Raw genomic sequence first — 55354 nt, forward strand, 5'->3', positions numbered from 1 at the left:
CACCTTACGCCCCCCGGGGCCGGACGCAACCGCCGCGACAAGGCGGTTCTCAGCCCGACACGGTGTAGCCGCCGTCCACCGCCAGCGTCTGCCCGGTGATCCACGCGGCGGCCGGGCTGGAGAGGAACAGGATCGCCGACGCGATGTCGTCGGGCTCGCCCAGGCGGCCGAGCGGGGTGCGCGCCAGCGTCGGCGCGGTCCATGCTTCCTGCGCGAAGGTGCCCGCCGTCATGCCGCTGCGCGTCAGCCCCGCCGCCACCGCATTGACGCGGATGCCGTCCGCCCCCCACGCCGCCGCCAGCGTGCGCGTGAGGCCGACCAGCCCCGTCTTCGCCGCGCCATAGCCGGGCACGATGGGGATGCCGAAATAGCTGCTCATCGACGCGATGCCGACCACCGCCGCGCCGCCCGCCCACTGACTCGCGCGCAGCGCATCGCGGCACTGCCGCGTCATGCGGAAAGCGCCGACCAGCAGCATGTTGACCGCGCGCGCGAACACCTCCGGCTCATATTCATCGAGGCCGAGGCTGGGCAGCGCGATGCCCGCATTGTTGACGAGGATGTCGAGCGAGGGGCACGCCGCCGCCGCTGCGTCGATGCTGGCGCCGTCCTCCACGTCGAGTTGCAGGTAGCGATAGCCGGCAAGGTCTGCATCATAGTCCGCCGCGCCGCCGCGCGTGCCGGTGATCGTCACCTCCGCGCCCGCCGCCCGGTAGGCCGCTGCCGCCGCCGCACCGATGCCGCTGGTGCCGCCCGTCACCAGCACGCGCGCGCCGGTGAAATCCCATGTCGGCCCGGTCATACCCGCTCCACCTCCACCCAGGCGCCGTCAGCCGAGGAGCGGCGCGCCGCATCCAGCACCGCCTGACCCTCGGCGGCGTCGCGGAACGTGCCCGCGCGCTCGGGGATGGCGGGCTCCCGCTCCTCGATCCGCGCCTTCGCCTCGGCGAACAGGCGCGCATAGGGGGCCACGTCGAAGCCGGACGTGTGCCAGCGATCCATCTCCGTCTGGATCAGCTCGGCATGGGGGAAGGGCGTCGGCGGCGGATTGACGAGGTCGGCGGGCGTCTCAACCCGCTCGGCCTTGCCGCCGCGCTCGATCCACACCTCTTCGGGCTCGCCATAGGCCGCGCCGCTCTGGATCCACGCCGCGCCGCCGGTGCCGACCAGCTTGGTCGCCATGACGAGCGGCCCCGGCGCCGCCATCGCCGCGACGAGCAGCCCCTTGGCGCCGCTCTCCGTCACGAACTGGAGCGTGTAGCTGTCGTCCGCGGTCATCTGCGGGCGGCCGGGGGCGAGCGTCTGGAGCACCGCGCTCACCCGCTCGATCCGGCCGAGCGCCGACTGCACCTGGTCGATCATGTGGCTGCCGAATGCGCCGAGAAAGCCGCCGCCCTGGCCCGCATCCTCCCACCATTCGGCCAGCGGCTCGTCCGGGTCCTGCAGCCCCGGCTGGTGATAGATGCGCAGGAAGCTGAGCGGATCGCCGATGCGCCCGTCTTTCACCACGCGGCGGAGCAGCGCCTGCGCGCTGTCGAAGCGGAATTCGGCGCCGAGCAGGTGGACGATCCCCGCCGCCTCCGCCGCCGCCAGCATTTCGCGCGCCTGGGCCAGATCGCGCGCGAACGGCTTTTCGCAGACGACGTGGCGGCCCGCCGCAATCGCCTCCATCACCGCCGGATAATGCGCATGCGGCGGCGTGGCGACGGTGACAAGGCGGATCGCCGGATCGTCCAGCGCATCGCCCAGCCGGTTCACCGCACGGGGAATACCCAGCGGCGCGGCGCGCGCCTGCGTCTTGGCCAGATCGCGGCCGACGATGGCGCGCACCTCCAGCCCCGCCTCGCGCAGCGCGCGCACATGCGCGAACAGGCCGAAGCCCGTCCCCACCACCACCGCGCCGATTGGCTCACTCATGCCATTCCCCTTGCTTGCCCGAGCAGCGCGCGCGCCGCCCTCATCCATTGGTCCGCCGTCTCGCCGATCGGCGTGCCCGCCTGCCCGGCGCGGAACACCTCCACCCCGATCGGCGCGGTGCTGCCGATCGCGTCCAGCGTGCGGACGAAGCCCAAAAGGTCGAAATCGCCCTCCCCGGGCAGCAGCCGCGCATTCATCGTCTCGCGCAGCAGGTCGTCCGCGGGCGTGGCGGGCGCGTCGTTGATCTGCACCGTGTGAATGCGCCCCGGCGGGATCGCGGCGAGATCCGCGAGCGTCGATCCGCCGCGAAAGAGATGCCATGTATCGACGGTCAGCCCGCCATTGGCGCGGCCCGCCGCCTCGACGATCCGCGCCGCGCCGTGCACCGACTTGATGTTGCCGGGCGGCAGCGCCTCGATCTGCGCCTTCAGGCCATGCTCGGCGGCGAGATCGCACACCCGCGCGAACGCCGCCGCCGCCTCGTCGAGTGAGGGCGCGGCCGTCCCCATCATCTCGACGACGACGACCGAGGGCGCCCCGATCCGCGCCGCCGCCGCGATCACCCGCTCGGGCGTCAGCGTCTGCAGCAGGTCGTTCATCGGGCTGCGCACCGCCTGATCGTGCGACGGCAGCCAGCAGGCGATGCAATCCACCTCGCGTACCGCCAGCCCCGCATCCGCGATGCGGGCAGCGATCTCGGCGGCGGGCATGCCCGCCTCCTCCAGCCGCCATATGTCGCCCGGCAGCAGCGAGATGCCGGCAAAGCCCGCCGCCGCGACGGGACCGAGCCGGTCGAGCAGCGGCACGTCGTCGCGCGGGGGCGAGCAGAAGACGAGATCGGCGGGGCCGAGTGCGTCAGCCACGGAAGTTCAGCTCCAGCAGGATGCCGTTCGCTTCCGCCACGAACAATTGCGTCAGGCCGATCTGCGGAATGTCGTTCAGCGTGTAAGCGTGGCCCCCTGCCGCCAGCCGTTCTCGCATGCCGGCCAGATCGTCGCACTCCAGCGCGACATGGTGGACCGCGCCGCCCCCGTGCGCCGCGGCGAAGGGGTGCGCGCCGTCGCTCGGATAGGTCGCTCTCACCGGGCCGATGTGGATGATCGGGCGATCCGCCGGATCGTAGATCCAGCACGCCGCCTCGATCGTCTTCACGCCCGGTGCGGGTGCGGCGCGCAGGCCCAGCACGTCGCGGAAGAAGGCCGCGGTGCCGGGCACGTCGGCGGTGCGGATGTTGACATGGTCGAGCGCAAGGACGGCCATCGCGCTCAATCCACGAACTGGCCGGTGTCGACCGCGCGGTGCGCCGCCAGCACGTCATTGTCGCCCCGCTCCAGCGCGGCGAGCGGCACGCGCCACAGCTTCACCGGCGGCGTCGTCTCGGTGCGGACGAAGCGCAGGCCCCAGATGCCCTTGTCGTGCCCGAAGCTGTTGATCCAGTTGCCACCGATGCCGGGATCCCGCTCGGCGATGACGATGCGCACGCGCCCATCGGGTTCGGCGACATGCGCGTAATTGTTCACCCAGCCATTGCCGTCCTCGAACGTGTCGAGATTTTCCTGCCACATGTTGCACAGCTGGAAGTTCCAGTACTCGCACGGCGGCGGCGTGAATTCGAGCACCAGAACCTCGTCCAGCGGCTTCTCCCACCCGCCGAAGGCGACGTGGCGATCGGGCACGCCGCCATTGGAGAGATATTGCGCGCGGCTATAATCCAGCCGGTTCAGCTTGCTCGCGAAATTGCCCTGGTTGCCCTGCCACCAGTTGCGCACCAGCTCCGCATAGCCGAGCACCGCCTGCCCCGCCCAGGCAAGGTTGTTCGCCATCAGCTCGGGGGTGAGCGGAACGGGGGGCGCATGGTCGATCCGCTCGATCGTCATGGCGGGCGCCACTTCGGTCGCGCGGTCGCTCCAGACCAGGCGGATGAGGATGCAGTTGGTGTCGGGCGCAAGCTTCAGCCACGCGCTTCCGGGGCCGGGATCGTTCTGCGACAGGATCACCTCAAACGATCCGTCGTCCGCCACCGCAATCTGCTGGCTGCCGAGAAAGCCCTGCGTCTTCAGGTTGGACGGATCGAACGCCTTGAGGCCGGCCAAACCCTCCGCCGCCCAGTCGCGCGAACCGGGATCGGCGGGGGCGGGGGCGGACAGCACCGCCATGACGAAATAGGGGATGGTGCCGCGCGTGCCGGTGATGCGGTAATCGCGCGCCTCGTCGAACTGGCACATCAGGTGATCTTGATCCACCGTCTGCACGTTGATCGACTGGCGCCACACCATGTCGCGCAGCCGCGGCCGCGTCGGCTCGCCATTCTCCACCAGCCGCTCGAAGCTGGATCGCGCGAGGCGGGTGAGGAAGCGATAATATTCGGCGCGGTCGAGATCGGACGGCGCATCGCCGAACGTGTCGAGATGGCGTCCCGCCACCTTCAGCACCTCGCAGAAATCCTCCCACGCAGCGCCCGAGAGCAGGCGTTCGGCGGCTTGCGTCATGTCAATCCTCCCGGGCGACAGGGAAACGGTCGTAATAAAAGGCGAAGCGCTGGCGGAGCGCAGCCACGTCCACGCCGAACACGCCTTCGAGGTCGTAGATCACGCGGCCGTGCAGGTTGCGCGGATTCTCGGCGAGATAGCCGAGCAGCGCGGCTTCCGCTTCCGCCGTCAGGTCCAGCCCCGCCAGATCATAGACGCGGCGCAGCACGCCTTCCTGATCGGCCATATATTGGTGAAACAGGATGTCGATCGACTGCTCCGGCCCCCACGCATCCCGCTCTGCGATGCAGGCGCGCAGCAGCCGCTCGATCCGCGCCGCCCAGTGCCGCGCGAGGCCTGGTGGATCGGTCGGATCGCGGCGGATGCGGTCGCCATAGCCGAGCATCGTCGTCAGCGAGCGCAGCACCGCCACCGGATCGCGGTGCGTGACGACCAGGGTCGCGTCGGGAAACGCCGCCTTCAGCGCAGCCAGATTCTCCATATGCTGCGGCGATTTCAGCAGCCACCGGCCCTTGCCGCCGCGAAACCAGCTGAGCACCTGCAGCACCTTCTTCTCGTAAAAGTAGCTGTCGGTCCGGTCGCGCGAGAAATAATCGTCGATCCAGCGGGGAATGCGCGTCTGGAACTCCCAGCTATAGCAGGCGAGATCCATGTAGAGCAGCTCGTTATCCTCATGGATCGACGCCGCATCCATGCCGTGCATCGCCGCCATGTGCGGCAGCATCGCCTCGAAGTGCCCCCAGAATTCGGCTGAGCGCTGCTCGCGCGGATCGGGGCCGTCCGCAGGCGGCGGGGCGGCAGGCACCGGCTCCTCCGATTCCCACAGGGTGAGCGAATGGAGCCGCGTGTCGCGCGCCAGCCAGTTGACCAGGTGTGTCGTGCCGGAGCGCGGCAGGCCGGCGATGATGATCGGACGGTCGATCCGGATGTCGAGGATCTCGGGGTGGCGCTTCACCAGATCCTCGATCCGCAGGCGATTGGCCATGACGCGGATGGCATGATCGAGGATCGTGATCCGCCCGCCACGCGTCAGCCCCTCGTCCTCGCGCAGCGCCTGCACCAGCACGTTCAAGCGATGGCGAAGCGGGCCCTCGTCGCCGAAATCGCTCAAGGCAGTCGCGGCGCGCGCGGCGGCGAGGATGCCGTCCGCGTCGATCTCCGCATCGAACGCCGCCGGACCTTCGCGGGCGGCGGCAATGGCGGGCGTGATGCGCGGATCGGCGAGATCGTCGATCAGGATGTCGGGCGCGCTCATGCCGGTTCCCCGTCGAAGTGCAGCATCACCTTGGCGGAGCGGTCGGCATCGCCCGCCACCGCAATCGCTTCGTCGAACCGGTCGAAGGCGAAGCGGTGGCTGACCATCGGCGCCAGATCGACCTTGCCCTCGCCGATCATCGCCAGCGCCTCGCCAAACTCGTCCGCCCGGTCGAGCGCGATGGAGCCCGTCAGCATGATCTCGTTCGCCATCACCTTCCACAGGTCGATCGGCGCGGGCTTCTTGTAGAGCGCGATCACGCTGATCCGCGCGCGCAGCTTGGCGACCGCGATCACGTCCGTCAGCAAGGGTGCCGCCCCCGCCGCATCGACGAACAGATCGGTGCCGACGAAGCGCGTGCCGAACCGCTCGCCCTCCCCGTGCAGGCCCGCCAGCGCATCGGCGAGGTCCGTCTCCGCCGTGTTGACCGCCAGCGTCGCGCCGAGCGCCAGCGCGCGGTCAAGACGGCTCTGCACCCGGTCGACGATCGCGATGTCCCGCATTCCCAGATGCCGCAGCATCGCCACCGCGCACAGGCCGATCGGCCCCGCGCCCAGCACCGCCACCTTGTCGCCGGGCTTGGCGTCCACCATGCGAAGCCCGTGCAGCGCCACCGACAACGGCTCGGCCAGCGCCCCCTGCTCGTCGCTGACATGATCCGGCAGCGCGAACAGAGTGGAGCCGAGCGCCGCCGCCTGCACGCGGATCAGCGGCGCCATCGCGCCATCGGGTCCGCCCCCGCCGATGAAGCCCGCATCGGGATTGACCGCGATTCGCAGGCCCGGCTCGACGCCATCCACGCCCGGCCCGACCGCCTCGACGACGCCGGCGAACTCATGCCCCAGCGTCAGCGGCTCGGCGAGCGGCACGCCGCCGCCGAGGCCGCCTGCGGCGATATAGCCGAGATCGCTGCCGCAGATGCCGCAGGCACGCACGCGCACCAGCACGTCCCCTGCCCCGATCGCCGGCACGGGCACCGCGTCGACGCTGACGCTGCCCGGTCCGTGCACCCGTGCGCTCCGCATCACGCGCATGCCACCCCTCCGACCATTCTTCTTGTCGTAGCGGATCATGCCGCCATCGACGCGGATCGACCAGTGCTGGCGATGTCGCATCTGTGCTGTTATCGCGTGGCTGTGATCCAGACGCTCCCGGCTTCCGGCACATCGGCCGCACCGCCTTTGTGGCAGGTGGAGGCGCTGGCGGAGGTCGCCACCGCGCGGATCGAGCTGCGCCGCTACCAGCTGCCCCGCCCCAGCGCGATGCACGAGCTCGATCCCGCGCCGATCTTCTCCGCGGTGGAGCCGCGGGCGGGGGGCGCGCGCGGCATCGTCCGGTTCGAGGGCGCGCAGCCGCACCCCGTCGGGCGGCTGATGTTGCGGCCGGGCGGCGTGCCGATGCATTCGCGCGGCGATGGCGGCGCGCTCACCATCATGACCTGCCGGTTCGATCCGGCCTTCTTTGCGCGCGCGGTGCCGCAGGAGGATTGGGACGATGCGCGCCTGCGCCGGTGCGCGGCGATCGAGTCGCGCGGGGTCGGCGATGCGGCGGCGCGGCTGCTGGCGGAGCTGCGGACGCCGGGCTTCGCCGGTGCCCTCGCCATCGAGGCGCTGGTGCAGCTGCTGGCGGTGGAGATCGGGCGCGTCTTCCACCCGCCGGCGCCTCAACGGGTGACAGGCGGCCTCGCCGGCTGGCAGCTCCGCCGCATTGAGGCGCGGCTGGCCGACGCCGCGGGGGACTGGCCGACGACGACCGAGCTGGCGGCGCTCTGCGGCATCAGCCGCTCGCACCTGTCGCGCGCCTTCGCCGCGACCACGGGCACGACGCTCGCTGCGCACGGCGCGGCCCTCCGCATCCGCCAGGCGCGCGCGCTGCTGACGCACACCGACTTGCCGCTCGCCGCCATCGCCCACCGCCTCGGCTTCGCCACGCCCAGCGCCTTCGGCGCCGCCTTCCGCCGCGCGACGGGGATGACGCCGGCAATGCTGCGGCGTGGAGGGATTTAGACGATTTCCATCATGGCTACGTTGGCTGCCGTCCGCGACCGGCCCTTTACGTGCCTTGCCGTTTAGCTATCTTCCGGGGAATCTGTGGTCACGGCGCTGATCGGATCGTCCAGCAGCGACATCGGGGACGAAGTCATGATCGAAGCTGCTTGGGCCGGAATCGCTGCTCTCGCCACAACGGCCGCATCGACGCCGACAGCGCCCTCCTTCTGCCAGCGCATGGCAGCCGAACTGCCGATGAAGGAAAAGCGCGTGGACGGAACCCGTCGTGCGTTCGACATGCAGACGATGACCGTCGGGCAGCGTTGGTTGACCGGTGGCAGCACGTTTTTCAGCATGAAATTGGAGCCGGTCGACGACACACCGGATGAACAGCAGCGTCTGAAAACGATGTGCCCGGGTGCGGCTTGCACAATGGAAGGCCCTCTGCGCTTCACATTGGGGTTGAAGGATGGCACCGCCCATAGCTTCGTGGCCGGGCCGAACGAGCGCATGCGCGTCGAGATGGTAGGAACCCGGATCCGCTGTTCCGACCTGTAGCTATCGCGATCGAGCGTTCGCGTGCGGGGGATCGGGCGAGTTCAGGCTGACCCCGGTCCGCCTTTCAGCGCTGCCGCGATCTTCACGGCCTGATCCCTATCCCGCCAGGATCATCTCCGCCGCCTTTTCCGCCACCATCATCACCGGCACGTTGGTGTTGCCGCCCGGCACGCGCGGCATCACCGATGCGTCCACCACGCGCAAGGCCGCAACGCCGTGCACGCGGAGCTGCGGGTCGACCACCGCCAGCGGGTCATGCCCCATGCGGCAGGTGCCGACCGCGTGGATGTCCGACGTCGCCGTCTCGCGCAGATAGGCGTCGAGCGCGTCGTCGTCCTGCCGGTCGGCGCCGGGCGCGATCTCCTCGCCCCGCATCGGATCGAACGGCGCCTGCGCGAAGATGCGGCGGATCGCGCGGATCGTGGCGCGGCCCATCGCCATGTCGCCGGGCGTTGCGAGGATGTTGGGGTCGATCGAGGGCATCGTCATCGGATCGGGCGAGACCAAGCGGATCTCTCCCACGCTCTCCGGCCGCAGCAGATCGGCATGGACGAAATAGCCGTGACGGTTGATCAGCTTGCGCCCCATCGCCTCGTAGAGCGCGGGCACGAACTGCATCTTGATGTCGGGCGCGTCCGATCCGGGCAGCAGCCGCATATAGGCTGTCACCTCCGCGGGCGGGCGCGCCAGCGGGCCTTTGCGGAACAGCACGAAATCGGCGACAGCGCGCGTCGCGGCGACGGGGTGGAAGAAATTCCACATCGACAGTGGCAGCGTCGATTCCTGCTTCACCGTCACCGCCACATGGTCGCGGTAATTCTGCCCGACGCCCGGTGCATCGCGCACCACGGCGATGCCTTGCGCGCTCAGCTGCGCCGCCTCGCCGATCCCCGAGAGCATCAGGATGTGCGGCGAATGGATCGCGCCGGCCGATACGATCACCTCGCGCGCTGCCGCCGCGCGCACCGTCTTGCCGCCGCGGCGATAATCGACCGCGACGGCGCGCCCGCCCTCGATCACCACCTGCTCGACATGCGCGCCCGTCACCACCTCCAGGTTGCGGCGCTTAGCAGCCGGGCGGAGATAGGCGCGCGCGGCGGAGAAGCGGCGGCCGGCGGAGGCCGTCACGTCCGCCGGACCGACGCCCTCGCGCGTCGCGCCGTTGAAGTCCGGATTATAGGGCAGCCCCGCCGCCTGCGCGGCCTCGCTGAACGCCACCGCCAGCGGATGCTGGATGCCCGGCCGGCTGACATGCACCGGCCCGCCGCTGCCATGATATTCGTCCGCGCCCGGCCGGTAATCCTCCAGCTTGCGGAAGTAGGGCAGCACGTCGTCATAGCTCCAGCCCTCGTTGCCGAGCTGGCGCCAGCCGTCATAATCGCCGCGCGTGCCGCGATCATAGACCATGCCGTTGATCGAGGAGGAGCCGCCCAGCACGCGGCCCCGCGGCGTGTACATCTGCCGCCCGCCGGCATGGGCCTGCGGCACGCTGACATGCATCCACTGGAACCAGCCCTGGTGCATGATCGGCAGCAGGCCGCCCGGCGCATGGATGAACACGCTGCGATCGCGCCCGCCCGCCTCGATCAGCAGCACGCGCGTGCGGCCGTCGGCGGACAGCCGGTTGGCCAGCACGCAGCCCGCCGAGCCTGCGCCGATGATGACGAAATCGTGGGTGGTGTTCGGGCGCATCAATGCCGCCGTCCGCCGGTCTGGCGAAATTGGCTGGGCGTGAGGCCGGTTGCGCGGCGGAAGGCGGCGGAAAAGCTGCCCGCCCCGGCAAAGCCGAGCTGCGCGCCGATCACCTTCATGGGCAAAGCGGTGTCGAGCAGCAGGTCGCACGCCTGCGCGATCCGCGCCGCGCCGATCCGCGCCGCCGCCTGGCCCCCCTGCAGGCGCGCGAAATGCCGCACGCTGACGCCGCACAGCGCCGCCAGCTCGGTTACGGTAGGGGGCGGACCCGGCTCCGCCAGCCGCTCGGCCACCCGCCGTTCCTGCCACGGCGCCAGCCGCCCCGCCTCATGCTGCGCCTCGGCAATGCCGCCTAGCGTGCGCGCCGTCTCGATCGCCAGTGACAGCGCATAGCTTTCCACCAGCGCCTCGTGCGCGAAGCCGGGCGCCTCCAGCTCGGCGCGCAGCCGCGCCATCAGCCAGTGGACGCGCCCGTCGCGCAGGTCGAGCCCGGCGCGCAGCACGCCTTCCCCCGTCGGCAGCGTGTCGCCGGTCAGCGCCTCGAACGCCTGCGGCTCCACCGCCAGACGGACGATGCGGATGCGCCCGCCCGAACTTCGCGAACGGATGGTGACGCCCGCCGGCCGCACGAACAGTCGCCCCACGCGCGTCCGCCGCCCCGGCGCGACATCGGGCAGGAAGGCGATCGCCTCGGCCGCGAGCGGCGGCAGCGACGCCTCGATCATGTGCCGCTGCTCGCACGCGGTGATGTCCAGCGGCGAGGGCCAGCGCCACTCGATGATCTGCGCCGCGCCGATCGGCACGCGCTGTTCGGCGAGGATGATCGGGCCGCTCTCCATGGCCGTCATTCATGTCGCCGCGCTCGGCGGCCGGTCAAGCCTCGGCCGCGGCGCATGGCCGATGCGGCACACTATGTCCGCATGCACGAAGTCTGCCGGGTTGCCGCGCTGCCCGCGCCGCCGCAGCATGGGCCCGAGCGGCAAGGGCCGCACGCTTTCGGAGAGGCGCATTGACCGACGTTTCGCTTATTCCCGCGCACGTGCCGCCCGAGCGGGTGATGCGGTTCGACTTCCGCAACGATGCGGAGATCCGCCGCGATCCCTGGGGCTATATCGCCCGGCTGGACGAGCGGCCCGACATCTTCTTCTCCCCCGATCTCGGCGGCTACTGGATCGTCACCCGGGCCGCGATGATCGACGAGGTGTTCAGCCGCCACGATCTGTTCACCGCCACATCGGTCGCCATTCCCAAGCGCGATAAGTCGGTCGTGCTGATCCCGAACAATTTCGATCCGCCCGAACATACCGCCTACCGCAAGACCATGGCGAACAACCTGTTCTCGCCCCGCGCGCTCGCCACGCTGGAGCCGGACACGCGGGCTTTCTCTCAAGCCCTGTTCGACAGCTTCGTGCCCGGCGCGTGCGAGTTCGTCGATGATTATGCCTACAAGCTGCCGATCGACATCTTCCTGAAGCTGATGGGTGCGGACCTTGCGCTGCGCGACGATTGCCTGTCGTGGATCAAGCTGATCTTCCGCGGCCGCGACGCGGACGAGACGAACCGCGGCTTCATCGCCGCCGCCGGCTGGGTCGCGACATGGCTGGACGAGCAGCTCGCCGATCCGGCGCGCAATCCCGGCAGCATGTTCCAGGCGATGGTGGCCAGCCGGATCAACGGCCGCGCGCTGACGCTGGACGAGATGCGCTCCATCACGCTGATGCTGTTCACCGGCGGGCTCGACACGATCACCTCGCAGATGACGCACATCATGCGCTTCCTCGCCGAGAACCCGGATCATCGCCGCCACCTCGTCGATCATCCGGAGGACGTGCCCTTCGCACTGGAGGAGCTGCTGCGACGCTTCGGCATCTCCTTCATCGGCCGCGCGGTGGCGAAGGACATCGACTATCACGGCGTCGCGATGAAGGAGGGTGACGTGATCTGCGCGGCGACCCCGATCGCCGGGCTCGATCCGCGCGCCTTTCCCGATCCGCTGACGGTGGATTTCGGTCGCGGCAATGGCCGTCGGGTGAAGCATCTCGGCTTCGGCTCGGGCCCGCACCTGTGCATCGGCGCGCACCTCGCCCGCGTCCAGCTGACCGTGATGCTGGAGGATCTGCTGCCGCGCATGCCGAACCTGCGCATCGCCCCCGGCACCACGATCGAGACGATGAACGGCGCCACGCTGATGCTGAAGGCGCTGCCGCTGTTGTGGGATGCCTGACGCGCGCTCTTTGCGCAGTTCGCGGCCGATCCCGCCTTGCATCCCCGCCATCGCCGGTCCACTCAGCGCCGCGGGTGCGTAAGGCGCGGGCAAGACGAGAGGCGTGAATGGCCGACCTGGGTTGGGACGAGGAAGTCGACGTGCTGGTCGTCGGCTCGGGCGCTGGCGGGCTGACGGCCGCGGTCGCCGCGGCGGACGCGCATGGCAGCGTGCTGGTGATCGAGAAGAGCGGCGAATATGGCGGCACCTCCGCCACGTCGGGCGGCGGCATCTGGATCCCGAACAGCCCGTTGGGGCGCGAGCAGGGGCTTGAGGACAGCGAGGAGGAGGCCTTCTCCTACCTTCGCCCGCAGAGTGCGCCGAACGTCCCCGATGGCGTGATCCGCGCCTATATCCGCCGCGCGCCCGAAATGCTCGGCTGGCTGCATGAAAAGACGCCCGTCCGCTTCACCAGCGTGCCTTATCCCGATTACCATGTCGAATATCCGGGCGGCAAACAGGGCTTCCGCACCCACCTGCCCGTGCCGTTCGACGGCCGGCAATTGGGCGCCGACATCCTCCACCTGCGCGCGCCTTCGCCCGCCGCCAGCCTGTTCGGCATCATCAACTGGCGCTTCGACGAGACCTATACCCTGCTGTTCCGCCCCAAGGGCTGGCAGAAGGCGCTGGGCAAAATGTTCTGGCGCTACGGCTCGGATCTGCCGCACCGCTTCCGCTCGATCAAGGATCGCCACCTGACGCTGGGCAATGCGCTCGTCGGCGGCTTGCGCCTCGCGCTGAAGGAGCGCGGCGTGCCGCTCCGCCTCAACACCGGCCTCGTCGAGCTGGTGCGCGAGGGCGACATGGTGACCGGCGCGGTGGTCGAGCAGAAGGGCAAGCGCCGCCGCATCCGCGCGCGCCGCGGCCTGGTGCTCGCCGCCGGCGGGTTCGAGCGCAATGCCGAGCTTCGCCGCAAGCACCTGCCCGGCTCCGCCGATCCGACGATCAGCGGCTCGCAGATCAACAACATGGGCGACACGATCGTTGCGGCGGAGAAGGTGGGCGCGGCCTTGCGCAACATGCACTCCACCTGGTCCGCCCCCGTCTTCCGCGTGCCGGGGGAGGAGCGTGCGCGCCTGTCGACGATCGAGCGCGCGCTGCCCGGCTGCATCATCGTCAACCAGGCGGGCAAGCGCTACATGAACGAGGCGGCATCCTATCACGTCGTCGGCCGCCAGATTCTCGAGAATGACAGACCGGGGGCAGGCACGCAGCCGTCCTGGGTGATCTTCGATGCGACCTTCCGCCACAAATATCCGATGGGGCCGCTGCTGCCGCTGATTCCCGACGCGCTCCAGCCCAAGGGCGTGCGCAAGATCATGCGCAAGGCGGACAGCATCGAAGCGCTGGCGCGGCAGATCGGCATGTCGGCCGACGCGCTGGCCGCCACCGTCACCCGCTTCAACGCCGATGCCGAGCGCGGCGTCGATACCGAGTTCGACCGTGGCGGCCCGGCCTATGACAAGATGTACGGCGATGCGCGGGTCCAGCCCAATCCCACGCTCGCCCCCATCGTCAAGGCGCCCTTCTACGCCTTTCCCATCTATGGCGGCGATATCGGCACCAATGGCGGCGTCGTGACGGACGAGGATGCGCGCGTGCTGGACGAGGGCGGGCGGCCGATCGGCGGCCTCTACGCGGTCGGCAACAATGCCGCCTCGGTGATGGGCGAAAGCTATCCGGGCGCGGGCGTGACGCTCGGGCCGGCGATGGCGTTCGGCTATGTCGCCGGGCGCCACGCCATGGGGGTGAACGACTGACGCTCACCCCGCCGCCCCTGCCGCTCAGCGCGGCGGGGCGGCGGGCCCTTCGATGTCGGAGCGGCCCGCCATGCGGATGCGGGCGATCTCGTCCTCGCCGATTTCGCTCACCAGCATCGACAGCCGCCGGCTGACGGTGCGCGCGATCAGCCAGCGGCCGTCGCGGCGCACGAAGTCGTCGTCATAGCTGACCGCAAGCTGCGTCAGCCGCTTGGCCTGGGTGTCGATCTGGAAGAAATACAGGTCGAACCAGCCCTTGGCCGTATCGCCATCCACCTCGACGATCGGGTTGGTGCCGTGATGCATGTCGACGATGTGCGGCACGCACCCGAACTTGCGATAGATGGCGACGAAACTGTCCGCGTCGGTGAACAGCGGAAAGCCCTCGAAGTCGATCACCGCATCGTCGGTGAAGCAGGCGCGCACCGCATCCGGCTGCTTGCGGTCGCATGCGCGCAGATAGCGCCACTTCAGCGCCTCCACCGCCCGCACATCCTCCAGCGCCGCTAGCCGCGCCTCGATGCTCCGCTCGGTCATTCCACTCTCCCCCAATGCGCGGCGACGAAGCGCGCCACTTCGCGCTCGCGCTCATCATCTTCCGGCACGCCGCCGAAGCCGCCATGCGGCATCCCCTCGAACACGTGCAGCTCCGCCGCCACGCCCGCGGCCCGCAGCGCACGGTGCATCCGCACCGTGTTGGACAGGAACAGGTCGCGCGTGCCCGTCTGCAGGAAGGTCGGCGGGAAGCCCGCGAGATCGCCGAACAAGGGCGACAGCAGCGGATCGTCGAGCGGCCGCCCCGCCGCATACAGCAGGTTCGCCGCGTGCAACCCTTGCGGCAGCACGGGATCGAGCCCGGCCAGCGTCGCGAAGCTGTCGCCGCTCTCGGTCAGGTCCACCTCGGGCGTCATCAGCACCAGCGCGGCGGGCATCGGCAGCCCCGCCGCGCGTGCATGGAGCAGCAAAGCCGCGGCGAGATTGCCCCCCGCGGACGCCCCGCCAACCACGATGTTGTTCGCGCCATGCGCCGCCACCAGCACGCGGTAGACGGCGAGGCAGTCGTCCAGCCCCGCCGGAAACGGATGCGCCGGCGGCATGCGGTAATCGACGCCGACCGCCGTCACTCGGTGGCGCAGCGCCGCCAGCACCGCGCAGCCGCGGGCGAACGCCCCCGCCCCCGCGATCAGCCCGCCGCCATGGAGATCGAGATAGACGCGGCCGTCCTCCGCCGCCGGCATCGGCCGCGCGACATGGACGGTGGCGCCGCCCATGTCGCGCGTCGCCAGCGCCAGGCCGTCCTCGGGCAGCGACGCCGCCATCGCGCCCATCATCGCATCCAGGTCGGCGATGCGCGCCTGCCAGCCGGCCACGTCTTCCAGCGCCGGCCAGTCGGGCGCCGCTGGCCGTGCCGCGGCGGCGGCGAGCGCAGCGCGCGCCGCATCGCTGATCGAGGCGGGCCACGGCACCAGCCGGGCGGGCTGCGCGATGCCGTGCGACGCGTCTGCGAGGGGCTGGTCTGGCATGGCGGGTTCATCACACGAGCCGGCGAGATCGCGCAAGCCCCGCCGCCGCTACGCATGTTCGCGCTGCCGACCGCCTGCCCCCATCAACAGCGTATTGCATGGGACCGCACTGCTACGTAGACGGTGGCGACCAAGGAGAGGCAAGAATGGCCAGCGTAGCCACGACCACCGATCGTCCCGCGTTCGAGCGCGAGGCGCTGTTGCAGGCCGCCCGCGACCGCGCGGGCCTCGATGATTTCGGCGACACCTGGTTCATCGAGCCGATGGACGCGTTCATCGCCTCGGCCAACAGCGAGGCCAAGCTGACCGAAGCCGGCATCGCCGCGCAGACCGAGGTGATCGTCAAGGGCCTCGTCAGCCGCCTGCGCATGATCGAGGACATCAAGAAGCATCCCGAGATCCTCGACGAGAAGGTCGAGGTGGCGGGCATTATCCTCGGCCTGCCGCGCACCGGCAGCACCATCTTCCACCGACTGCTCGCCAGCGCGCCGAGCATGACCGCGATCCGCTGGTTCGAGGCGCAGAATTACGCGCCTTTCCCCGGGGAAACACCCGGCGACCCGGTGGAGCGCCGCGCTTATGCCGAAGCGATGATCGCCGGCTGGCTCCAGGCCGCGCCCGAGCTCACCTCGATCCACCCGCTCGATCCCGAAGGCCCGGACGAGGAGATCCTGATCCTCGGCCAGATGTTCGTCTCGACCATGGTCGAGGGCATGACCTTCGTGCCGAGTTTCGCTTACTGGCTCGACGATTACGACCAGTCCAAGGGGCATGAGGATCTGAAGATGATCCTCGCCTATCTGCAATGGCAGGAGCCGGCGCGCCGCGGCACGAAGTGGGTGCTGAAGAGCCCGTCCAACCTGCCTTATACCGAAGTCGCGGCGAAGGCGTTTCCCGATGCGCTGCTGATCATGACGCACCGCGATCCGCTGGCGACGGTGCCGTCCTATGTCAGCATGCAGGCCGCGCTCTACAAACTGGGCGCGACGCTGACCGATCAGGAAGTCGGCGCCTTCTGGTTCCCGCGGCTGGTGTCGTGGATGAAGCGGTTCGAGGCGGCGCGCGCGCGGATCGGCGAGGATCGCTTCGTCGACATCGACTATCGCGACGTCGCGCGCGAACCGCTGAAGCAGGCGCAGCGCGTGCTGGAGAAGATGGGCCTGCCCGTCGATGCCGGCAGCGAGGCGGCGCTGGCCGAGTTCATGGCCGGCAACCAGCGCGAACAGCGGCCGATGCACGATTATTCGCTCGAGCGCTTCGGCCTCGACCAGGGCGAGATCGAGGCGGCCTTCGCCGATTATCGCGCGCGCTACATCCGTTAGGGGAGCCAAGCTCATGGAGATCCGGCCGGGCGTGTTGCGGACACCGGACGCGCGGTTCGCTGACCTGCCGGATTTCCCCTTCGCGCCGCATTACGTCGAGGTGCCGGGGGGCGCGCTCGGCCCCTTGCGGATGCATTATCTGGACGAGGGACCGGCCGACGCCGCGCCCGTGCTGATGCTGCACGGCAATCCGACGTGGAGCTTCCTCTACCGCCACATGATCCGCCCGCTGGCAGACGCCGGCCACCGCGTGATCGTGCCCGACATGATCGGCTTCGGCCGGTCGGACAAGCCGGCGGATCGCAGCGCTTATTCCTATGATCGCTTTGTCGGCTGGATGGGCGCGTTCGTGGATGCGCTGGACCTGACCGGCATCACTTTGGTCTGCCAGGATTGGGGCGGGCCGATCGGGTTCCGCATACTCGCGGAGCGGCCGGATCGCTTCGCCGCGGTGTTCGCCACCAATACGCTGCTGCCCAATTGCGAGCCGCCGCCGCGCGGCATCGAGGGCTGGCCCGGCCCCGGCATCGAGGCGTGGATCGAGACGTGCCGCACCAGCAGCGATCTGCCTGCGGGCGAGCTGGTCGCCGGCGCCTCGCTCCACCGCCCCGCGTCCGACGTGCTGGCCGGCTATGACGCGCCTTTCCCGGAGGCGGCCTACAAGGCCGGCCTGCTCCAGATCACCTGCGGCATCCCGGTCAGCGAGGCGGCCGAGGGGCTGATGGCGAACCGCGCCGCATGGGCGCTGCTGGAGCGGTGGGACAGGCCCTTCGCCACCGCGTTCAGCGACGGCGATCCCGCCACCGCCGCCTGGGCGCCCGTCTTCCGCCGCCGCGTGCCGGGGGCCGCGCAATGCGCGCATCCGGTGATCGAGCGCGCGGGCCACTTCGTGCAGGAGGAACAGGGGCCGGCGCTCGCCGCCGAGCTGCTCCGCTTTCTGGACGCGTAGGGCGGCTGACCGACGCGACTTTCACTTGCGTATTGCGAAGTGGGGTAAGTTGCGCAATTGAACGGCGCGTGACGCAGATTACGCGTCACGTGCGCGACAAGGGGGAGCGATGCAGGGCAAGGTGATCGTCGTGACGGGCGCGAGCGACGGCATCGGCCGCGCCACCGCCGACCGCCTTGCCGCCGAGGGCGCCCGCGTGGTGATGATCGCCCGCGGCCGCGACAAGCTGGAGGCCGCCGCTGCCGAGATTGGCGGCGCGGTGGAGACCGCGGCGCTCGACGTTACCGACACCGCCGCCTTCGAAGCGGCCATCGCCGGCGCCGCCGCGCGGCACGGCCGGCTGGACGGGCTGGTCAACAATGCGGCCCATGTCTCGATGGGGATGATCGTCGATACGGACGAGGCGGCGTGGCGCGCCACCTTCGCCGCGGGCGTGGATGCGGTGTTCACCGGCACGCGCGCGGCGCTGCGCGTGATGATGGCGCAGGGCTCGGGCTCGATCGTCAACATCTCGTCGACCAACGGGCGGCGGGCGATGGCGGCGATGGGGGCCTATTCCGCGTCCAAGGCGGCGCTGATCCAGTTCAGCAAGGTCGCCGCGATGGAGGCGGGACCTTCGGGCGTGCGCGTCAACGCGCTGGCGCCGGGCATGGTGATGACGCCGGGCAATGCCGCCTTCTACGAGACGATGCCCGAGGCGCTGGACGCGGTGAGCGCGGCGATCCCGGCGCGGCGCGGCGGGCGGCCGGAGGAGATTGCCGGCGCGATCCGCTTCCTGCTGTCGGACGATGCCAGCTACGTCAACGGCATCTGCCTCGACGTGGACGGCGGCAAGGCCGCGCAGCTCTACATGCCGGGTTGAGGAGGGAGCGATGAAGCGGGTCGAGGGCAAGCGCGCGGTGGTGACCGGCGGCGCGCAGGGGATTGGCGCGGCGATCGCGCGGCGGCTGGCGGCGGAGGGGGCGACGGTCGCCATCCTCGATCTGTCGGCCGAGGCGGCGGGCAAGGTGCTGCCGGGCCCGCATGTCGGCATCGCCTGCGACGTGACCGACGCGGCGTCGGTCGACCGCGCCTTCGCCGAGGTGAAGGCGGCACTCGGCGGGGTCGACATCCTCGTCAACAATGCCGGGCGCGGCAGCGCGGCGGGCGACGGCATGGACAGGTTCTACGCCGCGCAGGCCGAGCGGCACGCGCAGATCGCCCGCGGCGAGACGCCGACAATCTTCGCGGACCAGACGATCCACTGCGAGGATCGCGGCTTCCAGGGCGTGATGGAGGTGACGCTGAACGGCGCCTTCCGCTGCTCGCGCGCGGCGGTGCGGCTGATGGCGGAGGAAGGGATTGGCGGCAACATCGTCAACATCGCCTCCACCTCGGGCGTGAAAGGCGACGGGCCGGTGCCCTATGCCACCGCCAAAGCCGCGGTGCTGGGCATGACGCGGGCGATGGCGCGCGAGCTGTCCGCCCGCGGCATCCGCGTGAACGCGGTCAATCCGGGTGCCACCGAGACGCCGATCTACGCCACGCTCTCGCCGGAAGTGAAGCAGGCCGTCGCCTCCGACAGCCTCATGGCGCGGCTGGCCGATCCGGACGAGATTGCCGGCGCGGTCGCCTTTCTCGCCGGCAGCGACGGCAGCTTCGCAACGGGCAGCATCGTCACCGTCAACGGGGGCGCCTGGTTCAGCTGACGAGGGGAGCATGCGATGGCAGGCTGGGTTCACCGACACGCGGGCATCAACGGCATCGCCATGCACTATGTCGAGCAGGGCGAGGGGCCGCTCCTCATCCTGTGCCACGGCTTCCCGCATCTGTGGCTCAGCTGGCACCGCCAGATCGGCGCGCTGGCGGACGCCGGCTGGCGCGTCGTCGCACCCGACATGCGCGGCATGGGGCAGACCGAGGCACCGGCCGACCACCGCGCCTACGATGTCGATCATACGGTCGGCGACCTGACCGGCCTGCTCGATCATCTGGGCGAGCAACAGGCGGTGTTCGCCGGGCTCGATTTCGGCCTGTTCGCCATCTACGATCTGGCCGCACGCTATCCGGAGCGGGTGCGCGCGATCATCGCGCTGCAGAACCCGCACTTCCCAGATCGCGCCGACATCACGCCTCTGGCGGAGGCGGCGGACTGGGCGTCCCGCCACTTCGTCCACATCCACTATTTCGTGCCGCCGGGCGTGGCCGATGCGGACCTCGCCGCGCAGCCGCGCGACTTCCTCCACCGCCTGTTCTACGCGCTGTCGGGCGATTACCATTATCTCGACGTGTGGAAGCATCCGCCCGGCGTCACCTATCTCGATGCGCTGCCGCAGGCGCCGCCCTTGCCATGGAGCTGGCTGGCGGAGTGGGAGATGGAGTGGTTCGTCTCCGAATATAGCCGCTCAGGCTTCACCGGCGGGCTCAACTGGTATCGCGCGATGGACCTGCGCTGGCACCAGCGCGCGCCCTATCGCGGCGCCAGGTTGACGCCGCCCTTCTACTTCATCGGCAGCACCAACGACGTCGATCTGGAGGCGTGGCACGGCGACGATCCGCTCGGCACGATCGGAGATCACCATGCCGACGTGCGCCGCATCGAGATGATCGAGGGCGCCGGCCACATGATGCAGCTGGAGCGGAGCGACGCGGTGACGCGGCTGATGCTCGACTTTCTGAAGGAGATCGCATGACGGAGGACTTGGCCGCCCGGATCGACCGGCTGGAATCGATCGACGCGATCCGCCAGCTCGTCGCCAAATATTCGCTGGCGCTCGACATGCGCGATTCCGACGCGTGGGTCGGGCTGTTCCCCGAGGACGTCAAGGTCGGCGGCGGCAAGCAGGGCCGCAAGGCGCTGCGCGACTGGTTCGACGAGACGATGGGCATGCAGTTCGACGGCACGTCGCATCATATCGGCGGGCACATCATCGAGTTCGACGATCCCGATCATGCGCAGGGCATCCTTTATTCCAAGAACGAACATGAGACCGGCCCCGAATGGGTCATCATGCAGATGATGTATTTCGACCAGTATGAGCGGATCGACGGGCGCTGGTATTTCCGCCGGCGCCTGCCGCTCTACTGGTATGCGACCGATCTCAACAAGCCGCCGATCGGCGACCGCAAGATGCGCTGGCCGGGCGTGCAGCCCTATCATGGCAGCTTCCACGACCTGTTCCCGTCGTGGAAGCAATTCTGGGCGCGCGACGGCAAGCCGCACGACGCGCCCGTCGCCGAACCCGCGCCGCTGGAGAAGTTCATCGAGACGATGCGTGCCGGCGCCCCGCTGCCGCGCCCCCGGGTGAGGAGCTGAGCGCCATGAAGCAGTTGGAGAACCGGATCGCCCTCGTCACCGGCGGCGGGCAGGGCGTGGGCCAGGGCGTCGCGCGCGCCTTTGCCGCGGCGGGCGCGCATGTCGCCATCGCGCAGCGCAACCTCGACCAGGCGGAGCAGGAGGCCGCTTATCTGCGCGACACGCACGGCGTCGAGGCGATCGCCATGCGCACCGACGTGATGCAGCGCGAGCAGGTGGAGGCGATGATCGCCGCCACGGTGGAGCGTTTCGGCCGGCTGGATATCCTCTGCAACAATTCGGGCGGCAGCTTCCCCAAGCGGATCGAGAACCACACGGACGAGGATATGGAGGGCTCGTTCGCGCTCAATTATTACGGCGTGTTCTGGGCGATGCGCGCGGCCTTTCCGATCATGAAGGCGCAAGGCGGCGGGCGCATCATCAACATGGGCTCGCTGAACGGCGTCAACGCGCACATGTTCACCGTCGCCTACAATGCCAGCAAGGAGGCGATGCGCGCGCTCAGCCGCACCGCGGCGGTGGAATGGGGCCCGCACAATATCTGCGTCAGCGTCATCTGCCCCTCGGCGACGAGCCCCGCCGCCATCGACTATTTCGAGGCGAACCCGGAGATGAAGACGCGCATCCTGGAGCAGGTGCCGCTCGGCCGCTTCGGCGATGCCGAGCGCGACATCGGCTCGGTTGCCGTGTTCCTCGCGAGCGACGGCGGCGCCTATATGACCGGCAACACGCTCTATGCCGGCGGCGGCACGCACATCAACGGCGTGGCGTGGCGCCCGGCGGTGGAGGATTGACGGGCAGCGCCCGCCCAGACCGGGCGGGCGCTGCCTCCAAGTTCAAGCGGCTTCCGCCTCGGCGGCGAAGGGCAGGCACACCGTATCGAAGCCGAGCACGTGCGCGACACGGCCGAGGCCGACCCACGCCGCCACGCTGTGCGCCAGATCGACGATCTCGCCATCGTCGAACAGGCCATGCGCGCGGACCCAGAAATCCTCGTCCTGCGCCAGCACCTTCGGCTCCTCGGCGAAGCGCTCGGCGAACTCGATCGCCAGCCGCTCGCGGTCGCTGAACAGGGGCGAGGTGCGCCATTCGGACACGGCGGCGTAGAAGGCCTCGTCGGGCGCGGGGCCGTTGTCGGAGACGAGGTGCGCCGGGCGCGTGCCGTTGGCGGCGAACATGGCGGGCGTATCGCGTGCGGCGCGGAATGCCTGGCAGATCAGGCAGCCGTTGATCTCCGCGGTGCGCGAACGCGCGCCCTCGAACTCGCGCAGCGACAGGCGGCTATGCGTATAGACCGCCTTGGAGAAACCGCCGGCGGCGGCCATGATCTCGCGCGCATGGTTCGCGCCGGCATAGCCGTAGGGGTTGTGCGCCTCCTCGGCGGGAACGTCGATCCGGATCATGCTCGCTCTCCTTATCGGGTCAGTACCGCGTCCTGCTCTCCCGCGGCGATCCGCCAGCCGAGCGCGGCGATCTCCGCCGCGCGCGCGCCGTGCAGCGCCGCCGCCCCGCTCGATGCATTGCCGTCCAGCGCGCGGCGGAACACGCCCTGGCGGATGGCGGCGTTGCGGAACATCGCGAAGGCCAGCGCATAGGCCCAGAGGGCCGGCGACGGCGGCGCGATCCCGGCCCGCTCGCAGTATCGAGCGACATACGCGCTTTCGCCCGGAATGCCGAGTCCGGCGAGGTCCGCATCGGCCAGCCCGCGATAGCCCTCGTGCGGCACGCGCCACGCCAAGACGTGCTGGGCAAGATCCGCCAGCGGATCGCCCAAGGTCGACAGCTCCCAGTCGATCACCGCGCGGATCGCGGGCGCGTCGGCGGCGAAGATGAGGTTGTCGTTGCGGTAATCGCCGTGGACGATGCGGCTGTCCTGCCGCCCGGGATTGTTGGCGGGCAGCCAGTCGATCAGCCGCTCCATCGCCTCGATCCGCGCCGTCTCGGTCGCCCGATATTGCTTGGTCCAGCGCGCCACCTGCCGGCCGAAATAGTCGCCCGGCCGGCCGAAATCGCCAAGGCCCGCCGCCACCGGATCGATCCGGTGCAGCGCCGCCAGCACGCGGTTCATCTCGTCATAAATGGCCGCGCGCTCCGCGGGCTGAAGCTCGGGCAGGCGCGCGTCCCAGAAATTGCGCCCCGCCACATGCGCCATGACGAAGAAGGGGGTGCCGATGACGCCCGCATCCTCACACAAAGCCAGCGGCCGGGCGACGGGCACCGCGCTGTCCTTCAGCGCATCGGTCACGCGATATTCGCGCTCCACCGCGTGCGCCGAGGGCAGCAGCACGCCCGGCGGCTTCTTGCGCAGCACGAAGCGAACCGCGCCGTCCAGCGACAGCGCATAGGTGGGATTGGACTGGCCGCCGGCGAACTTCTCCGCGACCAGCACGCCCTCCGCGCCCGCCACATGCGCCCGCAGCCACGCGGCCAGCGCGCCGAGATCGAGCGCGTGGCGGTCGGCGACTTCAGGCATACTTCGCCAGCTCGAGCTTGCCGAGCTGGTGGCGGTGCACCTCGTCCGGGCCGTCGGCGAAGCGGATCTTGCGGGCGTGCGCATAGTAATTGGCGAGGAAGCTGTCCTGGCTGATGCCGAGGCCCCCATGCGCCTGCATCGCCCAGTCGATCACCTGCGCCGCCATGCTGGGCGCGACGACCTTGATCATCGCGATTTCCGCCTTCGCCGCCTTGTTGCCGACCGTGTCCATGCGGTGCGCCGCCTGCAACGTCAGCAGCCGCGCCTGATCGATCATGATCCGCGCATTGGCGATCCGCTCGATGATCACGCCCTGCTCGGCCAGTGGCTTGCCAAAGGCGACGCGGCCCTTCACGCGGCGGCACATCGCCTCCAGCGCGCGCTCGGCCATGCCGATCATGCGCATGCAGTGATGGATGCGCCCCGGCCCCAGCCGCGCCTGCGCGATCTCGAAGCCGCGCCCTTCGCCCAGGAGCAGGTTGGAGGCGGGCACGCGCACATCCTCGAACAGGATCTCCATGTGTCCGTGCGGCGCATCGTCGTAACCGAGCACGGTCAGCGGGCGCAGAACGGTGACGCCGGGCGTGTCGCGCGGCACGAGGATCATGGATTGCTGGCGGTGCTTGGGCGCATCCGGATCGGTCTTGCCGAGCAGGATCATGATCGCGCAATCGGCCGCGCCCATGCCGGAGATCCACCATTTGCGGCCGTTGATGACGTAATCGTCGCCGTCGCGAACGATCCGCGTCTCGATATTGGTCGCATCGGACGAGGCGACGGCGGGCTCGGTCATCGCGAAGGCGGAGTGGATCTCGCCCTCCAGCAGCGGCTTCAGCCAGCGCTCCTTATGCTCTTCCGTGCCGAAGCGCTCCAGCGTCTCCATGTTGCCGGTGTCGGGCGCGGCGCAGTTGAACACCGCGGGCGACCAGTAGACGCGCCCCATCTCCTCGCAGAGCGGTGCATAATCGAGGTTGGAGAGGCCCGCGCCATGGCCGCTTTCCGGCAGGAACAGGTTCCACAGCCCCGCCGCGCGCGCGACCGGCTTCAGCTCCTCGATCAGCGGCACGGGCGCCCAGCGGTCGCCCTGCGCCACCTGCTCGTAATAGAGCGCGTCGTTCGGATAAAGATGCTCGGCCATGAAGGCGCGCAGCCGCGCCAGCAGCTCGGCCGCCCGCGGGCTCGGATCGAGGCCGCTCATGCGTAGAAGCCCCGGCCCTCGCCCGCGAGGCGGACGAGCAGCGGCGACGGCGTCCAATAGTCGTCGCCCTGCTCCGCCCTGAACCGTTCGATCGTGGCGAGCACCTTGTCCAGCCCGATCTGGTCCGCCCAATGCATCGGCCCGCCCGTATAGGCCGGCCAGCCGAGGCCGTTCACCATCGCCACGTCGATCTCGTGCGGGCGCGGCGCGATGCCTTCGTCGAGCAGTTTCGCGCCCTCGTTGACCATCGCGTAGAGCAGCCGCTCGCGGATCTCGTCGGCGCCGATCTCGCGCAGCCTGAGCCCGTGCCGCTCGGCATGAGCGGCGACGAGCGCGTCCGTCTCGGGGTTCGGGCTCGCCTTGCGGGTCTCGTCATAGGCATACCAGCCGGAGCCGGTCTTCTGCCCCAGCCGGCCTGCCGCGACCATCTGCTCGACGAAATCGGCGCGCAGCTCGCGCGGTGACGCCTTGGCCGCGCGCGACTTGCGCGCCGCCGCCTGGATGTCGAGCCCGGCGAGATCGCCCAGCGCCAGCGGCCCCATGGGGAAGCCGTAATCCAGCACCACCTTGTCGATCGCCGCTGGGCTGGCGCCCTCCTCGACGAGGAAAAAGGCCTCGCGCGAGCGCTTGGAGAGCATGCGGTTGACGATGAAGCCGTCGCACACGCCCGACAGGACGGGCAATTTCCCGATGCGCTTGCCGAACGCCATGATCGTCGCGACGACGTCGGGCGCAGTTTCGGCAGCGCGCACATTCTCCAGCAGGCGCATGACGTGCGCGGGATTGAAGAAGTGCATGCCGCAGACATCCGCCGCGCGCCCCGATGCGGCCGCCAGCGTGTCGATGTCGAGGAAGGAGGTGTTGCTGGCGAGGATCGTGCCCGGCTTCGTCACCTGCCCGAGCGTCGCGAACACCGTCTGCTTGACACCCAGATCCTCGCTCACCGCCTCGATCACCAGATCGGCGGCGGCGAGATCGGCCGGATCGGTCGAGCCGGTGATCCGCGCCATCCGTGCGTCCATCTCGCCTTGCGCAAGGCTGCCCTTGGCGACGGAGGAGGACCACATCTTGGCGATCGCCTTGGTCGCCGCATCGAGATGCGCCTGATCCAGCCCGACCGCGATCACCGGCACGCCTGCGCTCGCCAGCGCCATGACGATGCCGCGGCCCATCACGCCGAGGCCGATCACGCCCGCCGTCCTCACGTCGCGCGGGGTGAGGTCGGCGGGCAGGCCGGGCACCTTCGCCACCTCGCGCTCGGCGGCGAAGATGTGGCGCAGCGCGCGGCTCTGCGGGCCCGTCACCATGTCGCGGCACAGCGCATATTCGCGGTCGAGCGCCTCGTCGAACGGCAGGCCCTCATAGCCGATGCGGATCGCGTCGAGCGCCATCAGCGGCGCGGTCTGCCCGCGCATCTTGCGGCCGAGCGACTTGCGCGCGGCGTCGAACAGCGCGGGATCGTCCTCCGGCATCGGCAGGTCGCCCGCACGGCGCGGCCCCTTGCCCTCCGACACCAGCGCGCGTGCGAAATCCCGCGCCGCCTGCGCCAGATCGCCGTCCGCAATCGCATCGACCAGGCCCGCATCCTTCGCCGCCGCCGCACCGATCTGCCCGCCACCGGTGACGAGGTCGATCGCCGTCGCCAGCCCGGCGAAGCGCGGCGCCCGCTGCGTGCCGCCCGCGCCCGGCAGCAGGCCGAGCTTCACCTCGGGAAAGCCGAAGCGGGCGGCCGCATCGGCGATCCGGTAATGGCAGGCCAGCGCCAGTTCGAACCCGCCGCCCAGCACCGTGCCGTGCACCGCGGCGACGATCGGCTTGTCCACCCGATCGAACCGCTTGAGCAGCTCGGGCAGCTGCGGATCGATCATCGGCTTGCCGAATTCCTTGATGTCGGCTCCCGCCATGAACGTCTTGCCCGCACAGCGGACGATCAGCACCCTGGCGCCCGCATCGCCCTGAAACCGCGCCAGCGCGTCCGCCAGCCCCGCGCGCACGCCGTGCGACGCCGCATTGACCGGCGGATTGTCGATCACCGCCTCGGCAATGCCGTCCTCGACCGCATAGCTCACCATCTCGCCCATATCGGCCTCCCTCAATCGCGCACCGACAGGATCACCTTGCCCTGCGCGCGTCGTTCCATGACATGCTCGAGCGCCTCCACCGTGCGATCCAGCGGCAGCACGCGGTCGATCACCGGGCGGATGCGCCCCGCGGCGAGATGATCGAGCAGTTCGGCGATATTGCCGGCATGGTGCACCGGATCGGCGCGCAGCGAGTTGCCCCACAGCACGCCCACCGACGACGCGCTCTTCAACAGCAGCAGGTTGGCCGGGATCTGCGGAATGTCCCCGCCGGCAAAGCCGACGACGAGGTGGCGCCCGCCCCACGCCATCGCCTTGATCGCGGCAATGCTGGTCGCTCCGCCGACGGGATCGTAGACGACGTCCACGCCGCGCCCGCCGGTCAGCGCCTTGATCCGCTCGCGCAGATCCTCGTCCGAATAGCGGATCGTCTCGGCCGCACCCCGTTCGCGCGCCAGCGCCAGCTTCGCGTCGGTCGAGGCGGCGGCGATCACGCGCGCGCCGATCAGCGCGCCCAGCTCCACCGCCGCCAGCCCCACGCCGCCCGCCGCGCCCAGCACCAGCAAGGTCTCGCCCGCCCGGAGCGCCGCGCGATCCTTCAGCGCATGCCACGACGTGCCGTAGGTGATGAGCAGCCCGGCCGCATCGGTGAAGTCGACCGCATCGGGCAGGCGGAAGACCTGCGGGGCGGGCGCCACCACCTGCTCGGCAAAGCTGCCGACGCCGCTGAACGCGGCCACCCGGTCGCCCACCGCGAGGCCGGTCACCCCCTCGCCGACCGCGGCAACGACACCCGCAAGCTCGGAGCCCGGCGCGAAGGGGAGCGGCGGCTTGGTCTGGTACTTGCCCTGCACCATCAGCCCGTCGGGGAAGTTCACGCCCGCGGCATGGACGTCGATCAGCACTTCGCCGGCCCCGGCGACGGGCGCGGCCACCTCCTCGACGGTCAGATCCGCCACCGGCGCGAACGCCTTGCACCACGCTGCCTTCATCTGCCCAACTCCCGTATCAAACGCGTGTTTGACATGGGCGTGGCATCTGTCAATCCTCGGCCCGCATGATGACCGAGCCCACCCCCGCCGCCTCCCAGCCTGTCGAGGATGGTGCCAAGCAGCGCATCTTCCGCGCCGCCGAGGCGCTGGTGGCGGAACATGGCTTCGAAGCGATCTCCACGCGTGACATCGTCGCTGCGGCAGGCGTCAACATTGCCGCGGTCAATTACCACTATGGCACCAAGACGAAGCTCATGCTCGACATCTTCCGCACGCGCGCGGCCGAGCTGAACCGGGAGCGGACGCGCCTGCTGCGCATCGCCACGGAGACGCAGCCGGGCGACGCGCGCGCCATCCTGCGCGCGCTGATCGAGCCGCCGACGCTCTGGATCAGCGACGATCGCCGCGTGGCGCTCCGCTTCCTCAACCGCGCGCGCAGCGAAGGGCCGCTGGAGGTGCGCGAGACGATCCGCACCGACGTCCGCCACCTGCGCCGCTTCGTCGACGCGCTCGCCGCCGCACTCCCCGCCTTGCCGCGCGACGAGCTGCTGTGGCGCTTCCACTTTGCGCTCGGCGTGCTGCACCACAATCAGGCGGCCGATTATGCGCGGCTGGCGATCCTGTCGGACGATGCCTGCGCGCCGGACGATCGCGCCGCGCTGCTGCGGCGCCTGCTCGATTTCATCGCCGGCGGCTTCGGCCTGCCGCCGGCGGCGTGATCCGGCCTATTCGGCCGCGTCCTCGCCCTTGGGCGGGGTGATGCGTGCGATCCCCACCTCGTACTTAACGTTGTGGACCGAGATGGAGGTCTCCACGTCGCGCACGCCTTCCAGCACGCGGATGCGGCTGAAGATCAGCGTGTTGAGCTGCTCGATGCTGGTGAACAGGCCCATCGCCAGCAGGCTGTAGCGGCCGAGCAGCACGATCACGCAGTTGATCTCGGGAATGTCCGCCAGCTGCTTGGCCAGTGCGCCGACGCGGCTGGGATCGGCCTGGATGCCGAGCATGACGAGATTGGGCGATCCCGCGACGCGGAAATCGGTGACGACGGTGAACTGGATCAGCCGCTCGGTCTGCAGGCGCTTGATGCGGCTGCGGATCGTGCCCTCCGTCACCTTCAGCTCGGCGGCGATCTGACGGTTGGAGACGCGCGCGTCGCGCCCCAGTTTCTCGATGATGCGACGATCCAGCTCGTCCAGGCGGGCGGCGCTCACAGCGGCGCCACGTTGAATTCGAACTTCACGATATCGGCCGCGATGCCGGGCGACAGCGCATCGACGCCGGCGATGCCCGCGACGTGATCGAGCAGGAACAGGTTGATCTCACCGAAATCGTGGAGCGCCACCAGCATCTCGATGTCGTGCGCGCCGTTCATGATGTTCGCGCTGAACACCTCGGGCAGCCGCGCCAGATCGCGCGCCACGTCCTGCACCTCGCGCCCGGCCACCTTCACGCCGACCGCGATCAGCACGTTATAGCCGTGCGCCGCGAAATCGGTGACGGCGACGACGCGCGAAGCACCCATCTCCTCCAGCCGCCTGAGCCGCGACGAGACGGTCGCCGCGGTGACGGACAGCTTCTCGGCGATTTCCTGGTTGGTGGCGCGGCCATTGACGCGCAGCAAGTCGATGATGCCGTTGTCCAACGCGTCGAGCGTGCCCGGCGAAAGCGTCCTTCCGGACCTGATCTGCACCGCGAACGTCTCCCTTGGGCGGCCAAGCGACATGCTTAGCGGAGTTTCGTCGCCTTCGCCAAGCTCGTGGAAGGATCAGCCGCCGGCGGCCGCCATCTCCGCATTGACGATCTCGAGGAACAGCGGCCGCTCGCCGCCGCCATGCACCTCCAGCTGCGCGCCGCTGATGTAGGAGGCGGCGGGCGAGGCGAGGAAGGCGACCGCATCGGCGATGTCGCCCCCGCGGCCCATGCGGCGGAGCGGCAGCGACGCGGCGATGCGCCCCTGCGCCTCCTCCGATCCGTAGGTCAGCGCCGTATTTTCCGTTTCCATCAGGCCGACGATGATCGCGTTGAGCCGGATATCGGGGCCCCATTCCTGCGCGAGGCTCTTGGTCAGGCTGAGCAGGCCCGCCTTGGCCGCGCCATAGACGGCGGTGCCAGGCGATGGGCGCACGCCGGCGACGCTGGCGATGTTGACGATGCTGCCCTGCACCGCCTTCAGGTGCGGATAGGCGGCCTGCGCCATGTGCAGCGGCGCCATCATGTTGAGCGCGACGATCGCGTCGGAGAAGCGGGGCGATGCGGTGGCGGCCACCGCCTGCGGCGATCCGCCGGCATTGTTGACCAGCGTGTCGAGCCGGCCGTGCCGCTCCACCACCTGCGCGACGAGGCTGCGCGCCTGCTCGGGATCGCGCACGTCGCACGCGACGAAACCCGCCTGGCGCCCGTTCGCCTCAGGCAGCGCATCGGGCGCCTGCCGGCCGCACGTCACCACCTCGCACCCCGCGTCCAGCAGCCGGCGGACGATCGCCGCGCCGATGCCGCGCGTGCCCCCCGTTACGATCGCGACCTTGCCGTCCATCCCGTCCATTCCCGTCCCCGATCAATCCTGGCCGCATCCCTGGGAGAGCGACCGGCCCCGTCCGTCAACCGCAAACCGGCCCGCCTCCGGATCAGGCGGCCATCGCCTCACCGCCATGCGCCGGCCGCCGCCCGGCCAAGCGACCTGCGGCGAAGAACAGGATCGCCAGCAGCGCGCCCACGGCGGCGATCGCCGCCTCGACCGAGGGATAGCCGCCCGACGCATCGTGCAGCACGCCCGCCAGCGGCGGCAGGCAGAAGGTGAGCGGCAGCGTGCAGACGCCGAACAGCCCCAGCACGCGCGGCAGCGACGCCGCGCCATAGAGGTGCGCCGCCAGCACGTTGATCGCGGGGAACACGCCCGCGCCCCACAGGCCGAGCAGCACGCCCGCCGGCAACGCCGCCCGCGATGCGCCCGCCACCAGCAGCGCCAGCCAACTGGCCGAGATGCCGAGCGCCAGCAACGTCAGCGTGCGCAAGCCCCCCAGCCGATCGCACAGCATGCCCGCGAACAGCGCACCGCTGATGCTGGCGAGGCCGTAGAAGGTGGCGGTGACGCTCGCCGCCATCGCGGTCGCACCCATTTCGCGCACCAGCGGCACCAGATTGGCCGAGGCCGTGATGCCGACCGCGTTCAGCGCGCCGCCGCCCGCGACGATCGTCCAGAACAGGGGCTGGCGCAGCAGCGCGCGGGCGGAGATCGCCGGCGCCGCCCGCGTCGCCTGGCCCCTCTCCACGCACACGCCGGGCCGCTCGACGATGCCCCATGCCGCCGGCAGCAGCAGCAGATGCGCGCCCGCCAGCGCGAAAAACAGCGCGCGCACCCCGCCCGCCTCGATCACCGGCAACCCGGCGAGCGGCGCCAGCATCATCAGCACCGGCATGTTGACGAAGCCGATGGCGCGGCCGGGATCGGGCTGGAACCAGTTGCCCGCCAGCACGCTCGCCGGCAGCGATCCGAACAGCGCCAGGCCGATGCCGATGGGCAGCGCATAGGCGGCCAGCACCACCGCCATGGACGGCGCAAAGGCGATGGCGAGATAGCCAAGCGCGGAAACGACGATGCCGGTCAGCATCGTCGCGCGCAGACCGATCCGCGCGATCGCCGCCGCCGACAGCGGCCCCGTCAGTCCCATCGACAGCACGACCAGCGGCAAACCCAGCGTCGCCAGCCCGCGGCTGACATCGAATTGCGCCTGCATCGGCAGCACCGAAATGCCGAACGCGCCGAAGGCACAGCCGATCGCGACATTCTGGCAAAGGAAGGCGCGCACCGCCATGCCGCGCGCCCGCGGATCGCGCTGGCGCAGCCCGGCATCGGCTTCACCCGGCCTGTTCACGTCGGACGAAATGGGGATCTTCCTTGGCTGGCCGGGCTTGCCGCGCCAGCATAAGGATGCGGCTTCGCGTTGCAAGCCGTCGCGCTTGCTACGCGTTGCAGCGCGGGGCATGAGGCTGCACGGCGAATTGCAGGAAAGTGCGTGATGGACATCTTCTCACCCGTCCGGCTCGGCGCGCTTGAGCTGGCCAACCGGATCGTGATGGCGCCGATGACGCGCGACCGCGCCGGGCCGGGGGACGTGCCGACCGGGCTGATGGTCGAATATTACCGCCAGCGCGCCAGCGCCGGCCTGATCGTCACCGAAGGCACGCAGCCGAGCCGCGTCGGCAAGGGCTATTGGCGCACGCCCGGCATCCACAGCGATGCGCAGGTGGCGGGCTGGCGCGCGGTGGCGGATGCCGTGCACGGCGCGGGCGGGCGGATCGTGATGCAGCTCATGCATGTCGGCCGCGCTGCGGTTGCCGCCAACAAAGATGCGGATGCCGAGACGGTCGCCCCCTCCGCCATTGCCTCGGCCGCGCCGATCGCCGGGCCGGACGGCACGCTGACCGCGCCCGTCATGCCGCGCGCGCTGGAGACGGCGGAGATTGCCGGCGTGGTCGAGGAGTTCGCGCAGGCCGCGCGCAACGCCCGCGCCGCCGGCATCGACGGGGTCGAGCTGCACTGCACCAGCGGCTATCTGCCGATGCAATTCCTCTCCCCCGGCAGCAATAAGCGCACTGACCGCTATGGCGGCAGCGCGGCCAATCGCGTGCGCTTTGCGGTCGAGGTGCTGGAGGCGATGGCCGCGGCGATCGGCGCGGACCGCGTCGGCTTCCGCATCTTCCCCGGCAATCCCTATAACGACATGGCGGACGACAACCCGGCCGAGACCTATGCCACGCTGATCGACGCGGCCGAGCCGCTCGGCCTCGCCTATCTCCACCTCATCCACTATCCGACGCCCGAGCTCGACGCGCTGGCGCTGCTGCGGCCGCGCTGGTCGGGCGCGATCATCGCCAACAATGCGCTGAAGCTCGACAGCGCGCAGGCGCTGCTGGATGCGGGCCAGGTGGATGCGGTGTCGTTCGGGCGGCCGTTCATCAGCAATCCCGATCTGGTGGAACGCTTTCGCGCCGGCGCCCCGCTCACCCGCGAGAAGCGCGACCTGCTCTATACCGGCGAGGAAGCCGGCTATACCGATTATCCCCGCTGGAAGGGCGAAAACGCCGCCTGAACAAGATCATGGAGAGGATGGCATCATGGCCTACACGCTGCAGCAATTGTCCGATTTCGAGGACATCCGCACGCTGAAGCATCGTTATTATCGCGGCATCGACACGGCCGACGTCGCGCTGCTGGATACCCTGTTCACCGACGACGTGACGGTCGATTATCGCGGCGGCGATTACCGCGTCACGGTGTCCGGCCGCGCCGACATGGTTGAGTTCCTTGCCAACAGCTTCCATTCGGGCTTCGTCGGCATGCATCATGGCCACATGCCCGACCTGACGCTGACCGGCGACGATACCGCCGAGGGCATCTGGTATCTGGAAGATATCGCGATCCGGCTGGAGCAGAACATCTTCACCATCGGCTCGGCCATCTACCGGGATCGCTATGTCCGCCAGGACGGGCGCTGGAAGATTGCGCACACCGAATATGATCGCGTGATGGAGGTGGAGCGGCCGGTGCGCGAGGACGAGCGGATCGTCGTCCACTATCTCGCCGACAAGGGCCGCAAGCCGCACGAGCGGGCGGACATCAGCCACCTGATCCGCTGGACCGAGCCCGCCTGACGCCTGCCCGCCCGCCCGGCCGCATCACGCGGTCGGGATGGGCGGGATCTCGCCCATGTTGGTCGGCGCATCATAGGCATAGCCCATCTCCTCATAGCGTGAGGCGATGCGCCAACCGTCCGCCGTGCGGACGAGTTCGTCGCGATACCACAGGCCGATGAAGAAGATGTGCTCGCGGCCGTCGGCATCGGCGTGGACCATCGGATTGAACAGGATGGTACGGCTGCGTGCTTTGTCCCCGTCCAGCGTCAGCTGCGTCGTCGCCACCATGTGCTGGAACTTGGGGAATTTTTTCATCGCCACCGGCAGCCAGCGCTTGATCTCCGCCACGCTGCCCTTGGCGCCGCCCGTCTCGCTATAGTCGATCGTCGCATCGGGCGTGAACACGCGGTCGAGCGCGTCATAATCGCGATCGTCGATGGCGAAGCTGTAGCGCGCGAACAGATCCTGGATCTCCAGCCGATCGGACATTTCCTGAAGCGACATCATGGCATCTCTCCCGCCTTCATTCTTGTTGCCTGATCGCATCGCAGAAGCAGGAAAGTCGCGCAATCCCCGGCGGGTGCGTGGCCCACAGGCTTGAAGTGCGTCGCGCATCGCCGCAAGGATCGCGGAAACAAGAGGGATCAGGGGGGAGGATGGCCGTGCGCCACATCGCGAACAGGCTCGCAACCGCGACCGCGCTGGCGGCGCTGCCCGCCGCATTGAACGCGCAGGCGCTGCCCGCACCCGTTGCGCCGGCCGAGGCGCCCGCGGCGGACGTTGCAGGTGCCGGCGGCAGCGACATCGTCGTCACCGCGCGCCGCCGCGAGGAGCGGCTGCAGGACGTGCCGATCGCCGTCACCGCGGTCAGCGCCGCCGCGCTCGACAGCCGCGGGCTCGACAGCGTGACGCAGGTCTCGCAGATCGCGCCCAACCTCCAGTTCACACCGGGTCAGGGCGGCAATTCGGGCGGCGTCTCCGCCTTCATCCGCGGCGTCGGCGAAAACGACTTCATCATCACCTCCGACCCCGCGGTCGCGCTCTATATCGACGGCGTCTATGTCGCGCGCAGCTTCGGCGCGACGACCGAGCTTCTCGGCGTCGACCGGATCGAGGTGCTGCGCGGGCCGCAGGGCTCGCTGTTCGGCAAGAACACGATCGGCGGCGCGATCAGCGTCACCTCCTCCATCCCCGGCCAGACGGCGCGCATGCAGGCGGACCTGCGCTATGGCAGCTACAACACCGTCCGCGCCCGCGCGCTGGTCGAAACGCCGCTCAGCGAAACCTTGTCCTTCGGCCTGACCGCCCTCGGCGAATTCGGCGAGGGGTGGCAGAAGGTGCCGTCCGGCAAGAATCTCGGAAATCGCAACGTGCTCGCCGGGCGTGCCACGCTGCATTACGACAATGAGGGCTTCGATGCGGTGCTGGCGGTGGACGGCCTGCGCCGCCGCCAGAACAGCGCCGCGCACAGCCTGATCGCGTTCGAGCCGAGCTTCTTCTCCGGCCTGCAATCCACCTTCCTTGGGCCCTGCTGCACCGCGAACACGCGCATCGACCGGACGGATACGACCGCCTCGCTCAACCGCGACGACACCGATGCCTTCAACGCCACGCTGACGCTGTCGGCCGATCTCGGCGGCGTCACGCTGAAATCGATCAGCGGCTATCGCTATGTCGATGCCGCCTTCGGCCGCGACGGCGACGCCTCGTCGCGCGTCAATTATGCCGGCGACTTCCATGACGAGGGCGCGCGCCAGCTCAGCCAGGAACTCCAGCTCTCGACCGATCTGGGGGATCGCGGCCAGATCCTCGTCGGCGCCTATGCCTTTCGGGAGCGGACGCGCGACGACACGCGGCTGGTGGTGGCGGACGGGCTCTACCCCGCGCTGATCGCGGCGGGCTTCGATCCTGCGCTCGCCACCGCACTCGATTTCAACATCGACTTCCGCAATCGCCAGACGACGACCAACTACGCGCTGTTCGGCAACGCCACCTATGACCTGACCGACGCGCTGACCGTCGAACTCGGCGGCCGCTATACCTATGAGAAGAAGCGCTTCGCCCAGGCCGCGCAGCGCATCTACAGCAACCAGCCCTTGCTGTTCGGCCTGCCCAGCTACACGCTGAAGGAAGACTGGAACGCCTTCACGCCGCGTGCCTCGCTCAGCTACAAGTTCGCGCCCGCCATCCTCGGCTATGCCTCCTGGTCGCGCGGCTTCCGCTCGGGCGGGTTCAACGGCCGCCCGACCGCGGTGGAGGAAATCGGCAGCTACGATCCCGAGAAGTTGACCGCCTACGAGCTTGGCCTCAAGACCGCTTTCGGCCGCATCGCGACGATCAACCTCGCCGTCTTCCGCAACGATTATACCGACCAGCAGCTGCTCATCTCGACGGTCAGCCCGACGACCGGCCTGCTGGTGGTGCGCAACGAAAATGCCGGCAAGTCGCGCATCCAGGGTGTCGAGCTGGAGGGCAATGTCCGCGTCACCCCCGCGTTCAGCCTCGTCGGCTCGCTCGGCTATCTCGACGCCAAATATCTGCGCTACACCAGCGTCATCAACGGCGTGCCGACCGACGTGTCCGGCCGCGTGCCCAAGCAGGCGCCGGACCTGACCGGCAGCCTCAGCGGCGTGATCCAGACGCCGCTCAGCGAACGGGTGAACGGCACCTTCCGCGTCGATGCCGCCTATCGCAGCGAGGTGTTCGTCGATGTCGAGAATTCGCCCTTCCTGCGCGCGCCGGACAATGTGATCCTGAACGCCAGCGCGGAGTTCGCGCTGCCGGCCAACGGCCTGTCGCTGCGTTTCGCGGTGGACAATCTGACCGACAAGCAGGTGCTTGCCGCCGGCTATGATGCGCGCAGCAGCTTCGGCTTCGTCGAGGGCTTCTATACGCAGCCCCGGCGTTATTCGGTGACGCTGGCGATCCGGCGATGAGGCGGCTGCGCTTCGCCGCCCACCTCGGCGTCCGCGCGCCGGACCGGCCGCTGTTCATGGCCTCGGCGGGCTTGTCCGCGGCGGAGCAGATCGCCTGGATCGCCGCGCACGGCTTTGCCGGCGTGTTCGACAACTTCCTCTGCCTCAGGAGCGAGGCCGAGCAGGCAGCGTTCGGCCGATTGGCGACCGATCACGGTCTGGAGATTGGCAGCTTCGCGCTCGATCCCGCCGGCTGGGCGACGCCCTTGTGGAGCCGCGACGATGCCGAGGCGCGCGCCGCGCAGGACGCGGTTGTCGCACGCGCCGTCGCGGCGGCGCGGCGCGCGGGCAGCCGCACCGCCACCTGCGTCACCGGCTTCGATCCCGCCCGCCCGCGCGCCGAACAGCGCGCCGCCATGGCCGCGAACCTCGCGCGCGTCGGCGATGCGGCGGCGGCGGGCGGCCTGACGCTCTGCGTCGAGCCGGTGGCGGAGGCGTTCATCCCCGGCCTGCTGGTGACGCGCGTGCGCGAGGCGGAGGAGATCGTCGCCGCCGCCGATCACCCGGCGGTGCGCCTCGCCTTCGATGTCGGCCATATCGCGATCGCCGGAGACGATCCCGCGGGCCCGCTGCCCGAGGCGCCCGGCCTCGTCCAGATCGCCGACGCGCCCGGCCGGATCGATCCGGGGGCGGGAAGTGTCGACTGGCATGGCGTGTTCACGATGATCGAGCGGACCGGCTTCGCCGGGCTGATCGAGGTGGAGCTGGAAGCGATGAGGCCCGGCGTTGAGGGTGAGGCCGCCCTGCTCGCGCGGCTCGCGGCACTGGACAGGATGATGGGAGAGGCTTGATGCGGTTCGAGGGCAAGAGCGCGATCGTGACGGGGGCGGCCTCCGGCATCGGCCGTGCGGTCGCTGTGCGGCTGGCACGCGAGGGCGCGCGCGTCGTCATCGGCGATCGCAACGCCGAGGGTCTGGCGGAGACCGCCGCGATGATCGGCGAGGCCGCGCAGGCGCAGCCCTTCGACGTCGCCGATCCCGCCGCCTGCGCGCAGATCGTCGCCGCCACCGTCGAGCGGCACGGCCGGCTCGACGTGCTGTGCAACATCGCCGGCGTGCTCGACATGGCGCCGGTGGCCGACTTCACCGTCGAGCGGTGGCAGCGCATGATCGGCGTCAATCTCGGCGGCGTCTTCTTCATGAGCCAGGCGGCGCTGCCGCATCTGGTCGAAACGCGCGGCTGCATCGTCAACATGGCGTCGGCTGCGGGGCTCGTCGGCGTGCCCTACAATGCCGGTTATGTCGCCTCGAAGCATGGCGTGGTCGGGCTGACCAAGGCGATGGCGCTGGAATTTTGCAACACCGGCGTCCGGATCAACGCCGTCTGCCCGGGCGGCGTCAACACGCCGCTGATCGCCGCACCGTCCGCGCCGGGGGTCGACTGGGCGCAGGTGATGCGCTCCGCCGGCTGGCTGAACGAGGGCGCCAAAGCGGAGCCCGAGGACATCGCCGACACGGTCGCCTTCCTCGCCTCCAAAGAGGCGCGGATGATCACCGGCATCGCCATGCCGGTGGATGGCGGGCAGACCGCGGGCTGATTAAAAACCCGTTCGCCCTGAGCCTGTCGAAGGGCCGTTCTTCTTCGCCATCGGCAAGAAAGAACAGTGCTTCGACAAGCTCAGCACGAACGGCAACGGCCGCCTCTTACGGCGCCATATACTGGCCGCCATTCACGTCGAGCGATGCGCCGTTCACGACCTTGGAATAGTCGGAGACCATGAACAGCACCGCTTTGGCGCAATCCTCCTCCGGGGGGATGATGCCGAGCGGGATGCGGCTGGCAATCTCGCCGATCACCTCGTCCCGGTCGCGGCCGGCGGCGACTTCGCGGTCGATGTGGCCCCACACCGGCGCACCGCCGATCCAGCCCATGCGCGTCACGTTGACGCGGATGCCGTGGCGGCCGAAATCCTTCGCCATGTGGCGGGTGAGCGCGTTCATGCCGCCCTTGCCGGCGGAATAGGCGCCCTCGCCCGGAAACGGGTTTACCGTCGACATGGTGGAGACGTTGACGATCGCGCCCTTCGTTTCCTTCAGGCTGGAGAGGCACGCCTGCGCCATGCGCAGCGCACCCGCGCAGTTGATGTTGAACACGGAGGCGAACTCTTCCGGATCGGCCTCGTCCGTCGTCTTCCAGTCGCCATGCGCATAGGCCGAGTTGACGAGGCCATCGATGCGGCCGAACGCCTGCCGCGTCGCATCGGCAAGCGCGCGGCACTGGTCCATGTTGCCGATGTCGGTGGAGAGCGCGACGGCCTGGCCGCCCGCCGCCTCGATCTCGCTTTTCACCTGATCGAGGAACGCCTGGTTGCGCGCGCCGAGGCCGACCTTGGCACCTTCCGCCGCGGCGATCTTGGCGAGCGACTGACCCATGCCCGGGCCGACACCCGAAATCACGATCACCTTGTCCTTCAGCAGCATGCGCTAATCCTCTTCCTTCATTATGGTCGTCAGGTGGTCAGGCGAAATTGGCCTGGCCGCCGTCCAGCGGCACGATCGCGCCGGTGAGATAGGCGAAGTCCGGCCCGCACATCGCCGCCACCGCGCGCCCGATATCGGCCTCGCACGTGCCGATCCGGCGGAGCGGGATCGTCTGGAAAAAGGCTTCCGCCTCCGCCGGTCGCGCGGCGATCCATGCCTTGAGGCCGGGGGAGTCGGCATGGGGCGCGATTGCCAGCACGCGGATGCCGTCCGGCCCCCATTCCGCCGCGGCCGCGCGCGTCAGCGATTCGATGCCGCGCTTCACCGCGCCGTAATGGCCATAGCCCGCCATGTCCCAGCGCCTTGTGGCCGAGCTCGACAGGTTGACGATCACGCCGTCGCCCGCCGCCTTCAGATGCGGGTGGCAGGCGCGCATCAGCCGCACCGTGGCGAGCGGGCCGGAGACGAAGCCCGCCTCGAACGCCTCGTCGCTGACCGACAGGATGGGGCCGAGCGGCACTTCCTGCGCATTGTTGACGAGGATGGCGATGCCGCCCAGCGCCGCCGCCGTATCCGCCGCCAGCTTGTCCAGCGAAGCGGCATCCTTGACGTCGCAGGCGAAGGCGCGCGCGGTGCCGCCCGCCTCGGTGATCTCGGCGGCGACCGCCTCCACCTTGGACAGCGTGCGGCCGGCGACCGCCACCGTCGCGCCGCGCTCCGCCAGCGCCAGCGCGATGCCGCGGCCGACGCCCTGCCCTGCGCCTGTGACGAGCGCGACCTTGCCCGCGAGCATCGCGGCGGCGCTCACGCCAGCCCCGGCGCGCAATTGGGCAGCGCCGGCTCGTAATGGCCCGCCGTCCAGCCGCCATCCACGGCGATCTCGGCGCCGGAGATGTAGCTCGCCTCGTCGCTCGCGACGAACAGGGTCGCGCGGGCGATCTCCTCCGGCTCGCCGATCCGCTGCAGCGGCACGCGGCGGAAGCTGCGCGCATTCACCGTCTCGGCCGCCTCGTTGCCGGGATTGCCCATCTCCGTATTCACGCCGCCCGGATGGATCGAGACGACACGGATGCCGAACGGGCCGAACTCGAAGGCGTAGGACTTTGTGATGCCGCGCACCGCCCACTTGCTGGCGGTATAGGCGGTCAGGCCGTTGCAGCCGCGCAGGCCGTCGACCGACGAGATGTTGACGATCACGCCCTTGCCGTTCGCCTTGAGCGCCGGAACGGCATGCTTCACGCCCATCATCGTGCCGATGACGTTGATGCCCAGCACCCGCTCGGCATCCGCCTTGCTCATCTGGTCGGCCGCGCCGAAATGGACGACGGCGGCGTTGTTGACGAGGATGTCGAGCTTGCCGAACTTTTCCGTCGCGGCGGCGACGATCGCCTGCCAATCCTCTTCGGAGCGCACGTCCAGCTTCATGAACAAGGCGGCGTCGCCGATCTCGGCGGCGACGGCGCGGCCCTTGTCTTCCAGAATGTCGCCCAGCACCACCTTGGCGCCTTCCGCGGCGAACAACCGGGCGGTGGCGGCACCCATGCCCTGCGCCCCGCCGCTGATGATCGCGACCTTGCCTGCCAGTCTCGCCATACGCCCCTCCTTCGAACCGGATCTTCCCGGTGCCTACGCAAGCTTCGCTGCGGTTGGCGGGTGTTTCAGGCAATGCGTTGCGGATTTCAAGCTTGGTTCTGCAACCTGCTGGATTTAGCGTGCCCCCGACGCGGCCACACGATGCCGCATTCCGGGGAGAGGAAGACGCGATGAGCGAGATGGCACCGCTGGACATGCTGCTGGCGATCGAGGGCGTGAAGCGCGCCAAGGCCGAATATTTCCGTTGCGTCGACGGCCAGCATTGGAACGATCTGCGTGCGGTGTTCACGCCGAACCCGGTGGTCGACATGCGGGAGTCGGTTCAGCCGCACAATCCGTCGCTGCTGCATCATGATGCGGCCGAGTTCGTCGGCGGCGTGGCCTATGTGCTGGAAGGCGTCACCACCGCCCATTTCGGCTACATGCCGCGCATCGACATCCTGTCGCCGACGGAAGCGCAGGCGGTGTGGTCGATGGAGGATTGGCTGTGGATTCCGGAAGGCCATGCCATCCTGCCGCCGGGGCGAATGCACGGCTGGGGCCATTATGAGGACCGCTACGTCAAGCAGGGGGATCGCTGGCTGATCTCCGCCTCGCGGCTGACCCGCATCAAGCTGGAGCATCGCTGAGGCCGGGAAATGGATCCGGCCGCGGGCACGCCGCGACCGGACCAGGTTGAGGGATGGTCCCGGACTGGCGCCACAAGCCCCGGATAACCATCGCGGAAAGATGTAGGCGGACGGCGGAGCGCACGTCGCGCCCGGCGTGCAGAAGCGGATCAGAAGATGATACTCGAGCCAGCAGCAGGTGATCCTCTTGATGCGGAGGGGGCGGCGGTGCTGGCGGCGTTGCGCCGTGCGCTGCGCAGCGCCGGCTGGACGCAGGCCCGTCTCGCCACCGAGCTGGAGGTCGGCACCGCCACCGTCAAACGCTGGCTGCACGGCCGGGGCCTCGGCTTCGCCACGCTCGGCCGGCTGTGCGCGCTGGCGCAGACCAGCCTGGCCGAGCTGACCGACGCGGCGCGCCTCGCTCCCGACGCCGCCGACCACCTGACGCTGGCGCAGGAGGAGGCGCTGACCCGCGATTCCAACCTGTCGACGGTGTTCTTCCTCATCCTCAACGGCTGGCCGATCGAGGAGGCGACCGCCGGCTTCCACATCGCGCCCGAGACGGTGGACCGCCATGTCGAGCGGCTCGAGCGGCTAGCGCTGGTCGACCGGCTGCCCGGCGGGCGCGTGCGCGCGCGGCTGCGCCCCGAACATGCCTGGCAGCGCGCACCGATGCGCCGCCATTTCGAGCGGCACATGAAGCCCTTGTTCACCGCCGTCGATTTCGGCGATCCGGAGACGATCTTCGGCGCGGCGACGGTGAAGCTGTCCCCGCTCGGCGTCGCGCGGCTGCGCGAGCGGATCGAGGCGTTCCGCCGCGACATCCAGGCGATCGAAAGCGAGGATCGCCGCAGCGCCACGCTGCCGGCGGAGTGGCATGCCGTGCTGGCAGTGGCGCGTTCGATGGTGCCGCTGATCCGCCCTTGAGGCGAACATGGACTTTTCTTGATCAGATTCCAGCTTTCGCCAACTCTACTCTTGACGCGAGGCCCTGTTTTCCTGTTCCCTAGTGGTCCGGATGCGCAACATGCGTAGCGGAAATGGCATTGTGGGAACGCAGGCCCGAAAAGACGAGGGGGGATGATCGATGCAGCGAGGCTGCGGAACCTGACAATTCGATACCGTGGGCGGCAGACCGGAACAGCGGCTGTTCGCCCCCGATGCACGGCGCCACACACCACGCTCGCCACATCCTGACCGGGATGCGGCGGACGGCACCCGATCGCCCGAAGACATCGACAAGCATCGATCCAGGAGAGGAACTTAATGCGCATCTCGCTCTACGCGCTCGCGCTCGCCGGCGTTTCCAGCTTCGGCTCCGCCGCCATCGCCCAGGTGGCCGGCCAGGGGCCGGTCACCGTCGCTCCGCCCACTGCCGCCGAGGCCGCCCCGCCCGCGCAGCCCGACGGCCAGGTCGGCCTTGCCGACATCGTCGTCACCGCGCAGCGCCGCGAGGAAAGCCTGCAGAAGGTGCCGGTGGCGGTCACCGCGATCAGCAGCGAGCAGCTCGACCAGTTGCGCGTGACCAACGTCAAGAACCTCGCCGGCATCGCCCCCAGCCTCCAGATTCAGACGCAGGGCCTGCAATCCAATCCGTCCATCGCCATTCGCGGCGTCGCCTCGGGCGTGTCGAACAATGCGGTCGATCCCAAGGTCGGCATCTATCTCGACGGCGTCTATATCGGCCGCACCGTCGGCTCGATCTTCGACCTGGCGGATATCGCGCGCGTCGAGGTGCTGCGCGGCCCGCAGGGCACTTTGTTCGGCCGCAACGCGACCGCAGGCGCGATCAGCCTCGTCTCGGCGACGCCGAAAGGCGAATGGGGCCTGCGCGCCACCGGCTCCTACGGCAATTACAACCAGCTGCGCGGCAAGGCGGTGCTGGATCTGCCCGCCTTCGGCCCCTTCTCCGTCAAGATCGCCTATCTCCATGACGAGATCGAGGGCGATTACCGGAACCTGATCGGCGGCCGGTCGATCAATCTCGGGCTGCGCATCCCCGCCTTCGGCACGCAGACCTTCTCCAAGAAGCTCGGCGGCCGGAACATCGATGGCGGCCAGCTGGCGATCCGCGGCGATTTCGGCAATCTCACCGCCGATTACCGCTTCGACTATACCGACGCGCGCAGCACCGGCCGCGGCATGCAGAGCTTCGGCGTGATCCCCGACCAGTCGGGCCAGATCCTCGGGCCGATCGTCGCGCTGCAGCCGGCGTTCGGCGGCATCACCAACATCTCGGCCACGCGCCTCCCCGCCATCGCCTCCGCGTCGAGCGAGGAGCATGTGGTGACGCAGGGCCACAGCCTGACGCTGTCGGTCAACGCGACCGACAATTTCACGGTCAAGAGCATCACCGCCTTCCGCAAGTTCAAGCAGGATCCGAACATCTTCGATCTCGCGGCGACAGGTGGCCTGCGGCTGAGCGCGGCGCAGTTCGGCGCGCTGATCACGCCGCCACCAGGGCCGGACGCGACACCGGCGCAAATCGCCGCTTACCAGGCGGGGCTCGCCACGCTCGGGACACGCCCGGGCGCGAACGACACCTTCTTCTCGCTGCTCACCGCACGCCGCACCCGGCAGGAACAGTTCAGCCAGGAAGTGCAGTTCCAGCTGGACGGCGAAAGCTTCGAGCTGACCGCCGGCGTCTTCTATTTCCACGAGAATTCGCCTGCCGACGACATCCTCGGCATCCTCGAACCGTCGATCAACGGCACCATCGTGCCCCTGCCGTTCGACAATGCGTTCGGCAGCGGCGTCACCAGCACGCGCTCGATCAACGATTCGATCGCGGGCTATGGCCAGCTGACCTTCCACCTGACCGACACGCTTGACATCACCGGCGGCCTGCGCGGCACGATCGACGATCGCGAGCTGATCATCAGCGCCATTTCCGGAGGCCAGGGCGCGGTGCTGGGCACGGGCGACTACAAGGTCAGCTATCAGAAGATCAACTATACCGGCATCGTCACGTGGCGGCCGACCACGCAGTCGACCGTCTATGGCAAGATCTCGTCCGGCTATGTCGCGGGCGGCATTTTGAGCGGTATCCCCTACAAGCCCGAGACGCTCGTTTCCTACGAACTGGGCGCCAAGACGCAGCTGTTCGACAATCGCGTCCGCCTGAACGCGGCCGTCTTCTACAGCGACTACAAGGATCTGCAGACGCAGAACTTCATCAACGGTCGGCAGGCGTTCGACAATGCCGGCAAGGCCAAGATCAAGGGCTTCGAGGTGGAGACCGAGATCGCGCCGGTGCGCGGCCTCGTGATCAGCGGCAGCGTCGGCTATTCCGATCTCGATTACGACACCTTCGTCCTCGCCGGTCGCGAAGTGGCCGACGTGGCGCGCACCACCTACAATTCGGTGTGGACCGGCCGCGCCGCCGTCCAGTACGACTCGCCCGACATCGGCAATGTCGGCCACCTCCAGGGCCGGCTGGAAGGCCGCTATCGCAGCCGTTACTTCCTCACCTCCACGCCGCTCCTGAACCTTGCGGGCCAGGAAGTGCTCGAGGAGTTCAACCGTCGCCCGGGCTACTGGCTGGTGGACGGGCGCCTCGGCCTTGTCGACATTCCGGTCGGCGGCGCGCGCGCCTCGCTGTCGGTGTTCGGCCAGAACATCTTCAACGAACGCTATGTCTCCTTCGGTGCGCCCGTCCTGTCGCTGGTCGGCACCTATGAGCGTGGCCGCACCTACGGCGTCGAGCTCGGCTTCGCCTTCTGACGGAGCGTTGCCGGGGCGGGCGCGGCTTGCCCCGGCGACAATTCGGAGTTACGTTCCGAAACGTGACGGCACCGGCGCGACGGCTGCGCGGGCCAGGTCAGGAGAGCGAGCATGGACAACGACATCGCATCGAAGGTGAGCGAGGCCGACTTCGCTTATTATAACGGCTCAGGGCCCGGCTTCACGACCGAGAGCTCGACGCTGATCAGCTCGTCGCCCTATCTCAACCATGCGGAACTCCGCACGCTGATCGCGCAGGAGATGCTGCGCCGGAACGGCGCCGACCTGCCCAACACCGCCTTCATCCCCAACGTCGTCAAGATCCTGATGGAGCTGGAGGACTGGCCGCGCATCTTCCAGCTGTTCGAGGAAGAAAAAGCGCGCCTGCCGCTCTTCAAGAACTGGCTGGACGGCCGCAAGATCTCGCTCTTCACGCTCGACGAGCTGAAGGACCCCAAGCCCGGCACGCTCCGCGCCGTCATCCATGATTTCGTCGTCAACAGCGGCTACAACATGGACCATTTCTACCAGGGAATGGAGATCAAGACCGACTTCGACTTCTACATGAAGGAGCGGACGCACACGCACGACATCGAGCACATGATCACCGGGTTCGAGACGAACCACGCCGGTGAGGTCGCTCTGCTCGCTGCCAATGCCCGTGCGCTCTACGCTTACTTCAAGCCCGAGCTCGCCGCCTTCTTCAACCGCGTGTCGGCCTATCTCAAGGCCAAGACGACGATGAAGAGCGGCCTGTTCTACCCCGAGGCCTACAAGGTCGAGCTGGACGCCGAGGATATCGGCGCCGCGCAGGGCCGTGCGTGGAAGCACCCGCTCTTCCTCATCCCCTTCCGCGACTATCTCGACCATCAGGTCAGCGACATTCGCGAGGAATTCGGCATCACCAACCCGCCGCCCGCCGGCGAGTGGACCTGGACCACCGCCGTCAGCGAGGACCCACGCCCCGCCAACGACGATCACGGCCAGACCGCTCAGGCCGCGGAGTAAGAACGCGCCGCCTCTGCGTGGAGGCGGATCGCGGCAGAACAGCCCCTCCCTTGCAAGGGGGAGGGGCTTTCGCCTGTCTGGAGGGACCGTATCGATGGACGGCAAGATCGCGCTCGTCACCGGCGCCAACAAGAGCATCGGCTTCGAGACGGTGCGCGGCCTCGCCGCCGCAGGCATGACCGTCTATCTCGGCAGCCGCGACATGGCCGCGGGTGAAACCGCCGCCGCAGAGCTCGCCGCGACGGGCGACGTCCGCCCCATCCACATCGACCTGCTCGACGAGGCGACGCTCGCCGCGGCGGTCGACCGGATCGCGGGAGAGCATGGCTGGCTCGACATACTGGTCAACAATGCCGGCATCGCCCCCGGCGGCGGCGGCGCGCTCGCCAGCCCGCGTGCCGAAACCGACATCGCCATGCAGACCAACGTCCATGGCCCCGCGCAGCTGATCCGCCTCGCCGTGCCGCTGCTGGAAAAGTCGGCCTCACCCCGCGTCGTCAACGTCACCAGCGGCGCCGGCACCGTCGGTGCGATGACCGATCCCGAAAGCCCGCTCGCCCAGGCGCCCTACCTGCCTTACGCTTATTGCCTGTCCAAGGCGGCGGCGAACGCCATGACCGTGCTCTTCGCCAACGACCTGCACGGCCGCGGCATCCGCGTGAACGCCGTCTGCCCCGGCCTCGTCAAGAGCGCGCTCAGCCACTTCATGGGCACGCGCGGGCCTGCGGAGGGCGCAGTCGTCGTCCTCCGCTACGCCACGATGGGTGAGGCGTGCCCAACCGGCGGCTTCTTCGACGAGGACGGCCCCAAGGCCTGGTGACCGCGCGCGCCGCTGCGCGTCAGCCGACCCGCAGCACGATCTTGCCGCGGACATGGCCGTCGGCGACGCGGCGCTGCGCCTCCGCCGCCTCCGTCAGCGCCATCTCGCTGATCTCGGGCGCGCGGATCCGCCCCGCCACCATCGCTTCCACCAGAGCGGCCAGCTGCCGCGGCTGATTGGCGAAGGTCGACACGGTCGGACGGACATGCACGCCCCTTGTTGCCGCTTCTGGCCCGCCATGCGCCGGCTCGTCGGCGATCAGCGTGCCGATGGGCGCGATCACGCCGCCGGGCCGCACCAGATCCACCGCCTCAAGGAAGGTGCCCTGCCCCACCGTGTCGACGACGAGATCGACGCCCTCCGGCGCCCACGCACGCAGTTCCTCCGCCACCCGGCCGCGGCGATAATCCACCGCCAGCTCCGCGCCGAGCGCACGGACATAATCGAGGCTCGCCGGCCCGCAGGTCGCTGCCACGCGCGCGCCCATCATACGCGCGATCTGGATGGCGAAGCTGCCCGTGCCGCCCGACCCGCCATGGACGACGACGCGCGCGCCCGGCCGCACCTCGCCCTGCTCCACCACCGCTTCCCACGCGGTCATGCCCGCGGTGGGCATCGAGGCCGCTTCGGCAAAGCCGATCTGCGGCGGCAGGCGCACCACCCGCTCGCGATCGGAAGCGACATATTCGGCATAGCTGCCCCGCTCGCCGCGGCCCTGGTTGCTGGCGGTGACCACGCGGTCGCCGACGCGCAGATCGTCCACGCCCTCGCCCACCTCGGCGATAGTGCCCGCAGCGTCGAAGCCGACGACGAACGGGAAACGATAGTCGAAATAGCGCGCGAGCCAGCCCTCGCGCGCCTTCCAGTCGGCCGGGTTCACCCCCGCATAAGCGACCTTGACCACCACCTGCCCCGGCAGTGCGGACGGCCGCTCGATCTCGCCCTCGTGCAGCACCTCGGGCCCGCCGAAGCCGTCGATCACCATCGCCCGCATCGTCGCCACGCCAACCTCCCCTATTGCCCGGCGGAGAAAGGACGGGGCGTCGGCGCATTGTCAAGCTTGAGACACCGCATTCCGAGCCACTCTCGCCACTCTGAATAGAGGATGCGCATCACGGGCCGGTTCGTCCCTCCGCAAATCTGGACAGCGCCCGTCTCTTCCGGCAGGCGGCCAGAACCAGAGGCAGAGGAGGGCAACAGGATGGACAAGGCATTTCCCGCAGGCGCCGCGATCGTGTTCGGCGGCAGCGGCGGCATCGGCAAGGGCGTCGCGGCCGAGTTCGCCAAGGCGGGCAGCAACGTCGCCATCTGCTACCGCTCCAAGCAGGACGTGGCCGAAGCCGCCGCCGAGGCGGTGCGCGCGCACGGCGTCCAGGCGAGCATCCACCAGGCCGACGTGCGGACCCGCGCTGCGGTGGAGGCCGCCTTCGCCGATGCCGTCGCCGCGCATGGCCGCGTCCACACCGTCGTCTGGGGGGCGGGGCCGATCGTCGCGCAGGTGCCGATCGCCGACTGGAGCGACGAGCAGTTCCGCCAGTCGATGGAGATCGAGGTGTTCGGCTTCTTCCACGCGGTGAAGGCCGCGCTGCCGCACTTCCGCAGCAGCGGCGGCGGTTCGTTCGTCCATCTGGGCTCGGCGGGCCACGATTGGTGGCCGCATCTCGACGGCCTGTCGGTCGCGCCCAAGGCCAGCAACGAGGCGCTGATCAAGGGCATCGCCAAGGAGGAAGGCGTGCACGAGATCCGCGCCAATTCCATCCTCGTCGGCGTGATCGACGCAGGCCAGTTCAAGGTCGGCCAGGCGGAGGGCTATTTCGACGAGGCGTGGGAGAGCGCGGTGAAGGCGATGCTGCCGATCAAGCGCTGGGGCAAGGCGGAGGATATCGGCCGCACCGCGGTGTTCCTCGCCTCCGATGCGGGCAATTACATCACCGGCCAGACCATCTCGGTCGCCGGCGGCTTCGGCGTCTGAGACGAAGACGGCGCGGACAGCCCCCTGGCTGCCCGCGCCGTCCCCTGCACCGCCCGGCGCCCCTCCCGCGACCGGGAGGAGCGCCGGCGTGCCCCCTGTTATTCGGCGGCTTCCATCACCCGCGCCTCGGCCGGCGCTTCAGTCGGGTTGATGTAGGTGCCCGGGCGGTTGCCGGTATATTGGCCGTCGGCATAGGTCTTCACGCCGTTGACCAGGGTCAGCCGCATCGGTGCTGCCTGGCGGGTGAAGCGCCACGTCGTGCCGCCGTCGCCATCCGGCACGTCGAACGCCTTTTCCATGTCGCGGTAGCGGATCTCGTTCAGATCGAACACGACGAGGTCCGCGCGGCGCCCGGCCTTCACTTCGCCGGTGTCGTGCAGGCCGAAGAAGTTGGCCAGCTTGCCCGTCTTGACGTGGATCGCCTGCTCCAGCGTCAGCAGCCCGTCCTTCACATATTTGGTGAAGAGCAGGATGTTCTCGCCGCCGCCGCACAGCATCTGCAGGTGCGCGCCCGCATCCGAGATGTTGCCGACCGATTTCGGATCGAGCATCAGCTTGATCGTCAGCTCCTCATCCTTGGGGAAGGGCGCCATGTGGACGGTGGACTTGGTGCCGTTCTCGAGGATCCACTGTGCCATCGCGTCGGAGCGGTGCAGCCCGCGGCTGTCGGCGAACTCCTTCAGCGTGCCGCCGACGGGGCCGGCGCCATTCTCGCTGTCCAGCAGGAACAGGTCCTGCGGGTTGTTCATCGGCGAATGCGGCCACGCCTTGGTGTCCCAGCTCTCGCGGGCCCGCGCGCGCCACTCCGGATCGGCGAGCAGGCGTGCCTTCTCCTCGTGCGATTCCGCCAGCACCACCTCGTGCCAGACATAATCGTTCGACTGGGCGAAGATCAGCGACTTGATCAGGCTGAGCGTGCTCGTCGGCGAGACGTGGGCATAGCCCGGCCAGATGTCCGCGCCTTCCGCCCGCAGGCGGCCGAGCGTTTCCTGGAGCTTGGGCAGGATGTCCTTCTGGAATTCCAGCGTCGGTACCGCGCCGGCAATCTGCATGCGGATGCCGCGGCCCTTGGTCAGGCGGCCGAGCCGTTCGAGGCTCTCGGGGCCGGTCTTCCGCATGAACGTGTCGATGATGCACTGATAGGTCGTGCCGGGGTAGCGCTGCATCACCGAGAACAGGGCCTCGAACTCGGCATCGTCCGCCAGCAGGGTCGGGATGGCGCGATCGTCGCCGTCATGGTCGTGCAGATTGTCGGACATGCCGAGCGCACCCGCCGCCAGCGCATCCTCCAGCAGCTCGGCCATCTTCGCCACTTCGTCCGGGGTCGCGGCGCGTTCCCACGCCTCGGTGCCCATGGCGGCGAGACGAAGCGCGATGTGGCCGACGAAGGCGGCGTAGTTGGTCGGAATCTGGACGTTCTTCGCCATCGAGGCCTTGTATTCGGACCACTTCTCCCAGTCCCACGGCACATGCTGGAGGAAGGGCTTCAGGGGAATGTCCTCGAAGAAGGAGAAGATCTTGATCATCTCCAGCTGCGCGGCCTTTTCCTTGGAGAGCGGCGCGGCGGTGAAGCCGCAATTGCCGAGGATCACCGTCGTGGCACCATTGCCGGGCAGCGGATCGAGATCGGGCTGCCACCACATGGTCGCGTCATAATGGGTGTGGCTTTCGATGAAGCCGGGCGTGACGTAGCAGCCCTTGGCGTCGAACACCTCCTCACCCGCACGCGGGGTGAGGCCGGGCGCCACCTCGGCGATGCGGCCGTCCACCACGCGCACGTCGGCGTCGAAGGCCTTGGCGCCGGTGCCGTCCACCACGGTGCCACCGCGGATCAGCATGTCGCTCATGATCGTCTCTCCTTGCAGTCTGTGCGTCACTCGGCCGCGATGGCGACCGGTGCGGATTCGTTGGCGGGCTCAAGGAAGGCGCCCGGCTTCGCACCGGTGTAGGCGCCGTCGCGGAAGATCGCCTCGCCGTTCACCAGCGTCAGCTTCATCGGCGCGGCCTGCCGCGTATAGCGCCAGGTAATCCCGCCCTTGCCGTCGGTGACGTCGTACACCTTTTCCATGTCGTGCTGCTGCACTTCGGCAAAGTCGAACACGACCACGTCGGCGCGCTTGCCCTCGGCGATGCGGCCGATGTCGGTCAGGTGGAAGTGGTCGGCCAGCTTGCCCGTCATCTGGTGCACCGCTTCCTCAAGGCTGATCGCCTGCTGGTCGCGGACATATTTGGTGAGGTAGATCAGGTTCTCGCCGCCGCCGCACAGCATCTGCAGATGCGCGCCCGCATCGGTGATGTTGCCGACGGTCTTGGGATCGCGGATCATCTCCAGCACCACCTCGTCGTCCATGTCGAACGGCGCCATGCGCACGGTGGACAGCACGCCGTTCGCCAGCAGCCAGTCGGCCATCGCGTCCGAGCGGTGCAGCCCGCGCTCCTCGGCATAATCGTGCAGCGTGCCGAACGGCCCCGTGCCGTTGTCCGAGCCGAGCTTGGTCAGCAGCAGCATCTTGGGGTTGTTCATCGGCGACTGCGGATAGCATTGCGTGTCCCAGCTCTCGCGGGCACGCGCCCGCCACTCCGGATCGCGCAGCAGCTTTTCCTTGGCCTCGGCGCCGTCCGCCAGCACCACTTCGTGCCAGACATAATCGTTCGACTGGGCGAAGATCAGCGACTTGTAGAGGCTGAGCTGGCCGGTCAGCGGCACGTGGGCATAGCCCGGCCACACGTCGATGCCGTCCTTGCGCATCTGCTCCACCCGGTCGCGCATCGGCTGGAGCAGATACTTCTGATAGGCGACCGTCGGGATCGCGCCGGTCAGCTGCACGCGGATGCCCCGGCCCTTCAGCAGGGTGGCCATGCGGTCGGTCTGCGCCGGGCCCGTGTCGCGCATCAGCGCCACGTCGATGATGCACTGGAAGGTGGTCGACGGATAACGCTCCAGCACGTCGAACAGCGCCGAAAATTCCGCATCGTCCGCCACCAAGGTCGGGATTGGCCGGTTCTCGCCGTCATGGTCGAGCAGGTTGGTGGACAGGCCGAGCGCGCCGTTCGCCAGCGCATCCTCCAGCATCACCGCCATCTTGGCGCGCTCCTCCGCAGTGGCGGGGCGCTTCCACGCATCGAGGCCCATCGCCGCCATGCGGATCGCGATGTGGCCGACGAACGCCGCATTGTTCAGCGGCAGGCGCACCTTCTCCTTCACCGACTTCTTATATTCGGACCAGCTGCGCCAATCCCACGGCACATGCTTCAGGAAAGGCTCGAGCGGGATATCCTCGAAGAAGGAGAAGATCTTCACCATCTCCAGCTGCGCATCCTTGTCGTCGGACATGGGCGCCGCGGTGAAGCCGCAATTGCCGGTGATCACCGTCGTCGCGCCGACGCCGGGCAGCGGATCGAGATCCGGCTGCCACCACATCGTCGCATCGTAATGCGTGTGGCCTTCGATGAAGCCCGGCGCGACGGTGCAGCCGGTCGCATCGAACACCTCCTCGCCGTCGCGCGGCTGGAGCCCCTGCCCCACCTCGGCGATGCGATCGCCCGAAATGCGCACGTCCGCCGCAAAGCCCTTCGCGCCGGTTCCGTCGACCACCGTACCGCCCCGGATCAGCATATCCGCCATGTCCCGCTCCTTGTCCGCCATCTTCTGGTCTGATGGGGAAAGGCTATGCGCATGGTTCCGCAGCGGCAATCGCAGCCGTCGCGGCGGGATCACCCGCTGGCGGAGGTTCGGCTCGCCTGCTGATCCCTCGCGGCGTCACAGGTCAGCCACGCCTCGCGCAGTTCGTAGCCGGTGACGAGGTCGTTCCAGCCGACCTTGGGATCGCGCTCGAGCCGGAGACCGGGGATCGCCAGCAGGCGCATCAGGAAGATATCCGTCTCCTGGATCGCCAGGAACGATCCCGGGCAGCGATGATGCCCGTCGCCGAAGCTCATCACCGGTGCGCCCGCGCGGTGCGCCGGGCAGCGATCGGGATTGAGCGTCAGCGGCGCCTCCCCGCTCACCGCCGGATCGGCATTCACTGCGCGCAGATCCACCGCCACCAGCGCGCCCTTGGGGATCGCCGCCCCCCCGCTTGCATCGTCGCCCAGGGCTACCTCGGCCGTGGTGCGGCGGAACAGGGTGCCGACCACCGGCTCCAGCCGCAATATCTCCTCCAGCAGCGCATGGCGCGCAGGCTCGTCCGCGGCGAGGTAGCGCGCGCGCACCGCGTCATTCTCCAGCAGGTGCCAGGCGCAGACGGTGATGAACTCGCGCGTCGTCACCATGCCGGCCGCGGCATAGGTGATGCACTCGGTCAGGATCTCGCTGCCCTTGTATCCGCCTGCCAGCAGGTGCGAGATGACGTCTTCTCGGGGTGCCTTGCGCCGCGCCGCGATGGCGGGCCGCACGTCCAGCCAGTAAAAGCGCAGGAGCCGCGCCTGCGCGACAAGCGCACTCCACGTCCGCCGCAGCCGCCCGCCCGTGTCGTCCAGCCCGCCGGCGAAGAAGGCGTTGATGCGGCGATCGAGCCCCGGCACCCGGCTGTCGGTCAGCCCCACCACCTGCGCGGCAACGCCCACCGCCATCTCCATCCCCATGGCGCTCAGCTCCCCCCGCCCCGCCGCGGTGAAGCGGCCGAGCACGCCGTCCGCCAGGCCCGCCATCAGCCCGCGATAGCGCGTGTCGACAGCGCGCGGCGTGAAGAAGGGCGCGGTCAGGCGGCGCTGCTCGTGGTGCAGCTTGCCTTCCAGGAACAGGATCGGCGTCTTGCCCTTTTCCGGCAGCCGCTCGACCAGCTCCGCCTTGAAGCCGGCCTGCCGCGTCTGATCGCCGCGCAGCAGCTGGCGCGCCGCGGCGAAGCTGCGGACGTGCCACACGCCGTCGGCATCCTGCTCCACCGGGCAGGTTTCGGGCAAGCGGCCGAAGGCGGTGCGGCGCGCGTCGATCTGGCTGGCCATCGGCATCTCCGTCATAACGGAACCGGTTTATCGAATTTCGGGCAGCCCCGCAAATCGAATGGCCGCATCGCGCAGCACCGCATCCAGCGGCGCGCGCCAGTCGCTCGCCGCTTCCTCGTCGGCATAATCGGCGGCGGCCGCGCGCAGATGCGGCAGCTCGTCCTCGTCGAACGCGTCAAGCGAGGCGCCCAGCTCGCGCGCCTGCCCGGTGCCGCGCGCCGCCAGCGCGGCGAAATGGCCCGATGCCACCGCCGCGCCCAGCACGATCTTGGCCATCGCGCGGTAAAGCGACATCGCCTGCGGCCCCGGCACCCCGCGCGCCGCCATCGCGCCGAGGAAGCCGTCGACGAACTCCAGCTCGACGGCGATGCCCCAGCGCGCCTCGAGGAAGCCGACCACCAGGGCCGGCTCCTGCCCGAGCGAGCTGAACAGCGCCGCGGCATAATCGCGCACCAGCGCCGCCCAGTCCTGGCCCGTATCCGCGGGTGCGGCGCGCGCCGCCTGCCGCCCGGCCGCCAGCCGGATCAGCGCGTCGCGGCTCTCGACATAGCGGTAGAGCGTAGCGATCCCGACGCCGAGGCGCGCCGCCAGCTCCTTCATGCTGATCTCCGCCAGCCCCATGGCGATGGCGGTGTCGAGCAGCCGCTCGAGCGTCAGCCGCCGGGGACGGCCGACGCCCCGGGCGGGCGATGCTGCGACGGGATCATGATCGGCCATCCCCGCTCCGTGGCCGCTCGGGGCCACGCGATCAAGCGGGGAGCGGCATCACACGTCCTTGAACTGCGCCACGATCTCCGCAATCGCCGGGCGGATGTCGCCCCGGCGATAGCCGAGCAGCTTCGTCTCCTCGGCATCGGGCTCGTAATAGAGCTTGTTGCCGCGGCCGAACGGCATCGCGCTGTCGGGCAGCATCGGATGCTCCTGATCGACGACGGCCGGCTTCTCGCGGCCGACCTCCTCGAAGAAGGCGCCGAAATAATCCTGCCACGTCAGATTCTCGTCACCGACGAGATAGGAGCCGCCCGGCGCCCCCCGCTCCAGCGCACCCTCCACCGCTTCGGCCAGCGACTGGGTGGAGATGAAGTTGACGCCGCCCGGCGGCACGAATTCGGGCATCGGCGCATATTTGCCCTGCGCATAATGGGTGTAGGCGATGAACATCGGCAGCGGCAGGCCGGGCACGGTGCCGACGACGAACGGCGCATTGACGCTGCACGCGACGAAGCTCTCGTCCGCCAGCGCGGCCACGCCCTCGTCCGATTCCTTGCGCGAGCGAATATAGGCATTGCCTTCGACGAGATGCGGTGCCGCCTGCGGGTAGTAGCTGCCGACATTCACCGCGCGCTTGATCCCCGCCGCCTTCGCCTTGGCGAAGAAGGCCGGGATGCCGAGCGAATTGACGCGGTGCCAATAGCCGTCATCCTCGCCCTGCGGGATGTGGCGAATGTCGTTGCCCGCGGCGAAGACGAGCGCGTCGAAGCCGTCGAACACGGATGCATCGGCATCCATGTAATCCACCCGCTTGAACGGCAAATTGCCCAGCGGCGTATCGGGCAGCGGCGGATTGCGCCCCGCAATCGTCACGTCATGGCCCTTGGATTGCAGGTGCAGCGCGGTGCGCCCGCCGATCATGCCGGCGCCGCCGACGATCAGGATCTTCATGCTCTTCCCCTCCGCTTGTTTGTCAGAAACCGAGGCCATTGCCCTTGATGATCGGCATGTTGGTCCACACGCCCCGCTCGTCGCGATACCAGCCCGATGCCGCCAGCGCGCCGCCGTCGATGTTCAGCGCGGTGCCGGTGATCCATGCCGCCCTGTCGCTGGCGAGGAACAGGATGCCGTCCGCCATGTCCTGCGGCCGGCCGAAGCGGCCGAGCGGGATCCACGTCTGCATGTGCT

54 protein-coding genes (1 of these 54 cut by a window edge) are annotated in these 55354 nt (G+C 69.2%); 23 read left to right on the forward strand and 31 right to left on the reverse strand.

Annotated features, from left to right (window positions below; translation table 11 throughout):
• Window positions 1-49 precede the first annotated feature (49 nt).
• The 7 genes from BM360_RS08460 to BM360_RS08490 are packed head-to-tail and all read right to left on the reverse strand — an operon-like array spanning window position 50 to window position 6776.
• Window positions 50-802 carry an SDR family NAD(P)-dependent oxidoreductase gene (locus tag BM360_RS08460; protein ID WP_093313290.1) on the reverse strand — a complete coding sequence of 251 codons (753 nt, stop codon included), beginning with the start codon at window positions 800-802 and terminating at the stop codon, window positions 50-52.
• Window positions 799-1917: a Gfo/Idh/MocA family protein gene (locus tag BM360_RS08465; protein WP_093313926.1), complete on the reverse strand. Its 1119-nt coding sequence runs from the start codon at window positions 1915-1917 to the stop codon at window positions 799-801. The genes BM360_RS08460 and BM360_RS08465 overlap by 4 nt, the downstream gene beginning before the upstream one ends.
• On the reverse strand, window positions 1914-2780 hold the full coding sequence (locus BM360_RS08470) for a sugar phosphate isomerase/epimerase family protein (RefSeq protein ID WP_093313292.1): 867 nt from the start codon (window positions 2778-2780) through the stop codon (window positions 1914-1916). The genes BM360_RS08465 and BM360_RS08470 overlap by 4 nt, the downstream gene beginning before the upstream one ends.
• The gene (locus tag BM360_RS08475) at window positions 2773-3177 is read right to left on the reverse strand and encodes a VOC family protein (RefSeq protein WP_093313294.1); all 405 of its coding nucleotides are present in this window, start codon (window positions 3175-3177) and stop codon (window positions 2773-2775) included. Before BM360_RS08475 ends, BM360_RS08470 begins: the two co-directional genes overlap by 8 nt.
• 5 nt (window positions 3178-3182) lie before the next feature.
• On the reverse strand, window positions 3183-4406 hold the full coding sequence (locus BM360_RS08480; protein ID WP_093313296.1) for a DUF1214 domain-containing protein: 1224 nt from the start codon (window positions 4404-4406) through the stop codon (window positions 3183-3185).
• Window position 4407: 1 nt separating this feature from the next.
• A complete protein-coding gene (locus tag BM360_RS08485; protein WP_093313298.1) occupies window positions 4408-5661 on the reverse strand; it encodes a sulfotransferase family protein in 1254 nt (417 codons plus the stop codon).
• Window positions 5658-6776 carry a zinc-dependent alcohol dehydrogenase gene (locus tag BM360_RS08490; protein WP_242653367.1) on the reverse strand — a complete coding sequence of 373 codons (1119 nt, stop codon included), beginning with the start codon at window positions 6774-6776 and terminating at the stop codon, window positions 5658-5660. The genes BM360_RS08485 and BM360_RS08490 overlap by 4 nt, the downstream gene beginning before the upstream one ends.
• Window positions 6777-6797: 21 nt before the next feature.
• Here BM360_RS08490 and BM360_RS08495 point away from each other — a divergent pair, with 21 nt between their 5' ends.
• Entirely contained in the window at window positions 6798-7667 is an 870-nt protein-coding gene (locus BM360_RS08495; RefSeq protein ID WP_165611254.1) for a helix-turn-helix domain-containing protein, read from the forward strand.
• Window positions 7668-7751: 84 nt separating this feature from the next.
• Window positions 7752-8207, forward strand: a complete 456-nt coding sequence (locus tag BM360_RS08500) for a hypothetical protein (RefSeq protein WP_093313302.1) — start codon at window positions 7752-7754, stop codon at window positions 8205-8207.
• A gap of 96 nt (window positions 8208-8303) precedes the next feature.
• On the opposite strand, the gene BM360_RS08505 is transcribed toward BM360_RS08500, so the two are convergent.
• On the reverse strand, window positions 8304-9899 hold the full coding sequence (locus BM360_RS08505; RefSeq protein ID WP_093313304.1) for a GMC family oxidoreductase: 1596 nt from the start codon (window positions 9897-9899) through the stop codon (window positions 8304-8306).
• The gene (locus BM360_RS08510) at window positions 9899-10747 is read right to left on the reverse strand and encodes a helix-turn-helix domain-containing protein (protein WP_093313306.1); all 849 of its coding nucleotides are present in this window, start codon (window positions 10745-10747) and stop codon (window positions 9899-9901) included. Before BM360_RS08510 ends, BM360_RS08505 begins: the two co-directional genes overlap by 1 nt.
• 161 nt (window positions 10748-10908) lie before the next feature.
• Between BM360_RS08510 and BM360_RS08515 the strand changes: the two genes are divergently transcribed.
• Together BM360_RS08515 and BM360_RS08520 are read left to right on the forward strand one after the other, a co-directional pair.
• Entirely contained in the window at window positions 10909-12123 is a 1215-nt protein-coding gene (locus tag BM360_RS08515) for a cytochrome P450 (RefSeq protein WP_242653368.1), read from the forward strand.
• Between the two features lie 107 nt (window positions 12124-12230).
• A complete protein-coding gene (locus BM360_RS08520; protein WP_242653370.1) occupies window positions 12231-13922 on the forward strand; it encodes an FAD-dependent oxidoreductase in 1692 nt (563 codons plus the stop codon).
• A 24-nt stretch (window positions 13923-13946) separates the two neighbouring features.
• Here BM360_RS08520 and BM360_RS08525 read toward each other — a convergent pair whose 3' ends face one another.
• Both BM360_RS08525 and BM360_RS08530 read right to left on the reverse strand, forming a co-directional pair.
• On the reverse strand, window positions 13947-14459 hold the full coding sequence (locus BM360_RS08525; RefSeq protein WP_093313310.1) for a nuclear transport factor 2 family protein: 513 nt from the start codon (window positions 14457-14459) through the stop codon (window positions 13947-13949).
• Complete coding sequence (locus BM360_RS08530; RefSeq protein ID WP_093313312.1) at window positions 14456-15445, reverse strand: alpha/beta hydrolase fold domain-containing protein; 990 nt, start codon at window positions 15443-15445, stop codon at window positions 14456-14458. Before BM360_RS08530 ends, BM360_RS08525 begins: the two co-directional genes overlap by 4 nt.
• A gap of 146 nt (window positions 15446-15591) precedes the next feature.
• Between BM360_RS08530 and BM360_RS08535 the strand changes: the two genes are divergently transcribed.
• The 7 genes from BM360_RS08535 to BM360_RS08565 all read left to right on the forward strand — a co-directional run bounded on the left by BM360_RS08535 (window position 15592) and on the right by BM360_RS08565 (window position 21805).
• Window positions 15592-16767, forward strand: coding sequence for a sulfotransferase family protein (locus BM360_RS08535; protein WP_093313314.1), 1176 nt, complete (start codon window positions 15592-15594; stop codon window positions 16765-16767).
• A gap of 13 nt (window positions 16768-16780) precedes the next feature.
• On the forward strand, window positions 16781-17716 hold the full coding sequence (locus tag BM360_RS08540; protein ID WP_093313316.1) for a haloalkane dehalogenase: 936 nt from the start codon (window positions 16781-16783) through the stop codon (window positions 17714-17716).
• 109 nt (window positions 17717-17825) lie between these two features.
• Window positions 17826-18578, forward strand: a complete 753-nt coding sequence (locus BM360_RS08545; RefSeq protein ID WP_093313318.1) for an SDR family NAD(P)-dependent oxidoreductase — start codon at window positions 17826-17828, stop codon at window positions 18576-18578.
• 10 nt (window positions 18579-18588) lie between these two features.
• Window positions 18589-19404, forward strand: coding sequence for an SDR family NAD(P)-dependent oxidoreductase (locus BM360_RS08550; protein ID WP_093313320.1), 816 nt, complete (start codon window positions 18589-18591; stop codon window positions 19402-19404).
• Between the two features lie 15 nt (window positions 19405-19419).
• Window positions 19420-20388, forward strand: coding sequence for an alpha/beta fold hydrolase (locus BM360_RS08555; RefSeq protein WP_093313322.1), 969 nt, complete (start codon window positions 19420-19422; stop codon window positions 20386-20388).
• On the forward strand, window positions 20385-21011 hold the full coding sequence (locus tag BM360_RS08560; protein ID WP_093313324.1) for a nuclear transport factor 2 family protein: 627 nt from the start codon (window positions 20385-20387) through the stop codon (window positions 21009-21011). The genes BM360_RS08555 and BM360_RS08560 overlap by 4 nt, the downstream gene beginning before the upstream one ends.
• Window positions 21012-21016: 5 nt before the next feature.
• The gene (locus BM360_RS08565) at window positions 21017-21805 is read left to right on the forward strand and encodes an SDR family NAD(P)-dependent oxidoreductase (RefSeq protein ID WP_093313326.1); all 789 of its coding nucleotides are present in this window, start codon (window positions 21017-21019) and stop codon (window positions 21803-21805) included.
• 42 nt (window positions 21806-21847) lie between these two features.
• Here BM360_RS08565 and BM360_RS08570 read toward each other — a convergent pair whose 3' ends face one another.
• The 5 genes from BM360_RS08570 to BM360_RS08590 are packed head-to-tail and all read right to left on the reverse strand — an operon-like array spanning window position 21848 to window position 27755.
• Window positions 21848-22414, reverse strand: coding sequence for a carboxymuconolactone decarboxylase family protein (locus BM360_RS08570; protein ID WP_207544548.1), 567 nt, complete (start codon window positions 22412-22414; stop codon window positions 21848-21850).
• An 11-nt stretch (window positions 22415-22425) separates the two neighbouring features.
• Window positions 22426-23484, reverse strand: a complete 1059-nt coding sequence (locus BM360_RS08575; protein WP_093313328.1) for a phosphotransferase family protein — start codon at window positions 23482-23484, stop codon at window positions 22426-22428.
• Window positions 23477-24682 (reverse strand): acyl-CoA dehydrogenase family protein, encoded by a 1206-nt coding sequence (locus BM360_RS08580; protein WP_093313330.1) that lies wholly within the window; start codon window positions 24680-24682, stop codon window positions 23477-23479. Before BM360_RS08580 ends, BM360_RS08575 begins: the two co-directional genes overlap by 8 nt.
• Window positions 24679-26763 carry a 3-hydroxyacyl-CoA dehydrogenase NAD-binding domain-containing protein gene (locus BM360_RS08585; RefSeq protein ID WP_093313332.1) on the reverse strand — a complete coding sequence of 695 codons (2085 nt, stop codon included), beginning with the start codon at window positions 26761-26763 and terminating at the stop codon, window positions 24679-24681. Before BM360_RS08585 ends, BM360_RS08580 begins: the two co-directional genes overlap by 4 nt.
• 11 nt (window positions 26764-26774) lie before the next feature.
• Window positions 26775-27755, reverse strand: coding sequence for an NADPH:quinone oxidoreductase family protein (locus BM360_RS08590; RefSeq protein ID WP_093313334.1), 981 nt, complete (start codon window positions 27753-27755; stop codon window positions 26775-26777).
• Between the two features lie 68 nt (window positions 27756-27823).
• On the opposite strand from BM360_RS08590, the gene BM360_RS08595 reads away from it, so the two are divergent.
• Window positions 27824-28474: a TetR/AcrR family transcriptional regulator gene (locus tag BM360_RS08595; protein ID WP_165611255.1), complete on the forward strand. Its 651-nt coding sequence runs from the start codon at window positions 27824-27826 to the stop codon at window positions 28472-28474.
• Window positions 28475-28480: 6 nt separating this feature from the next.
• On the opposite strand, the gene BM360_RS08600 is transcribed toward BM360_RS08595, so the two are convergent.
• The 4 genes from BM360_RS08600 to BM360_RS08615 all read right to left on the reverse strand — a co-directional run bounded on the left by BM360_RS08600 (window position 28481) and on the right by BM360_RS08615 (window position 31630).
• Window positions 28481-28969 carry an Lrp/AsnC family transcriptional regulator gene (locus BM360_RS08600; protein ID WP_093313338.1) on the reverse strand — a complete coding sequence of 163 codons (489 nt, stop codon included), beginning with the start codon at window positions 28967-28969 and terminating at the stop codon, window positions 28481-28483.
• On the reverse strand, window positions 28966-29448 hold the full coding sequence (locus BM360_RS08605; RefSeq protein WP_242653371.1) for an Lrp/AsnC family transcriptional regulator: 483 nt from the start codon (window positions 29446-29448) through the stop codon (window positions 28966-28968). Before BM360_RS08605 ends, BM360_RS08600 begins: the two co-directional genes overlap by 4 nt.
• A 75-nt stretch (window positions 29449-29523) precedes the next feature.
• A complete protein-coding gene (locus tag BM360_RS08610; protein WP_093313342.1) occupies window positions 29524-30300 on the reverse strand; it encodes an SDR family oxidoreductase in 777 nt (258 codons plus the stop codon).
• 82 nt (window positions 30301-30382) lie between these two features.
• A complete protein-coding gene (locus tag BM360_RS08615) occupies window positions 30383-31630 on the reverse strand; it encodes an MFS transporter (protein WP_242653373.1) in 1248 nt (415 codons plus the stop codon).
• A gap of 144 nt (window positions 31631-31774) precedes the next feature.
• On the opposite strand from BM360_RS08615, the gene BM360_RS08620 reads away from it, so the two are divergent.
• Together BM360_RS08620 and BM360_RS08625 are read left to right on the forward strand one after the other, a co-directional pair.
• Window positions 31775-32848 carry an alkene reductase gene (locus BM360_RS08620; protein ID WP_207544568.1) on the forward strand — a complete coding sequence of 358 codons (1074 nt, stop codon included), beginning with the start codon at window positions 31775-31777 and terminating at the stop codon, window positions 32846-32848.
• A gap of 25 nt (window positions 32849-32873) precedes the next feature.
• Complete coding sequence (locus BM360_RS08625; protein ID WP_093313346.1) at window positions 32874-33410, forward strand: nuclear transport factor 2 family protein; 537 nt, start codon at window positions 32874-32876, stop codon at window positions 33408-33410.
• Between the two features lie 24 nt (window positions 33411-33434).
• On the opposite strand, the gene BM360_RS08630 is transcribed toward BM360_RS08625, so the two are convergent.
• Window positions 33435-33899, reverse strand: coding sequence for a nuclear transport factor 2 family protein (locus BM360_RS08630; protein ID WP_093313348.1), 465 nt, complete (start codon window positions 33897-33899; stop codon window positions 33435-33437).
• 149 nt (window positions 33900-34048) lie between these two features.
• Between BM360_RS08630 and BM360_RS08635 the strand changes: the two genes are divergently transcribed.
• The 3 genes from BM360_RS08635 to BM360_RS08645 are packed head-to-tail and all read left to right on the forward strand — an operon-like array spanning window position 34049 to window position 37904.
• A complete protein-coding gene (locus tag BM360_RS08635; protein WP_093313350.1) occupies window positions 34049-36328 on the forward strand; it encodes a TonB-dependent receptor in 2280 nt (759 codons plus the stop codon).
• Window positions 36325-37158: a sugar phosphate isomerase/epimerase family protein gene (locus BM360_RS08640; RefSeq protein ID WP_093313352.1), complete on the forward strand. Its 834-nt coding sequence runs from the start codon at window positions 36325-36327 to the stop codon at window positions 37156-37158. The genes BM360_RS08635 and BM360_RS08640 overlap by 4 nt, the downstream gene beginning before the upstream one ends.
• Window positions 37158-37904: an SDR family NAD(P)-dependent oxidoreductase gene (locus BM360_RS08645; protein WP_093313354.1), complete on the forward strand. Its 747-nt coding sequence runs from the start codon at window positions 37158-37160 to the stop codon at window positions 37902-37904. The genes BM360_RS08640 and BM360_RS08645 overlap by 1 nt, the downstream gene beginning before the upstream one ends.
• Window positions 37905-38010: 106 nt before the next feature.
• Here the strand turns inward: BM360_RS08645 and BM360_RS08650 are convergent, their stop codons facing one another.
• The 3 genes from BM360_RS08650 to BM360_RS08660 are packed head-to-tail and all read right to left on the reverse strand — an operon-like array spanning window position 38011 to window position 40380.
• A complete protein-coding gene (locus BM360_RS08650; protein ID WP_093313356.1) occupies window positions 38011-38787 on the reverse strand; it encodes an SDR family oxidoreductase in 777 nt (258 codons plus the stop codon).
• Window positions 38788-38824: 37 nt separating this feature from the next.
• Complete coding sequence (locus tag BM360_RS08655) at window positions 38825-39595, reverse strand: SDR family NAD(P)-dependent oxidoreductase (RefSeq protein WP_341350584.1); 771 nt, start codon at window positions 39593-39595, stop codon at window positions 38825-38827.
• On the reverse strand, window positions 39592-40380 hold the full coding sequence (locus BM360_RS08660) for an SDR family NAD(P)-dependent oxidoreductase (protein WP_093313358.1): 789 nt from the start codon (window positions 40378-40380) through the stop codon (window positions 39592-39594). The genes BM360_RS08655 and BM360_RS08660 overlap by 4 nt, the downstream gene beginning before the upstream one ends.
• Before the next feature lie 170 nt (window positions 40381-40550).
• Here BM360_RS08660 and BM360_RS08665 point away from each other — a divergent pair, with 170 nt between their 5' ends.
• From BM360_RS08665 to BM360_RS08685, 5 genes are all read left to right on the forward strand, one after another.
• Entirely contained in the window at window positions 40551-41009 is a 459-nt protein-coding gene (locus BM360_RS08665) for a nuclear transport factor 2 family protein (RefSeq protein ID WP_242653375.1), read from the forward strand.
• Between the two features lie 156 nt (window positions 41010-41165).
• Complete coding sequence (locus BM360_RS08670) at window positions 41166-41915, forward strand: helix-turn-helix domain-containing protein (RefSeq protein ID WP_093313360.1); 750 nt, start codon at window positions 41166-41168, stop codon at window positions 41913-41915.
• Window positions 41916-42254: 339 nt separating this feature from the next.
• A complete protein-coding gene (locus BM360_RS08675; RefSeq protein WP_093313362.1) occupies window positions 42255-44711 on the forward strand; it encodes a TonB-dependent receptor in 2457 nt (818 codons plus the stop codon).
• Between the two features lie 111 nt (window positions 44712-44822).
• Window positions 44823-45719 (forward strand): Coq4 family protein, encoded by an 897-nt coding sequence (locus BM360_RS08680; RefSeq protein WP_093313372.1) that lies wholly within the window; start codon window positions 44823-44825, stop codon window positions 45717-45719.
• 94 nt (window positions 45720-45813) lie between these two features.
• On the forward strand, window positions 45814-46539 hold the full coding sequence (locus tag BM360_RS08685) for an SDR family NAD(P)-dependent oxidoreductase (protein ID WP_093313374.1): 726 nt from the start codon (window positions 45814-45816) through the stop codon (window positions 46537-46539).
• Window positions 46540-46558: 19 nt separating this feature from the next.
• On the opposite strand, the gene BM360_RS08690 is transcribed toward BM360_RS08685, so the two are convergent.
• Complete coding sequence (locus BM360_RS08690; protein ID WP_242653415.1) at window positions 46559-47533, reverse strand: NADP-dependent oxidoreductase; 975 nt, start codon at window positions 47531-47533, stop codon at window positions 46559-46561.
• 207 nt (window positions 47534-47740) lie between these two features.
• Here BM360_RS08690 and BM360_RS08695 point away from each other — a divergent pair, with 207 nt between their 5' ends.
• A complete protein-coding gene (locus tag BM360_RS08695) occupies window positions 47741-48511 on the forward strand; it encodes an SDR family NAD(P)-dependent oxidoreductase (RefSeq protein ID WP_093313376.1) in 771 nt (256 codons plus the stop codon).
• A 98-nt stretch (window positions 48512-48609) separates the two neighbouring features.
• Here BM360_RS08695 and BM360_RS08700 read toward each other — a convergent pair whose 3' ends face one another.
• The 6 genes from BM360_RS08700 to BM360_RS08725 form a co-directional block, all read right to left on the reverse strand.
• The gene (locus tag BM360_RS08700; RefSeq protein WP_093313942.1) at window positions 48610-50358 is read right to left on the reverse strand and encodes an N-acyl-D-amino-acid deacylase family protein; all 1749 of its coding nucleotides are present in this window, start codon (window positions 50356-50358) and stop codon (window positions 48610-48612) included.
• A 26-nt stretch (window positions 50359-50384) separates the two neighbouring features.
• Window positions 50385-52136 carry an N-acyl-D-amino-acid deacylase family protein gene (locus BM360_RS08705; RefSeq protein WP_093313944.1) on the reverse strand — a complete coding sequence of 584 codons (1752 nt, stop codon included), beginning with the start codon at window positions 52134-52136 and terminating at the stop codon, window positions 50385-50387.
• An 89-nt stretch (window positions 52137-52225) separates the two neighbouring features.
• Entirely contained in the window at window positions 52226-53455 is a 1230-nt protein-coding gene (locus BM360_RS08710) for a cytochrome P450 (RefSeq protein WP_242653376.1), read from the reverse strand.
• A 27-nt stretch (window positions 53456-53482) separates the two neighbouring features.
• The gene (locus BM360_RS08715) at window positions 53483-54172 is read right to left on the reverse strand and encodes a TetR/AcrR family transcriptional regulator (RefSeq protein WP_093313378.1); all 690 of its coding nucleotides are present in this window, start codon (window positions 54170-54172) and stop codon (window positions 53483-53485) included.
• 48 nt (window positions 54173-54220) lie between these two features.
• Entirely contained in the window at window positions 54221-55117 is an 897-nt protein-coding gene (locus BM360_RS08720) for an NAD-dependent epimerase/dehydratase family protein (RefSeq protein ID WP_093313380.1), read from the reverse strand.
• A gap of 22 nt (window positions 55118-55139) precedes the next feature.
• Window positions 55140-55354: the 3' end of an SDR family NAD(P)-dependent oxidoreductase gene (locus tag BM360_RS08725; RefSeq protein WP_093313382.1), read on the reverse strand. The gene runs 613 nt beyond the window's last position; only the last 215 of its 828 coding nucleotides appear in the window; its start codon lies beyond the right edge, outside the window; the stop codon is at window positions 55140-55142.

This window comes from Sphingomonas jatrophae (assembly GCF_900113315.1).
Lineage (GTDB): Bacteria > Pseudomonadota > Alphaproteobacteria > Sphingomonadales > Sphingomonadaceae > Sphingomonas_P > Sphingomonas_P jatrophae.

Excerpts from the sequence above, each read along its gene's own strand:
- BM360_RS08460 (WP_093313290.1), bottom strand. The coding sequence starts at position 802 with ATGACCGGGCCGACATGGGATTTCACCGGCGCGCGCGTGCTGGTGACG.
- BM360_RS08465 (WP_093313926.1), bottom strand. The coding sequence starts at position 1,917 with ATGAGTGAGCCAATCGGCGCGGTGGTGGTGGGGACGGGCTTCGGCCTG.
- BM360_RS08475 (WP_093313294.1), bottom strand. The coding sequence starts at position 3,177 with ATGGCCGTCCTTGCGCTCGACCATGTCAACATCCGCACCGCCGACGTG.
- BM360_RS08480 (WP_093313296.1), bottom strand. The coding sequence starts at position 4,406 with ATGACGCAAGCCGCCGAACGCCTGCTCTCGGGCGCTGCGTGGGAGGAT.
- BM360_RS08485 (WP_093313298.1), bottom strand. The coding sequence starts at position 5,661 with ATGAGCGCGCCCGACATCCTGATCGACGATCTCGCCGATCCGCGCATC.
- BM360_RS08490 (WP_242653367.1), bottom strand. The coding sequence starts at position 6,776 with ATGCGACATCGCCAGCACTGGTCGATCCGCGTCGATGGCGGCATGATC.
- BM360_RS08505 (WP_093313304.1), bottom strand. The coding sequence starts at position 9,899 with ATGCGCCCGAACACCACCCACGATTTCGTCATCATCGGCGCAGGCTCG.
- BM360_RS08510 (WP_093313306.1), bottom strand. The coding sequence starts at position 10,747 with ATGACGGCCATGGAGAGCGGCCCGATCATCCTCGCCGAACAGCGCGTG.
- BM360_RS08520 (WP_242653370.1), top strand. The coding sequence starts at position 12,231 with ATGGCCGACCTGGGTTGGGACGAGGAAGTCGACGTGCTGGTCGTCGGC.
- BM360_RS08525 (WP_093313310.1), bottom strand. The coding sequence starts at position 14,459 with ATGACCGAGCGGAGCATCGAGGCGCGGCTAGCGGCGCTGGAGGATGTG.
- BM360_RS08530 (WP_093313312.1), bottom strand. The coding sequence starts at position 15,445 with ATGCCAGACCAGCCCCTCGCAGACGCGTCGCACGGCATCGCGCAGCCC.
- BM360_RS08535 (WP_093313314.1), top strand. The coding sequence starts at position 15,592 with ATGGCCAGCGTAGCCACGACCACCGATCGTCCCGCGTTCGAGCGCGAG.
- BM360_RS08540 (WP_093313316.1), top strand. The coding sequence starts at position 16,781 with ATGGAGATCCGGCCGGGCGTGTTGCGGACACCGGACGCGCGGTTCGCT.
- BM360_RS08545 (WP_093313318.1), top strand. The coding sequence starts at position 17,826 with ATGCAGGGCAAGGTGATCGTCGTGACGGGCGCGAGCGACGGCATCGGC.
- BM360_RS08550 (WP_093313320.1), top strand. The coding sequence starts at position 18,589 with ATGAAGCGGGTCGAGGGCAAGCGCGCGGTGGTGACCGGCGGCGCGCAG.
- BM360_RS08555 (WP_093313322.1), top strand. The coding sequence starts at position 19,420 with ATGGCAGGCTGGGTTCACCGACACGCGGGCATCAACGGCATCGCCATG.
- BM360_RS08560 (WP_093313324.1), top strand. The coding sequence starts at position 20,385 with ATGACGGAGGACTTGGCCGCCCGGATCGACCGGCTGGAATCGATCGAC.
- BM360_RS08565 (WP_093313326.1), top strand. The coding sequence starts at position 21,017 with ATGAAGCAGTTGGAGAACCGGATCGCCCTCGTCACCGGCGGCGGGCAG.
- BM360_RS08570 (WP_207544548.1), bottom strand. The coding sequence starts at position 22,414 with ATGATCCGGATCGACGTTCCCGCCGAGGAGGCGCACAACCCCTACGGC.
- BM360_RS08575 (WP_093313328.1), bottom strand. The coding sequence starts at position 23,484 with ATGCCTGAAGTCGCCGACCGCCACGCGCTCGATCTCGGCGCGCTGGCC.
- BM360_RS08580 (WP_093313330.1), bottom strand. The coding sequence starts at position 24,682 with ATGAGCGGCCTCGATCCGAGCCCGCGGGCGGCCGAGCTGCTGGCGCGG.
- BM360_RS08585 (WP_093313332.1), bottom strand. The coding sequence starts at position 26,763 with ATGGGCGAGATGGTGAGCTATGCGGTCGAGGACGGCATTGCCGAGGCG.
- BM360_RS08590 (WP_093313334.1), bottom strand. The coding sequence starts at position 27,755 with ATGAAGGCAGCGTGGTGCAAGGCGTTCGCGCCGGTGGCGGATCTGACC.
- BM360_RS08595 (WP_165611255.1), top strand. The coding sequence starts at position 27,824 with ATGACCGAGCCCACCCCCGCCGCCTCCCAGCCTGTCGAGGATGGTGCC.
- BM360_RS08610 (WP_093313342.1), bottom strand. The coding sequence starts at position 30,300 with ATGGACGGGATGGACGGCAAGGTCGCGATCGTAACGGGGGGCACGCGC.
- BM360_RS08620 (WP_207544568.1), top strand. The coding sequence starts at position 31,775 with ATGGACATCTTCTCACCCGTCCGGCTCGGCGCGCTTGAGCTGGCCAAC.
- BM360_RS08625 (WP_093313346.1), top strand. The coding sequence starts at position 32,874 with ATGGCCTACACGCTGCAGCAATTGTCCGATTTCGAGGACATCCGCACG.
- BM360_RS08630 (WP_093313348.1), bottom strand. The coding sequence starts at position 33,899 with ATGATGTCGCTTCAGGAAATGTCCGATCGGCTGGAGATCCAGGATCTG.
- BM360_RS08635 (WP_093313350.1), top strand. The coding sequence starts at position 34,049 with ATGGCCGTGCGCCACATCGCGAACAGGCTCGCAACCGCGACCGCGCTG.
- BM360_RS08640 (WP_093313352.1), top strand. The coding sequence starts at position 36,325 with ATGAGGCGGCTGCGCTTCGCCGCCCACCTCGGCGTCCGCGCGCCGGAC.
- BM360_RS08645 (WP_093313354.1), top strand. The coding sequence starts at position 37,158 with ATGCGGTTCGAGGGCAAGAGCGCGATCGTGACGGGGGCGGCCTCCGGC.
- BM360_RS08650 (WP_093313356.1), bottom strand. The coding sequence starts at position 38,787 with ATGCTGCTGAAGGACAAGGTGATCGTGATTTCGGGTGTCGGCCCGGGC.
- BM360_RS08660 (WP_093313358.1), bottom strand. The coding sequence starts at position 40,380 with ATGGCGAGACTGGCAGGCAAGGTCGCGATCATCAGCGGCGGGGCGCAG.
- BM360_RS08665 (WP_242653375.1), top strand. The coding sequence starts at position 40,551 with ATGAGCGAGATGGCACCGCTGGACATGCTGCTGGCGATCGAGGGCGTG.
- BM360_RS08670 (WP_093313360.1), top strand. The coding sequence starts at position 41,166 with ATGATACTCGAGCCAGCAGCAGGTGATCCTCTTGATGCGGAGGGGGCG.
- BM360_RS08675 (WP_093313362.1), top strand. The coding sequence starts at position 42,255 with ATGCGCATCTCGCTCTACGCGCTCGCGCTCGCCGGCGTTTCCAGCTTC.
- BM360_RS08680 (WP_093313372.1), top strand. The coding sequence starts at position 44,823 with ATGGACAACGACATCGCATCGAAGGTGAGCGAGGCCGACTTCGCTTAT.
- BM360_RS08685 (WP_093313374.1), top strand. The coding sequence starts at position 45,814 with ATGGACGGCAAGATCGCGCTCGTCACCGGCGCCAACAAGAGCATCGGC.
- BM360_RS08690 (WP_242653415.1), bottom strand. The coding sequence starts at position 47,533 with ATGCGGGCGATGGTGATCGACGGCTTCGGCGGGCCCGAGGTGCTGCAC.
- BM360_RS08695 (WP_093313376.1), top strand. The coding sequence starts at position 47,741 with ATGGACAAGGCATTTCCCGCAGGCGCCGCGATCGTGTTCGGCGGCAGC.
- BM360_RS08700 (WP_093313942.1), bottom strand. The coding sequence starts at position 50,358 with ATGAGCGACATGCTGATCCGCGGTGGCACCGTGGTGGACGGCACCGGC.
- BM360_RS08705 (WP_093313944.1), bottom strand. The coding sequence starts at position 52,136 with ATGGCGGATATGCTGATCCGGGGCGGTACGGTGGTCGACGGAACCGGC.
- BM360_RS08710 (WP_242653376.1), bottom strand. The coding sequence starts at position 53,455 with ATGGCCAGCCAGATCGACGCGCGCCGCACCGCCTTCGGCCGCTTGCCC.
- BM360_RS08715 (WP_093313378.1), bottom strand. The coding sequence starts at position 54,172 with ATGGCCGATCATGATCCCGTCGCAGCATCGCCCGCCCGGGGCGTCGGC.
- BM360_RS08720 (WP_093313380.1), bottom strand. The coding sequence starts at position 55,117 with ATGAAGATCCTGATCGTCGGCGGCGCCGGCATGATCGGCGGGCGCACC.